Below are 57671 nucleotides of genomic sequence, written 5' to 3'. Positions count from 1 at the left end.
ATTTTGTTTGGTGGTATCTTATTTACTGTGTGTAGGCACATCAATCGCTCAACAAGATAGTACCAGGTCATTATTTACGGATACATTACTAATGGACGAGTTTGTAATAAGCGTTAAGACTGCTGTGCGTGTACATGGAGATACAACAAGTTACCGCGTTGACTCATTTATAACAGATCCTCTTGCCAATACGGAAGATGTACTGAAAAGACTACCTGGAGTAGAAGTATCACGCGATGGAAAGATAACAATACAAGGCAAACCGGTCAATAAGATGTTTATCAATGGTAAAGAGTATTTTTCAGATGACCTGCGCAGTGTGATACAAAACCTACCGGCAGAGATTCTGGAAAAGATCGAAGTTGCTGATTACAGGGATGAAGATGCTGTTTTTACCGGTAATAAAGAGACCTCTAACGAAAAAGTGATCAATTTTCAGATGAAGAAAAAGTATAGTGGGGGGATATACGGTAGAACAGCCGCAGGATGGGGTACCCAAAAACGAAACCAGGGTGGAGCATTTGCCAACTATATGGACGATAACGCATTCCGTTTAACCCTGATGGGCAATCTAAATAATACAGGAATGTCTGATGCAGCCGGTGATAATGGCAATACCAGCAATAATTCCTGGAGCAATCCGGGTGTAAGAACTGAACAAAAAGGGAATATTAATTTCTCTTATGACAAAGGGAAAGCATTCCAGTTAAACGGTGCCTATAGTTTCAATAATAATAACACCTACCTGGAAAGATCATCGTATCGTACCACTTTTCTTCCTTATATGCAGGCAGGGAGTATTGGTGATAGTTCAATGTTGCAGGCATCAAATAACGAACAAAAGTCTGGTAATACCACTCATAACATATTTCTCAGGACCAGATACAAAATCAGTCCGAGAATGTCATTGAGTACCGTTGCAAATATTCAGACAGCCAAACAATCATTGCCCAGAATAAGTAATGATATTACGTATGAATACAATGCAACAACGGTAAGCTTTGATAGAAGATCAATATCTGACAACACCAGGGCTACTTCCTCTTATGGACTGAACAACTCGCTTTCAAAACAATTTTCTAAAAAGGGAAGAACATTATTAATACGTTGGAATATCAATTACAGTGGTAATAGATCGCGTGGCAATATTGAGAATACGAACAACTATTATTCACCAGAATCTAAGACAGATGTTATAAATACTACTTCTGAAGAAGGTAATAACATAAATAGTGTCGTAAATATATACTATACAGAACCTCTGGGTAAACATAATAATGTGTCAGTAAGCATTAATAATATTTACAACCGAAGTAATAATAATAAAGCAGTTGCTGTTGCAAATGCAGGAGTCTATTCGGTGGATACAAACCAGAGCAGAAGTTACAAAAACATAAACAACAATAACAACATAGGTATAACCTATCAGTATAGTAATGAAAAAATATCAGGTGGGGTTGGTTTTGAGATGGAACCATACAGTAGAAAAAGCCTGCAGGCTTTCGGCACTGGAACAGATATTATCCAGACAGGCATCAATTACTTTCCCCGTTTATTCAGCAGATACAGGGTTTCTAAAACTTCAGACATAAGTTTTAGCTATAATGGAGGGATCAATCCACCTAACATTTCTCAAATTCAACCAATACCAGATTACACCGACAGTTTAAATATTTATACAGGCAATCCACACTTAAGTCCCGAATTGAGCAACAGTATAAATTTACGCTTTGGTAACAATAATTTGAAAAAGGGTAGCAACACATGGGCTTATATTCAAGCCAATTGGGTAAACAATAAAATAATTAACAATACAGAACTTACGGGAAGTAAGAAAAACACAATGCCTGTGAACGCAAATGGTAACTTTGTTATCAGCTCATCAGTAAGTCATACAGAACCACTCATAAGGCAAAAACTAAAAGGTACAATGGGGTTGTCAGTAAATGTTACAAATAATGTAAGCATAGTAAATGGCAGTCTTCAAAGAATAGCGAACTATAACATTTCACCAAAAGCACGACTATCATATTATACAGGTAAATGGTATGATGGGAGCCTAGATTACAGCTATAACCGAAGAGAGGTGACCGGGTTATCTCAACCTAACAGCCTGGTTCAATCGCATATTCTTGCGCATGATGGCACATTCATCTTTTCTTATGGTTTCAGGCTTTCATATTATATTAACTATATATCAAACAAAGGGATAGCACAAAACCTTCAGCAGGATTTTTTCCTGACCAATATCATGTTTGATAAGACATTTAATAAGCCCCATGGTCTTTCATTAAGACTATATGCATTTGATATATTTAATAATTATCCAACTGTTCAGAGGACAATAGGCGATAACTACTACGAAGACGTTTCTGTAAACAGGATAGGGTCGTACTATCTGTTTTCTATAGTATACAAGTTTACTTCTTTTCCGGAAAAGAAAGAGGTAGGACATAAAGATGACCAGTAACGTTATATGCAAAATATTGCTGCATGTGCACGAGTTGTTAAATAGTTTTATCAAAATTACCCGACCTTTGCCAGCATGAAGAACCTGGCAGCACTGAATAAATATCTTTTGCGTTATAAGTGGCGCCTGCTGTTGGGTATGTTATTTGTTTCTGTTGCCAACGTTTTTGCAGTAATTCCCCCGGTAGTGATACGTAATGTAATAGACAGTGTACAGAATAACATCAATAGTTACAGGCTGGTTACAGGCACCAGGGTTGCTGAAAGCTTGCAGGATTACATATTTACTCTTGTATTGCAAAGTGGATTACTACTGCTTGGTCTGGCTATAGCCAGGGGAGTTTTTATGTTTTTTATGCGACAGACCATAATTGTCATGTCCAGGCTGATAGAGTACGATCTGAAGAATGACATATATGAACACTATCAGAAATTAGATACTCAATTCTATAAGACTCGCTATACGGGCGACCTTATGAACAGGATATCCGAAGATGTTTCTCGAGTACGGATGTACCTAGGACCGGCTATTATGTATACCACCAACCTTGTTGTACTTACTGTGATGTGTCTTTGGAATATGATACGGGTGAGCCCGATGCTTACCTTTTATGTTGTTTTGCCGCTACCATTTTTAGCGCTCAGCATTTACTTTGTAAACAGGATTATCTTCAGGAAAAGCGAAAAAATACAATCCCAATTGTCGGATATGACCACAATTGCCCAGGAGTCATACTCTGGTATCAGGGTCATTAAATCATTTGTTCAGGAAAAGGCTATGATGGGATTTTTCAACGACAAAAGCCGGGAATATAAAAAAAGCGCCATCAACCTGTCATTAACAGAAGCTGTTTTTTTCCCCTCTATGAACCTGTTCATTGGGTTGAGTATACTGAGTACGGTGTTAATAGGCGGCTATTTTGCCATTGAGGGATCAATTTCGGCCGGTAATATAGCAGAGTTCATCTTGTATATTACTATGCTTATGTTCCCAATGATGGCAATCGGCTGGGTCGCTTCTATTGTACAGCGTGCAGGAGCGTCCCAAAAGCGCATAAATGAGTTCCTGGATACGGAGCCCATAATAATAAACAGGGACGGTGCAATAAACACAACGCTGGAAGGAAATATTACATTTAAGGATGTGAGCTTTGTTTATGCCCATACAGGAATAAAGGCTTTGGACAGATTCAACCTGGATATAAAAGCGGGGGAAAAGGTAGCAATAATCGGTAAAACAGGGTCAGGTAAATCAACACTTGTGCATCTTTTGTTGCGTATGTACGACGCGTCAAAGGGTACAGTTTCATTCGATGGGAAACCTGCAAAGGAGTATGACCTGCAATGCCTCAGAATGCAAATAGCCTATGCTCCTCAGGAAGCTTACCTTTTTTCAGATACTATTTACAACAATATCAGGTTTGGCAGGGCAGATGCAACGGATACAGATGTAAAAGAGGCTGCGCGACTTGCCGATTTTGAGAAGGATATTGCAACACTCAAAGAAGGCTATGATACAGTAATTGGTGAGCGTGGAGTAATGTTATCCGGAGGACAAAAACAAAGGCTGGTGTTAGCAAGAGCATTATTGAAAAATAGCCCGGTACTGTTGTTGGATGAGTCTCTTTCTGCAGTTGATACACAGACGGAACAAAATATTCTGAATAACCTGAAAAGCTATATTAGGGATAAAACGACCATCGTGATCACACACAGAATATTTACAGGCTGGGATTTTGATAAGATCATTGTGCTTGATGATGGCCATATTGCTGAGCAGGGTACACATGAACAGTTAATGGCTTTGAACAACAGGTATGCAAAACTATATAAGCATCAGACAGAGATAAGCTCCAGCGTCTAACCTTTGTATGAAACACTTTTTTTTATAAATTGAGATAATATAATACACGTGTATGAACAGGATAATACTGGTTGCTGTTGCCATTTTCAGCTCTGTTTTTGCTATCGCAGGCAAGAGTGATATTACCATAAAAGGAACAATCACCAACCAACTTGCAGATGAGGTTACCTTCAGTTACTATACCTATGAGGGTAACTGGCTGAATTTCAAACAACATGAAGTGTCTGAAGCGCTTGATGATAAGGGTAATTTTCTTGTGCTGCTCCCTTTGTCAGAAAACTATACACTCATACATATCCAGAATGGTAACGAGGGAACTGAAATCTACGGTAGTCCCGGAGATAAAATAATCATGACTGTTAATGCGTCAGATTTTGATAACACACTCAAGTATGATGGTGTCGGTATGAAAGCAGATGTTGCCAACTTTATGGCGAGGCATATGCTCAAATCGGGCTTTACACAAAACATACATAGGGCTGCTCAGAAAATGATGGCGATAGAACCTGATAGGTTTACTGATAGTCTGAAATTATTGATACAGAATGAAATGGATTTTCTTGTTGACAATAGTGCTGGATTACCACAATCATTTATCAAATTCTGGAATGCACTATACGAGTATAATAAATATGATTTCATGCTCACATATCCCTATATGCACGAAATTGTAAAGGCTAAAAGCTATGATATAGGGGCTATCCCTAAAGAGAATTACTCGGTAGTAAAACAAGTACCAGAAAAATTCAATGATAACTATTTGTATATTTCTTCCTACCGTAGTTATATATCTTCTTATTTTTCGCAACAGTTGTCTGCCGAAGGAGCTGACAATAATGAGAAGATGCTGGAGCTTGCCCATCAAAAAATGCCAACAGCATCAGAAGAATATGTATTTGCCGACTACATTAGTGACCATGTAAAACATCATACTTTGGAGCAATCGGAAAACGACTTTACAGTTTTCACTGAAAGGTATCCCAAAAGCAGCTATACCAAAACTTTACAAGCTCTTATTGACAAAAAGAGAAAATTGAGTATCGGATCTCCGGCAATTGATTTCACCGTATTTGATGAAAACGGAAAGAAGATCAAATTATCAGAACTTAAGGGCAAAGTGGTGTACCTGGATTTTTGGGCTAGTTGGTGTGGCCCATGCAAGGCGCAATTCCCTCATGTTGCTAAAATTAAAGAACACTTTGCCGGCAAGGATGTAGTATTTGTGTACGTATCAATAGACGAAGATGCCGATGCCTGGAAAAAAGCAATGGACAAATACCACTTAACCGGCCTGCATGTACGGGAAGAAGGGGGCTGGAAAGGCAAAACAGCACAAGAGTATGGTGTACAAGGTATACCGGCATACTTTCTGATAGATAGAGAGGGAAATTTTGCAAGCGAGAATACGCCACGTCCAAGTCAAGACGAAGAGCTTATCAAGGCAATTGAGGAATTGCTTTAAATAGCTCTCCGAACTGTATTAATTAATATTAAGGTAATGTGTTGTTAATGATGGCGTTATAGTAAATACGTCCCTTTGCTTAGCTGTATTGGCTATCTAATACCATACATATGGCAAAAAGGGAAGTAGATATTGTCGTTCTGTCAGACATACATTTAGGTACCTATGGCTGTCACGCCAAGGAGTTACTTCAGTATCTGAAGAGCATAAAACCTAAGGCCGTTGTTTTGAACGGCGATATCATTGACATCTGGCAATTCAGCAAAAGGTATTGGCCAACAACACATATGATGGTTATGAAACACCTCATTGGACTTGTTGCTAAGGATATACCGGTCTATTTCATTCCGGGCAATCATGATGAAATGCTGAGAAGATTCAAAGGTTTCCAGCTAGGCTCATTAAAGATCACCAATAAGCTTTCTCTAAAAATAAACGGCTCAAAGGTCTGGATATTCCATGGTGACGTATTTGATGTGGTAATGCAACATAGTAAGTGGCTTGCAAAGTTAGGTGCGGTTGGCTATGACACCTTAATACTTATCAACCGATTTGTAAATTTCATTTCACAAAAGTTAGGTAGAGGTAAAGTTTCCCTCTCAAAAAAAATAAAGAATAGCGTAAAAGGCGCTGTTAAGTTCATCAATAATTTTGAGTCTACTGTTTGTGAGATAGCAGCAGACAACCAGTTCAAATACGTGATATGTGGTCATATCCATCATCCTGAAATAAGAACAGTTGTCACAGAGAGAGGACCTGTTATATACATGAATTCTGGCGACTGGATAGAGAACCTGACAGCATTGGAATATAACGACTCGAAGTGGAGTATTTATCGTTATGCTGATGACATAGTTGCACAGTCAATTGAAATAAATAAGAAAAAACAGGCCAAAGACAATCCCAAAGAGATGATGGCTTTGTTGTTGCAGGAGTTGAATGTAAACGCAAATAAATCTAATACCCTGAACGGACTGACCGGCGGGTTTGAGGCTGCATAAATATACTAATGTGAAGATATTATTTGCAATACAAGGTACAGGTAACGGCCACCTGAGTCGTGCAAGGGATGTATATCCAGAGTTGGCAAAATATGGTGAGGTAGATGTATTGATAAGCGGTATTCAGGTTGATGTCGATTTTCCATTCCCTGTTAAATACAAGCTATATGGCATGAGTTTCATTTTCGGAGGTAAAGGCGGTGTGGATATATGGCAGACTGCCAGGAAGCTAAAATTATTCAAATTGATATATGATATAAGGAAGTTGCCGGTACAGGATTATGATCTTGTTATCAATGATTTTGAGCCGGTTTCAGCATGGGCGTGTAAGCTGAAACATAAACCTTGTATTGGTCTCAGTCATCAGGCAGCTGTAATGGCCCAGAATGCGCCACAGCCAGCAAAGGGAGATATGAAAGGAGAATTGATATTAAAGCATTATGCACCGGTAACGGCAGCTTATGGTTTTCATTTCAGGCGATACGCCAAAAATATTTTTACTCCTGTTATTCGTAGAGAAATACGAAATATGACACCTGCTGATAAAGGGCATTATACTGTATACCTTCCCTCTTATGACGACAAAACACTGGTAGAACATTTATCTCATTTTTCTAAAGTTGAATGGCAGGTGTTTTCGAAACATAACAAAGAACCATTCAGTTTTAAAAACGTACATATTCAACCTATTGACAACAATGCTTTCATTGAAAGCATGGCCAGCAGTACAGGTGTGTTATGCGGAGCCGGTTTTGAAGGTCCGGCTGAAGCATTATTCCTGGGTAAAAAATTAATGGTGATACCAATGCAAGCTCAGTACGAACAACAATGTAATGCTGCAGCGGCTGCACAGATAGGTGTACCAGTAATAAAACAGTTAAGCCGCAAGTATTATGACAAGATAAAATGGTGGCTGATGAGTAATGAACGTGTAAAAGTTGATTTTCCCGATGAAACTGCTAAGATCATCAGAGAAATGATACATGAACATGCTCCTGCAAACATGGCTGTGGTGAACGTTGCATAGGGTTATCTACCCTTAAATAGAGGCTTGCGTTTTTCCAGGAAGGCATTTACGCCCTCTGCAAAGTCTTCCGTATTTCCTGCTTCTACCTGTACACGCTTTTCTATTTCAAGTTGTTCTTCAAGACTATTGCTATATGATTGGTTCAATAGCCGTTTGGTCAATCCTATGCCTTTTGTTGGCAAGGATGCTAATGTAGCTGCAATTTTTTTACTTTCTTCCTCAAAAGTGTCGTCGGAAAAGGACTTATAGATCATTCCCATTGCAGCAGCCTCGTCTGCAGTTACTTTTTCGCCCAGCATCATCAAAGCGGCAGAGCGTTGCAAACCTACATATCTAGGAAGAAAAAACGTTCCGGCACTATCTGGTATTAGCCCAATTTTACTAAAGGCCTGAATAAATGACGCATTTTGTGTAGCTACTACTATATCGCAGGCGAGTGCAATATTTGCACCTGCGCCCGCGGCAACGCCATTCACTGCTGCTACTATCGGCTTTTCTATATTGCGTAATCGTTGTATCAATGGGTTATAATGCTCTGCAACAATCTTTTCAAAATTAACATTTGCGGGGTCGGAGGCTTCTGCCAGATCCTGACCTGCACAAAAGCCCTTACCACTACCTGTGATATAAATGCAGCGGATGTTTTCGTCATTAGCACAGTCATCAAGATAGGCCTGGCATGCTAATGCCATTTCGCGATTAAAGCTATTATATTTATCAGGACGGTTCAGTGTGATGTAACCGATGCCGTTTTCTTTATGCAGTACAACAGAATTGCTCATACTGCAAAAGTAACGATGTGGCCGGAACATTTATCAAATTGATCTGTAAATGTCGTTATTATTACCTGTCCTTGTGAAAATCGCCTCGTGAGAAGAACTTTTCTATCAGGCAATACAGGAAAATAAAGAAATACCTGCTACCCATTTCTTTTATTTTCAGGTTTGATTTACCATATTTCCTGTTTGTCCAGCTGTTTGGTATCACTGCAAAGTTGTAACCCCTTATCAAAGCTTTTAACGATAGCTCGAGTGTAAGATTGAAGTGAGGAGACAAATAAGGTCTTAAGCCAAGAATAGTTTCCTTTTTGTATAATTTGAAAGCATTGGTAAAGTCATTGTACGGAAAGCCGAAAGTGATTCGAACGGCATTATTCACCAGCCGGTTCAGTATCAGTTTGTGTTTAGGGTAATTGTATACTTTTCCGCCTTGTGAGAAGCGTGTACCAAATACGCAATCATAATTACCTTCCATCATTTTGCGGTAGAAGCGCACCAGGTCGTCAGGTGAGTCGGAAAGGTCGGCCATAACCAGTGCCATACAGTCTCCGGAAAATCGCTCCATACCATACCGGACAGCCATCCCGAAACCATTTGGCCCAGGGTTGGTAATATACACCAGTGTGTTTATTTCTTTCGACAGAGATTCCAGTACTGTCAGCGTATTGTCTTTGGAATTATCATTAACTACCAGTAGCTCATGAGGAATATTTTCAGCCGATAACTTAGCGTACAAGCTGCCAAGGGTCTCGGGTAGAGACTCCATCTCATTATAAGCAGGTATTACTACTGATAATTTCATGAATTATTCGTTAATACGGTTGGTGGTTGCCTCATATATCTGTGTCAGGATATCTTCAATATTATAATTTAACTTCCAGTCTTTATAGTGAGACTCAAACTTAGATGTGTCGCTTATCCACCAGATATGGTCTCCTATCCTGTTGGTATCAGAGTAACTATAATTCATTTTTTTGCCGGTGATCTTCTCACACATGGCAACAGCCTCTGCCATTGAGCAGTTGGAAAATCTACCACCTCCCGCATTGTATACTTCACCTTGTCTTGGTGCCTGGTGAAAATGCCAGAACATATTTACCAGGTCCCATGAGTGGATATTGTCACGCACCTGCTTGCCTTTATAACCAAATATGGTGTATTTGTCACCTGTTATTGCACATTTCATCAGGTATGACAGGAAACCATGCAGCTTTGTACCGCTATGTCTCGGACCGGTAAGGCAACCACCCCTGAAAATACCGACATTCATGCCGAAATAGCGTCCATACTCTTGTGCAACAACATCTGCTGCAACTTTGGATGCTCCGAATAGTGAGTGTTTGGTTTGGTCAATACTCATCAATTCATCAATACCTTTTGCATAGTATGGATGATCTTCTGCTATCTCCCAACGATTTTCTAACTCAACTAAAGGCAGGTAGTTGGGCGTATCTCCATACACTTTGTTGGTTGAGGTAAATATGAATGTAGCATCTTTACAATGCTTACGAGTCATTTCCAGCAAATTGAGTGTGCCATTAGCATTGATCGTAAAATCAGTGATAGGTTCATTAGCGGCCCAGTCGTGACTTGGTTGTGCAGCGGTGTGTACGATCAGTGCAATATCTGACCCATACTTTGCAAATATTGCATCCAGGGCCTCAATATCCCTTATGTCAGCACTATGATGTTCAAAGTTGGATACTGTATTCAATAAATGCTGGGTATTCCACTCTGTGGATGCATCAGCACCGAAAAGGCGCATCCTCATATTATTGTCAATACCTACAACCTTGTCAAATTTCTCAGAAAAGAACTCTATTGATTCACTTCCGATCAGGCCGGAGGAGCCTGTTACAATACATACTTTGGACATATTTGCAATGCTATTTTACATTATAATATTCTACCACTATCTCGTTGTTGTATAGCGTTGGGTCTGTAAGAAGACTTATCTTGGAAATACCATTAACGAGATTTTTTTCCGGGGTCAGCAAAGATAGGAAGTCTTGCTGACTTGCAACCAGTTTTTCAATCATGACACCTGCCTTCAACAGTTCTGGAGATGTCCTGTATATGCGGTTATGTTCATTGGGAGCAGTAAATGATATATTTATACCTGGCGGTCTTAGTCTAAATGCTACACTTTTGCCTTTAGAATTAAGTTTTACATCGATCCTGATGTAGTTGGAACCAGCTACTGTAGGGATTTCATCAGTCAGTTGGATTTTCTTTTCACCTATTTTGTTAAAAATCAATGGTTTAATGATATTCTTCTTCTTTAGAAGTGCTCTTATTCTCTCATTTGATGTGAAGGTGTCAGCTAATTCATAGTTCTTGATGATAAACATGTTGAGCATGGACTCATCGTTAAAAGCACAGCGATTATCTATGGCGTCAAAGTCATAAATAATATATTCAGGCGCGTTGCTGTTATAAAAGTCATAGTTAATTTTCTGCAGGTAGGGTGTATAAGCAGTAAATGACTGGAACACCGGCCTGGGTGTATAATTTAATTGATTCTCGATAATATACTCACTGTCCCAGGGGAAAATGTCGATTGACTTGTCCCCTATCTTGTTAAGTATGGACGCAGGAATGTATCGTTTATCCGGGGCAAAGTGGTGGCTATCAATCTTGTTTTCTGAAAATTGTTTGAAGTACTCTTTTGTATTACAGAACCGTTCTTCATATAACTGGCCTATCTTCTTGTTATACTCTGTTTTGAAGAATAAGGACAGGGTTAGAATAAATAATATGGCCGCAGAAAATAGCTTCTGAGTGTTGTTTTTATAATGAAGCAAATTGCCCGTAAGCAACACCAGCGGTCCGTAGCAAAAGAATTCTGATAAGTGTTGTATGTCTCCTCTTAAATAAGACTGTTGCTTGAGCATTAGTATATATGCTCCACATATTGCTACAAAAAATAACTGTACAAACTTACCTTTAAGAACAATGTATATAAAGTAAATAATCAGAAGGTATTTCATTGCGTGATATAGGGTACCGATGTTTCTTTCCACAGAAATCTCTCCATTATCTAGGTACATAACACTTCCGTAGCCTTTTATGAGCTCATACGCGCTCATGATATATCCGGGGAGGTAAACGTTCAATAACCAGGCCGACAAAAATATAGTGCTTGCCAGGGATAGTAGTATTATTAAAGCTTTGAGAACGCTCAACTTGTCTGCAAAATATAGCAGAACTAGATGAGCGACGAAAAACAGAATGCTGATAAGTCCGGTGTTCACCTTGATATAAAACGCGATGGAGGTAAGTAGGATAAGCATGATGAACGAGGCATTAGAGGGCTCATTATATGCCTTGTATAGCCAGAAGTATATAAAAAATAGTAACAGCCAGCTAAGGTCGGTACCATGGCTGGTATTCATTAACAATACAGCAACTATTAGAATTAAGGTGCCTGTAAGTTTGCTGGCAGAAGCCTTAAGGAAGTCTTTGAATACGTAGAAGAAATTAACAGCAAGCAACAGATCAAATGATAAGAATATCCACCTGGAAACCCCCCACCCAATACGGGTAGATAAGAACCCCAACGGCCCGTAGGTATAGGCTATGTCTTTCCCCCATGTCCAGTTGTGTAAATTGGCATAGTTTAAAGTTAATTGCCACGAAATATCTAACCCTAACCATGATGGTCCACTATCAGCCAACTCGTAAGATGTAAGAAATGGCATGGTAAGCATATGATATGCCAGGAATATGGCTATTATATACACAAGAGGTGAAGTATATGAATTATCCGTCCTCATAAAAAGTGGTTTATCCCAGGCGTAGTATTATGTTATGCTGATTGTTAACCTAATATTGATTTTAGCTCATGTTCATTTTCTTTTAGCCAGTTATGTATATCTGAAAATATATCATGAGTAGTCTTTTCTGGTTTCCATCCTGTTTCGTTTTCAAGCATGGAGTTGTCTGATATGTATATACGTAAGTCGGCCGGCCTGTTTTCAGGAACGGATTTGATATTGATCCTGTTACCTGAAATTTTCTCGCAGATAGCGGTCATTTCTTTTAGAGAAGCACTGCAGTTTACCCCGCCCCCTGCATTGTATACTTTGTTATTGAATTTGTCAATGTTGTGTATCTGCATGTCAACCAGCCTGATAAGATCTTCAATGTGCAGTATATCCCTTACCTGTTTGCCCAGCCCGCCGTATCCTATGTATCCCAGGTCTTTTTTCCAGAAATGCCGTGCCATCCACAGTGTTACTACGCCCTGGTCCGTTTTCCCCATTTGTCTTGGTCCGGCTATAACACCGAAACGAGTAACAGCTGCCTTCATGCCATAGAACTCCTGGTATTCTTTAATAAGCAGTTCACAGGCAAGTTTTGTCGTGCCGTAAAACGATCTGGCAGCATCAAGATGCAGCATTTCAGAGATACCTTTTGAGCTTATGCCCGGATATGGTTGCTCATCGGTGAAAGAGAACCTAGTGTCTTCTTCGATGAAATCAGCATTTTCTATAAGGCTTATCGGGTATACCCTGCTGGTAGAAAGGAATATGAGATTTGCTTTGCACTTGATACATTCATTAAAGCAATTGATAGCACCGGTCAGGTTATTGTTAATAACATAAGTAGGAGAACCGTCTAACCCTGACATAACAGATGGTTCAGCAGATGCCTCGATCATGCAGTCAAATTCAGGCAGTTGTGCCAGGTCCTCAATGTTCCTGATATCACCGTGTATGAAATCAATATCATTGGCGCGAAGGCTTGGGAGGTTAAATTCTGAACCCCTTCTTTTCAGGTTGTCAAAAACTGTTATCGTATAAGATGGGTATTGTTGTTTAAGCTTTATGGCTATGTTAGAGCCTACAAAACCTGCACCACCGGTAATTACTATTCTCATAAGTATATAAAAAGAGTTCAGGTATTGATAATTGTACCTGTATGTGTCCAAAAGAGCAAAGTTAATCCTATTATACAAACTTAACATGCCTTACACCGTGTTAAAGCAATAAAATGTATATCAGGAAAATATTACTGTTTTGCAGGGCGGAATAGTTTTGTTTTCAGGTGGTTACCTATACCAATGATGCTCACGAAATTGAGTGGCAATTCTAGAAGAACATGCATGAAACTCAGGAACAACAGCCACTGGAGACCCACTACATATTTGTACATGTAAAGGGCTACACTGATGATCCATACTAGAACCACAAGGGCAAACCTGAGTTTAGGCACTTTATGCCACTGAATTACGCGTGTTTTTGAGAACCAGTTGAGGTAATGGTAGGTATAGGCAAATGCAATAAAACGCATAAGGACAATGCCTTTGGTAGAATGAAATATCAGGTCGTTCCAGCCTTCAGCACTACCGGGATTGGGTACAAAATCAATGGTGCGGAACCAAACAAAGTTAACGATCTTAAAGGGAGTATACACCTCCATTGTGCGGGAAGCTGGAGAGATAAATTCCTGCCCCGGAAATAACTTGAATAATAATATCGGTATTATGAACATAACTGCCACCGAGAGATACCCAAACCTGCTTTTGCTTTTGGTGGCACCATACAGCATGAATAGTGCTGTGAATACATATACGTGTATAAGAGTGGGAATAAATACAGTAAGAAAATAGTTGAAATTATGCGCTACCTGCGACGCAAAAACCAATATAATGATACCCCCGATCTTATATAAAGGATTTTTTACCGTTACAAATATCAATGCACTTAGTAAGGCGATAAATATGAGGTTAGCATCGAACATGTCAGGGAACTCAAGTTCAAGTGGCTGCCTAAAGAAAACAACGGTGAGTACGGCACCTATTATCAACAGCCATACAGCATCATAACTACCTTTGGTAAAATAGTTCTTGTCGTGTAGCCATGATATTTCAGTCAGGTAATGAAGTGGCCCTAATACAGCATAAACAAATAAGAACAACTCAAACGGTAGCACCACAGCAACGCATGCAGATAATATCATTAAACCAATATTTATGATATCTATTCTCTCCGTAGATGTTAGCGCCATATAATGTAATTGTACACACTAAAATTATTAATATCATTGGTATGATGCTAATTAATGTCATATAATTTAGTTTTCGTAGTTTCAGCCTTAGTAATAGGTAGCCATGCTAGTAAAAACATTTGGCAGCGCCGTTTATGGAGTAGATGCGCTGACCATCACCATAGAAGTAGATACACCAGGAGGTAAGCCGGAATATATTATCGTCGGCTTGCCGGATAGCGCTGTAAAAGAAAGTATTGAAAGAATAATCTCAGCACTGAAAAACAATGGATTAGAGAAACCTCGTGCCCGCATAGTTGTAAATATGGCCCCGGCAGACATAAAAAAGGCCGGTGCTGCATATGACTTGCCGATAGCTATCGGTTGGTTGGCGGCTACCGGACAGGTACCTCACGATGACTTGGACAGATATGTGCTGATGGGGGAACTTTCTCTTGATGGCACTTTGCAACCGATCAAAGGGGCATTGCCGATAGCTATACAGGCACGTGCCGAAAAGTTCAAAGGTTTGATATTGCCTGTTCAGAACGCGCGTGAAGCTGCATTGGTTAATAACCTGGAAGTATACGGCGTAGAAAATCTAGGCGATGTTGTGGACTTCTTCAGCAAAAGAAAATCTTTGGAACCGGTAGTAGTCAATACACGAGAGGAGTTCTTTGAAGCACAATATGATTTTGAATTTGATTTCAACGATGTAAAAGGACAGGAGAATGTAAAGCGGGCCTTGGAAATAGCCGCAGCGGGTGGTCATAACGCAATACTTATTGGGCCTCCGGGTGCAGGTAAGACGATGTTGGCAAAGCGTTTACCCACTATTCTTCCGCCATTAACATTATTTGAGGCGCTTGAAACGACGAAGGTTCATTCTGTGGCGGGGAAGCTACCGGGCAACACTTCTTTAATCGCGCGACGGCCATTTCGTTCACCACATCACACAATTAGCGACGTGGCCCTGGTAGGTGGGGGTGGGAATCCCCAACCTGGTGAAATATCACTGGCACATAACGGAGTATTATTCCTGGATGAGTTACCGGAATTTAAACGGACAGTGCTTGAGGTGATGCGACAACCCATGGAAGAACGAAGAGTGACGATCTCCCGGGCTAAAGTAAGTATAGATTTCCCGGCAAGTTTTATGTTGATAGCTAGTATGAATCCATGTCGTTGCGTTGGGTAGTTGGAGTATTTTCGGGAGTAGCGGTAAGGGTGGGTGTATAGTTGAATTTAATGGTTATTTCTTCACTTCCCATTTGAATAGACTCTGTCAATTCTTCAACTATTTGCCTCTTAGCTTCATTATCAAGTGTTGGCCATTTATCATATAGATTCTCTGCATTCTCAAGTATGTGGTCTCCATCTAATTGTTGAACCTTGATGTAATCTATTTGAGCCTCTAATTCAGCTAAGGTTAAGTCAATTTGTTTGTATTGTTCACTGAGTGGATTGTAGTATGAACCAAAATCATCTGTTGGGATTTGACCTTTGGAGTGTAGCTTAACTAGGTTATCCATCTCTGACTTGAGTTTCACTTTCTCTTTGAATAGTGTTTGTAGTTCTGTTTGTTTTGTTTTGATAGCTTCTTCTGCTCTACTTAAGAATGTTGCAATGTCATCTTTAGTTAAGAGGAATGACTTTAATTGTTCGTAATATATATGGTCTATATCTTCTGCACTAATATTTGTTTCCTTGCATGAATTACAGACGTATTTCTTAACCCGTGAGGGAACATACATTTTCCCTCCACATTGGCATATTAATATACCTGCAAATGGATGGACTGTTTTCCTAGTTGGTTTTCGTGTATATGTCTGTGATTCTATTATTCTATTGCATTCATCCCATAATTCCTCAGATACGATTGCAGGACATGGAATAATTACCCAATCAGATTCAGGTTTTATTTCCCAATGTTTCCCTTCTCCTGTACTCTTTGTGTAATTAGCTCTTCTTTGTCCTTTTGCAACTGGGTCAGTAAGCAATCGTCCAATTGTGGTATCAGTAAATTTTGAACCGTTGCGAGTGCGATATCCTTTCTTATTTAATAGTGTTGCGACTGTTCCCTTTCTCTTATGTTCTGCATATAGCTCATACATGAGTTTTCTAATGGGAGCTTCTTTTTCATCTATTTGTAGTTCTTTGTCCTCCCATCTATACCCAAATGGTGCTTGTCCTCCTAATGGTTTGCCCATTTTTGCCCTAACTGGAACAGATGCTGCAACTCTCTCTGATATTTCTTGTCGTTCCCATTCTGCCATTGCAGCAATCATTGTGTAGAATAATCTGCCAGCAGATGAACTTGTGTCTATGTTTTCTGAAAGTGAAATCAGATCGGCATTGTATTTTCTGAATATCTCTGAGAACTCAAGTAGTTCTTTCGTATTACGAGCAAGTCGAGCAAGTTTTGAGAATATCAGGCCAGTAATTTTACCTGCTTGCAAATCATGAAGCATACGCTTTGCTTCTGCATTGCCCATTACTGACTTTCCACTAACTGCCTCAAGTCGGTATATTTCTACTACATTCCAACCTTTGGACTCTGCATACATTTTGGCACGTCTCTCATGGTGCTCAGGGCTATCATCCTTAACCTGAAAGTCGGTTGATACACGTATCCATATTCCAACATTTTTTGCTTTTCCCATGCGTAAGTATTTTGTATTGAGAGAATACTTCTTGGCGGGAATACATCACATAATTACACTAGAAAAGAAGATAGCTTAGACGCTTTGAAGTACTATAAAGGTACGCAACAATTGTCACTTTTATAGGACTAAACATCACTTCTTATTCTTTGATTTTCCTAAGAGTGCTTTTCCGACAAGAGCTTTCTTCTTCTGCATTTCATCCTCTGATACTGCATTGTATTCTACTTTCACTCGATACCCTTTAATTCTTGTTTCTGTGGTTGCTTCTTTTGCTAACTCCAAGTCTAAATGAGCTATGAATTCATCAGGAGTACAAACTAGTATCTTGCCTTGGTCTTTCTTCTTAAACGATTTCTGTATTTGCGCTGCAATACTTTCAAGAGACTTTCTGCTTGAACTACAACTAATCACTAGGTCATACCCAATCTGCAAACACTTCTCTATATTATGTATCTCCCAAATAGCATTTGTAGTGCTGCATATTTCACAGGCGATACGTTTCTTGCCTTTCTCTATGTGTATATCAACTCTCTCCTGGCTGTCTTTTATTGGGTCTTCTAAACGGGCAATATACCCTCTGGCTTCTACTGCTTTTTTGATATAGTTCTGTATCTGTCTATGTTTTGTTTCTTCCTTGTGTTCAACTAACTTTTGCTTAGTAGTAGCTATCTTATCTTCTGTCACCTCTACTATCTGCGGTTCTTCTCTCTTTTGTGGTTCTTGTTGTATTGGTTTTACTATCTGCTCATGCTCAATATGAATATCTGATATGCTTTCTGACAAAAACTTCTCTATCTCTTCTCTTTCAGTTCCGTATCTCCCTTTTGAATAATCTATGACTGAGGTTGTAGTTTCTTTTGCCTGTGTTTGTGATGGACGTTCTAATAAAGACGTAGTAATATTAAAGTCATAATCTGGTCTTTCAACTCTTACAATTGCTTCTCCTGTATTGAGATTCTCTAAATCATTTGCTTCAAAGTAGGACATACCAGTGGCAAAGCGTTTAGCATCTGTATCTCCTAACCTGAAACATATCCGTGTACCTGCATTTGCTGTAATTGAGCTTGCCAACTCTGCATCATGTTTTACAAGTTGTTGCATGTCCTGATGTGCAAGTATTAATCCTAGGTGGTATTTTCTTGCTCCTGAGAGAATTTGAGACATTGATGGCGTTATGAAGTTTTGAAACTCATCAATGTATGCGTAAAAGTTGTTTCTAGATTCTTTATCCTTTACCTGTCGTGCCATTGCAGCTTGATAGAGCTTTGTGACAAAGAATGAGCCTAATAAGTAGCTGTTTTCATTGCCTATTAAGCCTTGCGATAGTTTTACTAATAGTATTTTGTTGGTATCAAGTATGCTCTCAAAATCCAGAGTGCTTTTCTGTGCGACCATATACCTAATTGGTTTAGGTCGTAAGAATGTATCTAGCCTTGTCAGGATTGAACCTATCGAACTTGATTTGAGTAATGGATATTCTTTCTGCCAGTAGTAGATAATATTGGGGTCAGTGACTGTTTTCAGGAATTGATTCCTAAATGGCTTTTCGATAAGAAACCTACGCAAGTCTGCAAGTGTCCCGCCTTTAGAGTTTTCAAGGAATGCCAGTATTGCATTTCCGAGAACACTATTCATTTGGTCACCCCAACTAGTGGATAGCCTCTTGAAAGTTGCCACCAGGTCAGATGATAGGATTTCTTTCTCAATGTCAGAATTAGCAGAGAGAATATTAAAACCTACTGCATAGCTGGTATCTGATGGATCAACTACTATGCAATCATTAATCCTATTCTCAGGAATGTGAGCAATAATGCTATCAACTAAATCTCCGTGTGGGTCAAGTACAGCAATACCGTTCCCGTTCTTAATATCCTGCACAATCATGGATTCAAGCAAAGTAGATTTACCTGTACCTGTTGCCCCTATTATGTGAGTATGTTGTAGCCTTAGTTTGTCATTTATAGTTACCACTTTAGATGTTCCGGCATGTTCATTTACACCAAGAGAAAGTGTATGTCCATCCGTAATGCTCGGTGCTGCTTTTGTCTTTCTATGTCCTGTATGTAGTTTCTTAGAAACAACTGATGGAGTTGGAAGATGTACGAGAGTCAGTAATTCTCTTGCATTGAGCAACATTCCCTGTCTGCGAGATTGCCTGTAAAAAATATCTTGAGCACGTTCATCAAGTGTATAGTCGGGATTAGTAAGTGGAATAAGAGAGTTGTACGGAGAATTATATATTCGAGCGAGCGATTTTTTACCAATATCAGATAACTGTAATGACCTTTGACCAGTTGTACTTACTGTCAACACTCTCATAGCTACAGCGAACAATGGGTGTTTTGTTTTTTCTTCAGCTAGCTTTAGCATTTCAGGTGCATCCATAAAAAATGCAGAACCATCATTGTCAGTTACTGCATTCATAATACTTCTCTGCCAGGGATTAACCGCACCTTGAAAAAGAACCTGTATAACTATATGTTCATCAGTTTGCAACTGTTCAAATATGGCAAAGAGTCCTACAAACTGATCTACTTTAAGATTATCGGTTGTTACGAGAGGCCGCATAAATTCCTGCTCCAATCCAAAATCTACGGCAGAAAAGAAACCTTTAACATCAACTACCCTGTCCATGCCATCCTCTCTGTGTAGGACTATTACTTCAGGAAAGTATGCTTGTATTTGGGTATATACATGAATAGCATCCGTTTCTCTACATACGAATTGGATAGTAATACTATCCATACTACCTATGATTTCAAAACTGACTGGATAGGTGGAGTAGGATAGAGAAACAAGGAGTTGCTCACATTCTGATAAATCAATCTTTAAGCCTTTGGGTACTGATACAGAATATGTAGTTACTGGCTCATCACATTGGAAGATAAACGGAGATACAAACTTATCTTCTACCTCTGTTTCCTTTGGTTTATCACTAGAGACAAGCCAGTTAAATAGCCGACCTAATAACTTAGGCTTTCTGCCATCATCTATGTAATTTGTCTGTGTTGGGTAATAGTGGTGAGTAAATGGAATAAAAGTCGGCTCTAACTCTATAGCAGCATCATATATATCCCATCCTCTCCCACGCCTCTCCCATGTGTAGAACTCATGTGTTGCGATATCTGATGCAGACGCACTCATTTCACTATTGAACGGATAGTTGCGTTAACATAGTCTCCTTATATTCCTGTTCAGTAAGATTTCTTGTGCCTTTTGCTGATGTCATATTCTCAATTGCTTCTTTTACGCATTGCTTGACTGTTTCTGAGAACATTCCATCAACATCTAGTTTATAGAATGTTTGAGTGTATATAGTGTTCCGCAGTACCCAACCTAGTATCGGGATTACTAGCCACATTTCTTTAAACCAATCTACGGGTTGTCCATACCACCAAGAGATAAAGAAACCAGTACCAAATGGTGCAGCACAAACAAGGAACATGCTGTCATCTCTTCGTATTCGCAGGTACACTCTATCTACATCATAAATGGTTGTTTGGTCGAACTTTATCTTTGAGATGCTAACGTCCGGCATTTCTTTAGAGTTCACTAACTCTTGAACGGATTTATAGAAATCATCAGAAGAAAACTTCAATCCATCAAATATGTGTTGCCAGCGTGATTGAACAAACGTGAACTTTTTTGATTTTCTAAAAAGGACTTGAACTGTAACGTAAACAGCTATACCCAGTAAGATATACATGGTCATGGCATCGCTTTTATATGTTAGAAAATATTATGCGATGTAAAGGTTAGAAGTATATATGACAAAATCAACGTGAAAAACACCCTATTTTTAAGTTGTCTTACTCAATAGAATGATTCTCCTTGTTTTGCTGGATTAATACGAATACAAACGTTCATATTTTTTGACAGACACTCTTTTTGTAACTTTCTTGTACTAGCTACTACATAAAAGTTACTGTTTGAGTTTTAAAAAATATAAGGAACTACCTGTTTTTACCTCAAAAAAGGAGAAATATGCTCTTTTGGTTGGGGCAGGAATTTCATTTAATTCAGGTATTCCGACTGTTAGTTATTTGATAGAAAGAATTGTCAATAGACTCCCATTTGATAAAAGAGATCGAGTACTTTTTTTAAATCAAAAATTTCCCTTTGAGTCATTTATCCAAGTTCTAAAATCGATAATTCCAATCGATGAATTTTTACGAGTTTTTACATTAGGCAGACCAAACCATACACATAAGTTTATCGCCAAACTAGCTAAACATAATCAACTGAGTCTTGTAATTACAACAAACTTTGACACATTACTTGAACAGGCTTTTGAAAGTGAGTCTGTATCTTATAAAAAGGAATATTCTACAGAACGGTTAGAAAAGGTTCGAATCAGCAACAAACTTGCGTTACTTAAAATTCATGGCTCAATTGAGGACATGGATAACTTGGGGGTAGTGTTAAAAAGAATTACCTCTAAAACAAACATTCAATCAGTTCAAAATGCTATTCACAAACTTTTTTTTCATAAAACTCATTCTAAAATAGTTATTCTTGGGTATAGCTGTTCGGATTTCTTTGATGTAGTCCCAGAATTAGAAAACTCATCTAAATCATCGAAGGAAATTTTATATGTGCAGGACAAAGAAATTTCAACTACAATTGAAAAACCCATTTCCTCAATTGATCCGTTTAGTAAACACAAAAATGGTAAGGTTATATACACCAAAACAGATTGGCTAATTAAACAAGCTTGGACAAGTTTTTTCGATGAGACTTTTCCTTACTCTGAATCACATTCTAAAAAATGGGAGTCAATAGTTGATAAATGGCTAGTTAAATGGGCATTGAGTAATGACAACATAAATGGTTTAATACTTTGTGGGAGACTCATGGTATTAGTAGGCTATTACGAGCTTGCACTAAAATATTATGATTCCGCTCTTAGTATTGCTATGGATAACTCAATTGTTGAAAAACTAGCTAAAATCAAATCATATATGGCGCAAGTGTACCGACACATAGGAGAATACAGTAGCGCAATAGATTGTTTTAATGATTCGCTTGAATATTGGAGAAAAATTAGCAGAGATAATTACGCTAAGGCACTAAGTGACATAGGGAGTACATATAGGCTGGCGCGGAATTATAAAATGGCTATAGACTACCAGAGAAAGGCAATAAGAATATTTAAAAAAACCCATAATACTCTTGAAGTAAAAAACTGTCTAATTATTATCGGCAATATATATTTAAACACAGAAAGGGATACTCTTGCATTAAAAAATTATCAAAAAGCGGAAGACCTATCTTCAAATATTTCAGACAAACAGAGCGAAGTAATTTTATTAAATAGTCTTGCGTCAGTTTGTATAAAGCTTGATAAGCTACCATTAGCATATAGTTATCTACAAAAAGCGTCAAAAATATCTTCCAAGCTTGGAGTACAAAGGATTGTCATCGCAGTTGAATCAAATTGGGGAAGTTACTACTATAAAAATGGTGACTATAGAAACGCTATAAAGAAGCATACAATTGCATATAAAATTGCATTGAAGACTGAAGACAAGTACCAGTTATTTCTGATACTAAAAAGCAGAATGTCCGCTTATGCAATGTCAGGATTATACAAAAAAGCCCTAATTGATGCTGATCTGTGTATTTCACTAGCAAAAGGTAAACCAGAACTCAAAAATGAATACGGTGACCTACAAAAGACAAAGAGAAAATTATCTAAGCTGGGGAAATAGTAAACGAGGCATTCTTGGTATTAGAAAATGAAATTGATTGTGCACTAAATGGAATAGATGTTGCACTATCAATCATAAGTTTTATATAGAAACAATATCTTGGCAGATTAATAAAATCCTCTATCTGAAATACAGGATAAAACTCTTTAGAAAGATACTCGGCATCAATTGCACCTACCCGAAATGATATTAGAGTCCCCACATTTCCGAATATAGCTATACGAATACGCTCATCTAATTGCTCAATATATTGATGACTTAGAAATAGAGATAGTCCGTATTTTCTTGATTCAGCTAAAATATCTGCAAATGAAAGGCTAATGAAATTGTGGCATTCATCTATGTATAAATAAAAAGGTTCACGGTTGTCCTCAGGCTGCGTTGCTCTATAGAGTGTAGCCAGTTGAATAGATGAAGTAAGTATTGAACCTATCAATGTAGATGTGTCTTCCCCAAGAATCCCCTTTGATAAATTGCAAATCAATATTTTCTTTTCATCCATTACCTTTTGAATTCTCAGGCCTTTAGACTTTTGTCCGAAGACAGTTCTCATTGGCACACTAGCTGAAAATGAACCAACTTTATTGAGTATAGGACTTATTACCTCATTTCTAAATTGAGGTGAATGTTTTTCAAACTCATCAATCCAAAAATTACGAATATGGCTCTCAGTTACATACTTGAGTGCCTCTGTTCTTAACTCTTTATTTGTCAGGAGAGGCTTAACATCTAGTAGAGTTGAATCCGGTACACAAAGAAGTGTAAGTAATGAATAACGTAGTATGTATTCCATCCTGGGCCCCCATGTGTCATACCATATCTTCTTAAACGCACTTATCAAACCACTAGCAACTAAATGATGATATTTAGGATGTATTGCCTTTAAGGGGTTAAACGATATGCCATTCTCTGTATCAGCAGGATTAAAGTAAACGAGGTCATTTTTTCTGTGTTCAGGAATATGGAATAGTAGCTCTTGAGCAACATCCCCGTGAGGGTCAATAACACATAGTCCATTACCTCTTTGAATATCAGATAATGCCATGTTTTTTAAAAGTGTTGATTTCCCAGTACCTGATTTACCGATGCAATAAATATGACGTAGTCGATCATTGTCTTTTATGCCAAACTTTTGATTAGTACTTCGATAATTAGTTATGCCGATTGGAGTAACAGAATCCATTCATTAAGCATAGACTGGCTAGCATTTTTTTACAGGGAGTAAAAAAAGACCAGTTAAGCAAAGAAGTTACTATTACATATAGTATCGTAGAGCTATAAACTTGAGACTTCAGAATACAAATTCACCAAGTGATGTACGGAAATGTCAATTAATGGTTCATACATAAAAGAGTTCAGGTGAATATTTTCAGGTGTCATTATTGCAACTTTATCAATTATTTTAATTTTTACATCGTCCTTTCCTGGTACTAGCTTATAGCGTTTAAATAGTTCTTGAGTTTGATTCGATTTTATCTCATCAATATTTAATCCAGGAATTTGAGCAATCATAAAATCTTCTGCCTTTAGTCTAATTGCTATTGATAAAACAATTTTATTTTCAATTGCAATTTCATTTATAGTTCTGTCAGCAATAATGGCATCTGCTGTATCATATATCAATTGAATGATTTTTTTGTCTCCTCCTTCAAATTCATCAAATTTGTTTTGGTGCTTCTTAAATCGTTCTCTCCAGATATGCAGTATGTCATCTATGGAGATTTCATCAGAGCCAGTCTTCCGATGGAGGCACATCGTCAATCTTTGATATTCATCAGAATCATCTCCTTCAGTGTATTCGATTATATTCCTTAGAAAAGGGATTAGGCTAACAAATACTTGTTGTTCCGCAATACGGTCTAGAAAATGGTTAAATAGGTCATTAATATAAGCTCCATTGCTTAAGGTAACGATTCCGTTATCGTCTCGAACAGCCATTAGAAAGGCACAGAAATCTCTTTCTCTGTGTAGATTAAGTCTTTTCGCTATTGTTCGGTAGAAGTCAAAGTTGTGTGTTAATATGATAATCTTAAAATTCTCTAACTCATGTAAATCTCTTATGTATTCGACTATCGCGTATTTGTTTTTATAATCAAAAGAGTCAGCTATGTCATCAAATATGATAAGAGTAGGATTTTCTGCGAGTTTTCTTGATTCAATTTCGAATAATATTTGTAGAATATAAAAGGCTCGTTTTTCTCCTCTACTTAAGACATTGTTAAACAGGTTTTCCTTTTCTTGCTTTACAGATGGTTGTTCTTTCCTGTCAGAATATTGGAAGTTTAGAATAGCCAAGTCTTGTTTTAATATCACATCTTGCTGGTTTGCAAGTTCAACTCTAAATGGAACATGAAACCTTGAGTTAAATTGTTCAACGAGTATTTTCCAAATTTCTTGTTCTTCTTTTGCCATATCAAGTAAGACTGACAAATCTTCTTTTTGAGAAACATAAAAATCATGCAGTGCCTTTGCATCGGCTAGTATTTCTGACAGATAACCAATCCATGCTTTTTTCTTGAACTCTTCATAATCCTTTAACTCAACAAGTAATAGATTATCCTGCTCTATCGCTTTTTGAAATACACGAAGTTCAGAATTTGACCCAATAGCCTTATCTACCTTGTCGAATACCTTTTTTAAATCTTGATTATCTACAATTTTCGCAATTTCTGTTTCTAATAAGCTTTTTAAGTCTTTGGCTGAAGCAACTTTGATATCCCCCTCTAAGTCAAGACTATGTCCAGCTTCAAAGAAAGAACCATCTTCAGTTGATTTTAATATTTGTCCTGCTTGATATGTGCCAAAGCTATTGTCTGATTTCTTAAAGAAAGACGATTTTGAAATTAGTGATTCATAATGCTCTACATAGGTATTTAGGTCATCTTGGTGTTTTGCTAAAAATTTTTGAACATTTCCTTTACTATCAAAGATGTCATTATATCTAAAAGAATATTTGGGTAAATCTGATTTTAGGCTAGGCATGACTCTGTCAAGAACATCAAAAAAAGTTTCGTTGCTTGTGGTTTTGAAAGTTGAGATTATTTCAGATTCACAGTCGTTACTTTTTGATACTAGTTTCAACTTCTTAATAAATTCAGCTTTCTGCTTGTCTAATTCTTCATATATTTTATCAAATCGTTCTTTTAATTCCTTACTTGCGAGAAATGAACTGATTTTGTTTGAGGCGTCATAATTTGTTACCTCCGGGTCAATAATTAATATGTTATCTTCCTCTCCCTTTTTATAGCCTACTCCATTGATTTTCATTTCATATTTTGAAACCCTATCGGTATAAATTTGGTCGCATGGAGTAGCTACTTTTTCATTTGTGAAATATCGTAGTGTCTTAGCAAGGGACGTTTTCATTGTCCCGTTAGGTGCATAAATTAGAAAAGTGTTTGTTTTATTAAAATCAAAGTCATGAGATAGTTTTCCTATCCCGTAGCAGTTTTCAAAGTTAATAGCAACAGTATTCATAGAGTATGATTATTATACATTTATTGTGATGAAATTAGGACATCCCTTATTAATACACAACCACAAAGTCTTGATCATTGCCTTGTTAAGCAATTTCTTCCTCCTACCACCGTAGCAAATATTTTATAGACTATATATAATGCCTAAGAATAGACAATTGAGAGATCTCTTTATAAAGTACATCTCCGATTGTAAATACATATCTAATCTTCGTCCGAGTACTATAAAAGGATATAGCGAAGTATTTTCCCTTTTTATTTCACTCATGCCAGAAGTTGTCAAAGCTAATGACCTTACTGAGGAAATGCTTGTATTGTTTTTCAAACGAATTCAAACTCGTCAACGTATTGTAGGTCACTGTACAAAAGAAGGTGTAAAAACTACGACTATACTTACTTATTGGAATAAATTAAGTGTATTCTTTAACTGGCTAGAGAGACGTGGATATTTAACAAGCAATCCGCTATCAAAAATTAGACAACCAAATAACCCAGAATTTACTCCCAAAGAACTATCTAAAGAAGCTATCCGAAAAATATATTCAGCAATTACTTTGTATTCACATAATGTACTTTTATTACGCAGAGATTTAGTTATGTTGAGCTTACTATTATTTTGTGGAATACGTAGAAGGGAGCTTCTATCTCTTGAATGTGGAGACATTGATTTAGATAAATTGCTTATTTCTATAAGAGGGCAAACATCTAAATCAAAGAGAATGCGTCATATACCAATACACCCAACGTTACAGATACAATTGAATGACTTTATAGAGATACGAAAAAAAAGTAAATACACAACCCAGTTTTTTATTGTTTCCGCTAATAGGGATCGTGGTTTAACTTCCCATGGTCTTAAACATTGGGTTGATTCACTTTCAAAAAAATCAGGGGTGAAATTTCATTTACACCAATTCCGTCACACATTTGCAACTTCACTTGCAAAGAAGAATGTAAACGCAGTTAAAATTCAGAAACTGCTGGGTCATAACAGCTTAGATATGACCTTGACATACTTGCGTGGAATACAAACACGCGATTTACAGAAGGATATATCGAAGTTGATGTATTAAATCATGCTTGAACCCATGACTTTGTAAATGGTATACTTACTGGGTCGGATTAGTTATAAGTTAATTAGAACTATCCTTACTTTTTACAAATTGGAGCTAAATGAGGTGGTCGTGCATATGAACTTGACTAACTCAGCAAATTTAAAGAGATGGGCTTGGTAATTAAGTGCATACACAGATTATGGCTTGAGACCGTAATTGCAAATGAGGCGCTCTACCAGCTAAGCTAAGGGCCCATAAAAAATACCCAGGCAGTGTAACGGATTTTCAAGATTTGTGCAAGGAAATGTGACCTCTCGTGACCGCACCAGAAACTGATGAGGTCGGGAGATATGTAATGAGTGGAGATAGTTAGAGATTGTATGGATATACACATATTGGCTGAGGAGTTTTTTGATTATGCAACAGCCATCAAAGGAAATACGAAAGCAACCATAAGAAGATATAGAGGAACAATAGAGTTATTTTCTCGTTTAACTGGAATAGGTCGAATATCAGAGGTAACCCAAGATAAGGTCTTCAACTTTTTCTATTTAGGGAGAATAGATCGTGATTGGTCTACTCGAACCTATCATACTTACCACGTTTCCCTACTAGTTTTTTTTAGGTGGTGCATGACAAGAGGATTTCTAAAAGTAAATCCAGTTGAGAGTATTGAAAAGCCAAAACTTGAAAAGAGACTCCCCAAGAAGTTAACACAACATACCGCACAGAGACTGTTAGATGTTATTTACAATTACCCATATGCCAAGAGGCATGGCAGTTTTATCCGTGCTCGCAACCATGCCATACTTGCTACCTTTCTGTATTCCGGGTTACGTCAGAAAGAACTTCTATCATTACACCTAACAGATGTAGACCTTGATAACTTCACGCTCTTTGTTCGCCAGGGCAAGGGCATGAAAGATAGGATGGTGCCTATAAGCTATCCTTTGGCTCAAAGCCTTAAAAGGTATCTTAGTGAGAGAAATAGTTTGAAAAAGACCTGTCCTGAGTTTTTTGCATCATCAAATAGAAATGTAGGGTTTACTCCTAATGGTCTGAAACACTTAATTCAGTTGATTAGAACTTCTTCAAGGGTTTATGTAACCCCGCACATGCTCAGGCACACATTTGCAACACTTATGCTTGAGGGAGGTTGTGACATATACAGCTTGTCAAAAATGATGGGTCATAGTGACATTAAGACAACTACAATTTATTTATCTGCAAGCGCAGAACATTTACGATCACAGATACAGAAACATCCACTTAACGTAATATAGTTTCCACAAAAAAATACTTTAGATAATCTATAACTCATATAAAATATGATGAGTAGTGTTTTACTCCGTTCCCCATCCGCAATTCACTGCGGTTTTTCTTTTGCTTATTAAAGCAATTTTTACCGACTACCCGATTCTTTATCAATTAAGTACGTTACCACTATGGCTTCCACTAAAAAAAGAATCCCAAACAGGTTGTGGAGATATCGAAAACTTGCCGGCTACACACAAAAAGAAGTAGCCGCAATTTTGGGTATCCACGACACTGCAATGATTTCAAGATGGGAGCGAGGTATAACCATGCCAAGCGGTGAGTATCTTATCAAGTTGTCGAAACTCTATAAAACTTTGATTGATGAGCTTTATTATGAGCTTGGAAAAGAATATGAAAAGGAGCTCACTAAGATTATTAATAGGAAAAGAGCTAATGGGCCATAAGTTATTCAGTCACGTGCGTAATACGTTTTATTAAATAAACGTATAGCGTAACGCAACAAGTTTTCAACACTATTAGCCTAATTCTCCTATTACTATTATGCATCTTACTCAACAACAAGAAAAATTAGCTTTAGAAATCGCTCATACACTTGATGATATGGACTCTCTTCAATCTCACCGAAAAATGGTAACCATGTATTCTGAAGAGTACCTAAGAAACAAGTTAATGAAAGCTCTGGCGATTCCTGCTCACAAAATCAGGAAGTCCAGAGGCGCACTATACACCTCACTAGTTCAAGGATATGGTAACCGTAGGGATTAGTCCTGGTACAAGATTTACTGGAATAGTTGTACTCAGTGACAGAAGATTAATTAAATGGCAACTAATGTCCTTTCCCAAAAAGTGGTCGGCAGAAAAACTTGATTCTATTATCAATGCAATACAAAAATGGATTGATAACAACCAAGCAACAAGTGTAGTCATCAAGATACCTGACGACCTACCAGTATCAAATCCGTACATACAATTAGTCGGAGCAATAAATGTCCTTTGTGAACAAAGAGATATACAGCCGATATACAAGACCTTATCTGAAATTAAAGAGTGCTACTGTAACACAAAAGATGTAAACAAAGCAGAACTCGCAAAACAACTACTTAATTTCTACCCAGAGTTGGAACCATACATTGAAAAAAAGAGTTGCACAAACAAGTTGCACTATGAAAAATTGTTTGAAGCAACGGCATGTGCATATTGCATACAGAATGGGGCTTGAAGCCTCATTTTGTTTTTCTCAAACAGTTGCCGAATTAGGCAAAAACATACACCTGTGTTCTCTTTTATTATTCATTTAGGCTAGACATAAGCAATCATTTTCTTTCACAAAAAAATATTATGTATGTCTACACAAACTAAATCTCGAAGAGATGTTTATGCCATCATCACTGACAAGATCATTGAACAATTAAACACGGGTACTGCTCCGTGGAGAAAACCTTGGGTTGGTGCTGGAATACCTACCAATCTCATTTCAAAACGACCATACAGAGGGATAAATACTATGCTCCTTTCTATGCTTGGTTATGAGAACAACTACTTTCTAACTTCAAAACAACTAAACGAAATTGGAGGTGCAATCAAACCTGATGAGAAGCCCCACTTAGTTGTTTTCTGGAATTTCCCAGAAATAGAAGTAGAGGAAGATGACCAGAATACGAACAAAAAGAAGCCGATGTTACGATATTATACTGTCTTTAATATCGGTCAATGTGACGGAATACCCGAATCATATGTACCCAAAATAGATCGTGAAGTAACATCTAATGTTGCTTGTAAGGTATTAGTGAATAATATTCCGAACTGCCCACGTATTCAGCATAAAGAACAACGGGCATACTATAACCCTCTCAAGGACTTTATTAATATGCCCAAACAAGCAAGTTTCAATACTGATGATTCCTATTACTCTACGCTATTCCATGAGCTAGTACACAGCACAGGGCATTCTAGTAGGTGTAATAGGAAAGACCTTATCCAAATGTCTGAGTTTGGCGTTACTCATTACTCACATGAAGAGTTAGTAGCCGAAATAGGTTCATGCTTCCTGCAATCCCATGTAGGGATAGTTGATGAATTTGAGCAAAGTGCTGCGTATATCGGCGGTTGGCTTGAAGTACTGAAGAATGACAGACGCTTCATCTTTTCTGCCAGTAGTGCAGCGCAAAAGGCAGTAGATTATATTTTAGGAGATTCAGACGATAATAATAAAGGCGACATGGGTTAAATGTGTTCACATGGCCTGGTATTTATATACCGGGCTTTTTTATTTGACTGGTTTCTGAGGAACTATATCCCAAATATCACACTCTAAGATCTGCGCAATGCGGTTTACATGAGCCATATTGTACTTTTTATCATACTTCCCGCTTTCAACCTTTGCTATAAAGCTATTAGACTGTTCAAGTTCAAAGGCAAGCTGTGCTTGTGAAATCCCTTTCTCAAGTCGCTTCTCTCGTACTTTATCTATTATATATTTATCAATGTTTGTTAACACATTACGCCTTTGAGACGGTAATGTATAAATGCACACAAAAATTAACACTTCCCCATAGGGAAGTAATGACTTATTTTATATAAGTTTGTATAGAACAAAATTCAATAAATGAAAAGGATATACATAATTGGACTCTTTGCTTTTACTATTAGCCTTTCTGCCTGCAAAAAGGATTGGTATTGCCTCTGTTCATACGAAGCACCATATTTCGGCAAACAATCACTTGGAGGTGAAGAGTATAAAAAGACCGCAAAAGATGAAGCAGAAAGAAAATGCAAAGAAAAAGAAGAGAGCATCAAGAATGCTCACTTGCCTGGGCCACAAAATACAGTCTGCGTTATTGAACAACAATAAAAACTAAAACATGAAAATTAGTCAATTAACAATTCTACTAGTACTTACTATAGTTTCTCTTTCTTCCTGTAAAAAGGATTGGGTTTGTACATGCACATTTGGTTCTACTGGAATTGAAACACAACAGCTTTCAGATGCTAAAAGAAAAACTGCTAAAAATGCTTGTAGCGATATGGAATCTGAACTAGTCCTTAGAGGGTTAGAAAACGTGAATTGTAAAATCAGTACTAAGTAAACGCGAGCCAGACAACCGAATACACGAACCAAAGTGAGTAAATGAGGTGCGAGCACCAATGACTGGGGTGGACAGTTAAACATTACAAATGTGTGTCCACACAGTGTAAGTTGTTAGCGTGGCATGTAAATAAGGGCTGGTATGAGCAGCTAACAACTGAAACGCAGGCATTGGTAGCGCAGGCGAGCACAAACGACAGACAGAGAATGGACAGGAAACTAATTCTACATTGTAGTGAGCCGGTAGGCTGTGAATGAATAAATGGTTTCCTGGACATAAGAGCTGTCATGAATGAGAACACGTAAATGCAAGAATTATGACAAACGTTCCTTGAACTCTGTGAAAGGCACTGTAAGTCTTTGAAAAAGTATTACAGTGGTTTGGCGAAATAATTGCTTACTTGTTGGAATGAATACCTTTTTACCTGCATTAGACAAATAATTTATATTTTGAGCTTAGAACATTCACCATAAATAAGCTCAGATGTTTAAAAAGCCGTTTCTAGCATCATGTAGTGATCGCGCAAAATTACCCAAGGAAAATACTGTAACAGGAACACCTGAAAACTGGTTTAATAATAACCTCTTATTAGAACATTCATTATTTGGAGTTTCTTTTGATTTTTTTATTAATTGGCAGACTGGAATGCTCACACCCGTTGCCTGGGTTAAAAGACTACTTACAATTTCGCCAGATGAATTAATAGACAATGGGAATCCTAAATCAGAAGATATTTTTAATGAGCTTATCCGCTTTGAGGGTAAAGAAAACCTAGTCTTATTTTGTAAATTCTGTGAACATAAAAATATTCAACTGCAATATATTTTGTACAATGACTCTAATTGGAGTAGCGCAGGAAACAAGTTATTTATTGTTAGTATTAACCTAAAGGACACTGTACTTAATTATAATATTGAAGTTATCACGCTTACTGACTTACAAAACAAAATTAGAGAATATTCTGGTGGGCCAGTAACAATAGGAAGAAAAGGTCTCATGTATGGAACATCCCTACTTGAATGCCTCTTGTCAAAAACAGACAGTCTATACCCAGGCGACGTAGATATTGTAATATTTAATACAGAGAGCCTAGCTGTCGAAAATGTAATTGAATTTAAAAAACATAATTTATCTACCCCAATAGAAAATCAGAAACTATCAAACTATTACCCTAGCCCAGATGGAAGAAAATATAATAGATTAGCAATCCTTAATAATTTTATTGGGCCAGCAAAAAAGTTCATCTGCTTATATTACCCAACTGGAGAAAGAGAACACGGGAAACTAGAATCAATTGAAACGACTTCAGCCGGACTAGTTACTGGTAAGAGTTTAGTAATTAGACTACCTGAGTTGGATAATGTCGATACTTACAAAGAATTTATTAGAAATGTAATTAATTTCTAGAATCGAACTAATCATTTACTGCAAATCGTATCGAGTATAATGTAGTTAGCGCTTGATATAGGGGTTCCCAGTAATCCTCTAAATTATATTCACGTAAGAGAGTTTGTTCAAACAAAACTCTATCAGGGTTATTAAGTTCATCAAGTAATGGGAGTCTATTGCGATTAGTTAATGGTCTGAAAGATTCTACAACTCTTTGTTTTGCATCTTCGTCTATAAGGTCAGGATCAAGAATCTTAAAGCTACTTTTAAATCGAACAGAATTTAAATCAAGCGCACCCATTCCTCTGCCAAATCCTAAAGCTTCAATGAAAAACATACTAAATGTGCTATTTAGTAATGCGTGAAAAAAGTCTAATTCTAGCTCAGAATAATCTTCTCTTTTTATTAGGGGAATAACTCGTTGGTCAACAAATGATCTTTCAGCTAATCGAGCAATAAACAATGACCTATCATAATTGATATTTGCTACGAAGTCAGCAAGAGTATCGGTTTTCATTTCATACCATTGGTGATTGGCACGTCTAAGTGATATTGGTAACGGTTCTCCAGTATTATTGTTTTGATTTTCAAAACTTCTAATCCATGCAATAGCTCCGTTGTGATTTAAATCCTCTAGCTCTTCTATTGTTTTTGAACATGAAAATGCAATCTTATTTGGTATTGCAGTCAATGATGTAGTGCTTCGTAGATTTTTAAGTACTGGCTTAATATATTCATTCTCTATTCCGTGTTGTGCATTAGGATAAAACATTGCATTCCAGCCTCTTCTTTCTCCTCTTCCTATTGAAAAATAATCTGTAACTGGCTTAAGTCTATCCTGAATCTCTAAAATCCAATTTAAGTCAGCAAAATGTGAGTTCCAGGGCAAGCCTAAATCAATAAATGAAGCAATTTGTTCAGAAGAATATTCTTGAACTACAACGATATCATCGCTAGCATTTAAGATTATTGGATTAAGAATATCATTAGTATCAGTATTACTATCAATGTCAACCTTTAGAGTACAAAACTTTGTATTTATATTGTTCTCTTGATTAGGGCTTTTCTTGTTTAGTATTAGTATTGATGCAACGACTGCAGCATTCTTAAACCATATCCCTCTACCACTAACAATTACAGCTTCAACATCATAAAACTTGCGCAGGAGCTTAATAAAGGTTTCGCCATATAACGTCCCAAGCCAAGCATTTGACAATATAAGTCCTACTTTACCATTATCACTTAGTATCTTATGTAGGTAAAACGGGATGTATGCGTAAAGATCGCTTTTGCCAGACAATTCAACATTTTCTCCAGTCTGTTCTATAATCCATTCGTTGATTGATTTAACATTAGGATTTAGGACTTTTAAATCTTCCTGTTGGACAAATGGTAGGTTTGAAACTATGTAATTAAATTGGGGTAACTCCAGCTCTACTATAGAGCCATCCCCTGGATTAATGAAACTGATTTGTCTTCCTATTTCTAAATCTGTTACATCTTCTCTAAAAATCCGTAATATTTGTCCATAGTTTGCTGGACGAGATAATAGCAAGGTTGCTAATTGTAATGGGAAAGCATACTTATCTGATGCCCACGTTGTTGCGATGGAATCTTGATCGTTTAAATTGTATTGTAGTTTTAGCTTGTACGCTTGATTAATAATCGTACCTGTACCACAACAGGGGTCTAATACAAAGCCTGAGACATCATCAACTGTCAGTTTAGCTAATATTTCAGCTAATTTTTCAGGTGTTGAAAATTGACCAGCAGTACGTCTGGCAGTTCTTAATATAGAGGTTTGTAATAACTCTTGTAGTACCGTTACATCAATACTCTCAAGGTTAATATCTTTAAGGAAGTCATTTATTTGTACAAGTTGCCCCCAAGCTTCAGTAGAAATATATTCTTGTCCAAGATGCCTGCTAAAAATATTCCAAAAGTTACAAGTTGACGATATTCGTTCAAATAAATCAATTCCTTCAGTTACAGAAGTGCCAAATTCAATCGCCTCAACTTGTCTTGCATCATTAAAGTTTCTTTTTAAGATATTAGCAAATAAAAATTTCACTACCCAGTTTGTTAAAACAACTTTAGATAGTGTGAGATATTTGTCCCTTGCATCATTGTAATCGGCCTTAGCAGCTCTCCACCAATAATCAACTTCTGCTCTGAAGTTTCTACTACTTCTTTCTGCAGTCTTCAGTTCTTCAGCAGTACCATTACTATTCTCTAATATTACTTCTGTTATTGCAGAAAAAGAGAGGTTTTCTACAAGACGTTTACGAGCAATTGTTCCATTAGAGAAGAGATCGTTTAAATCATGAAGAATATTTTCAAGTAAATCTTTCCATGCCTGATTATGCTCTGTAACATCTTGCCTTGTTCTAATAACATTACCCTCAATGTTCCAGGTTGTATGCTCAACGTACTCATCTCCATCAAGTAAATACAACTTAGCTGTACTCACATTCCATAATAGAAAGCTATTTAATGATAGTAGTCTTGCCTTCTTACTAGCATTACGTATAAATTCATCGTCATTAATTGAAGTGTCAGGCATTTTAAGTTCCCAACCTTGTAATATGCCTGATTTAGCTGTGTCAGAAAATAATAAAACATCAGGGAACAAACTATTGGCAGCGCCTCTTAGAGTGTTTTCACCTCCGGCAGCTTTTATTGTAATGTTTTTGTTTCTTAGGAAAAGATTTATTTCACTAATAAGGTCGATTCCCCAGCTTCTTTCATTGATGTTAATTCTTGGTGACATATTATTTTTTATAGGTAGTTCAGGATAGTTTTTAATCGCAAAGCATCATATGACTTATCGAATAAACCGTTTTCAAGTGGTGTGTCTTTAATGACTTTTCTATAAAGTTCTGTTCTGACTTTTTTGGCAATTTCTTGTTCATGTTCTGTATCAAGGATAGAGTCAATTTTTTCTTTCACTAAACTTTTGCGAGCCTCAATAATCCTCTTTTTGCAAACCTTGATTAAATCAATCTTTTTCTTTTTGAATAATAGAGGCGCTTCGTTTTTCTCAATCCCAATAAATCTTCTATTCTCTAACACTGCTGATACGAGAAAACTCCCACTTCCACATGCATTGTCTAGTACAACATCACCTGGGTTAGTAAAAGTTCTAATTAAGTATCTTCCTAGCTCAATTGGTTTCTGAGTAGGGTGTACAACCTCCCCTTCCGATTCAGCAGTTTTTACATAAACAAAATCGTCTTCATAAAATAAAACATCATTAGGATATCGTTCACCGTTACTCTTTACATGTCTAGGTTTAAAATCGCCATAACTTCCAGAATATTGGTCTTTTCTAACCCCTTTATCGTAGGCAGCGCCTTGAGTCATTTGAGGGTTATAGGTTGGTTGTTTCTTATAGAAAATGCAGATGTCCTCATGTTTTCGTAGTGGTTGTTTCTTTGCATTTAGGAAGTTTGTTGGCTTTGATTTAATCCAAACAATCTTGTATTTAAATATTTTCTCATTACTCAAGATTAATTTTGCAGTAAATGGCCCTTGTCCAGTTAATGCAATACAACCATTATCTTTAATTATTCTCTCATACTCTTTCCATAATAAATCTAGTGGTATAACACTATCCCAATTGTTTTGAGTAGTACCATAAGGCAAATCACATAAAATCATATTGATTGATTTTGATGGGATTTTTTTCATTACGTCTAAGCAGTCCCCTTCAATTACACTATCTAAATATGGTTTCAAATCTTTCATTTACTATTATATTAGGAAAATATCAATGCTAATATTTGGATAAAAATATAACCTTATTTACTCAGAAGTGATAGGTTAGATATAAAAAGATACCAACACCGTGTCAATACTGAAGCTATGCCTTTATATTAGCACATTTACGGTGTCGGAAAGGATCACCTTAATCACTGTGCTTTTGTAGATACTTTTTACGGTAAAAATCTAACTCTTTATAACTTTGAGTATCAGAATCATATATTTTCCAATAAATCCAACCATTCAGACTTTTGCCCTCAACCGCTCTTGCGGCCCCGCTTGGAAACGGGAAAATGCGTGTTACGCCTTTTATTTCGATTTGAATGTCTCCATTAGATTGTATTGTTCCTTCTATATTCGATGAATTTGAGAACACTTTAGTACCATCACAAATAATACCCTTCTCTAAAAGGTCTTTTATCGTAATACCAGGCACACCTATTGTTACCATATTGCACTGTTCTTGTTTAGCTCACTATAAAATTACTGCATATATTTTAAACGTAGATTATCACGAGTTTTGGGAGTCTTCAGAAATAAATTTTTTCACTTTATCACGAGTAATTTGATCAATGCTGTACTTATCAAGTAAAAAGTCAGTAATTCCTTCAGCACGTTGTTTCTTTAGTTCATCAATTACAAGTTTTGTAAATATTTCGTTCTCTATTTGAGCTAGTTCTTGAGGAGACATTTTTTTTGATTTAGTTACCTTCTAATAATCTTTAGACAACAGTTAACTTCTATTATCTTTAGAAGAATAAAGATACGAGTAGACATTACAATTGCGATATTAGATGAAATGCGCAATTGAATCAAATATTCAATAATAAAACTATTCAAAATGATTGCAAATAACGCATTCAATAGGATTAAGATTCGAGAATATCTTGACTCCGTAGGTGAAGATGATTTTATTGATGAAGTAGTAATCCCACTTTTCAGTAAGAATGGTTATATATTATTTCGCAGAAATACCCATGGACCAGGTGAGCATGGTAAAGACCTCATATTTTATAGGCATGTAAAACTTTTCTATGATAACGAATACATAGCAGTCCAGGCTAAAGCACAGCAAGTACGAGCAACAAATGTTACAGAATTCGCTAACCAATTAGTTAGAGCATTTAAAGTTCCTTTCCCCGGAGGTAAAGGTAAGTCAGGACTGTTCCCTAACTACGTATACTTTATTAATTCTCAAGGTCACACAAGTGATGCCAATTTTGAATTCCCCTATTTGGCAGATATGAAGGATAACATAAAGATTATAGATGGAAGTTTAGTTATTGAATTAATGATAGAGTTTGATATTATACCAACCCCATTAAGAGATACGGTTGAAGAATATGAACAAGTTGCTTCAGATGATTATGATGAAGAGGTTCGGAATACTATCCTTACAAACGATAATAATCAGATAAATAAACTCTTAGATTACCAATTGAAAATAACTACTTCTACTCTTTCAGATAAAACAAAAGGGTTGATAATTAATTACATCTTTGATAAATGGGAAAACGATAGGTCGTGGGAAGGAACAGTTAAGCCAATGAAGTGGTTAAGCCGGTACTTTGACTATATTCAACCTAACCAATATGATAAACTTTTTCTAGTTTATCAGGAGTACCTTAGTACATACCCATCACGTGCTGCGGAAGCTGACACTTATGAAATAATAAGGAGTATTGAGCCTAAACATACTGCTGCTTTTCAGGATGAATTTATGAAAAAAGTAGTCGAAGAGATACGAAACAATGGTGCAAGCAAATATCCCGAATTAATTAAAAAGTATACGGAGTTCGTTAATTCTGATTCATTTGATGAAAAAGACAACGACATTAAAAATGAAATACAAAATTATCTTGATATAAGAGAAGAAATAAGAAATACTAAAGATGAAAATACCCTTGTTGAACTTCGAAATAAGTTACAAGAAAGCAGTAATGAGCTCTACTATTATTTATACCCCGAGGAAAGAGAATAGACAAAAAGCCAATTTTTGACGTATCATTCTATATCAACTTTAATAGATCATCTAACTTACTTGATTGAGGTAGATTATTACCGTGCTCCCAAGAGGCTAAAGTTCTTTCATTAATTTTTAGTTTCGCTGCAAGAGTTTTTATACTCAATCCGTTTTTGATTCTATATTGATAGACTCTACAACCCAGAGAAGCCGCACTAGTTGAATGCGGGTTGTAACCTAAAAATTCTATGATTTTAGGATAATGTCTGATTTGTGGCTCACTTCTTTTATTCTCCCAATAGGTAACAGAATCCTCTGATACTCCAATTATCTCTGCAACGTCTTTTTGGAACAAGCCTAAATACTTGCGTCTTACTTTAATATGATCGCCTAAATGATTAGATTTACAGATAACCAACTGATTTTCAATTGAAATCTTGTTTTGCCAAAAGCCCAACGCAACTATGTCCTTGTGGTTACTTCAATCATCCTGAGAAAGAATGTACTTGTTCTGCACAGATGGTACAGCGATATCTGAACAAGGTATCAGGCCCTTTGTTAGACAGGATAGACCTGCATGTGGAGGTAACTCCCGTTTCATTCAACGAACTATCATCTTCAAAAACTTCTGAACAGAGCGACTCAGTTCGAGGACGTGTCATAAAAGCGCGTGAGATACAATCAAGGCGTTTTGAAAGCAACGAAGGCATACACAGCAACGCGCAGATGAGCAGCAAGTTATTGAAGGAGATATGTGTTATCAATCCTGTAGGTCAAACATTACTGAAAACAGCTATGGACAGGCTTAACTTGTCTGCCCGTGCTTACGACAGGATACTCAAAGTATCGCGCACTATTGCAGACCTCGAAGGCAGCGAGGAAATAAAGCCGGAACACCTTGCCGAGGCTATACAGTACCGCAGCCTGGACAGGGAAGGATGGGGTGGCTGACAATAGTTTCATTATCTTTTTATGAGTTTTGTCATCATATACAGTGACTAAAGTCATGTAATATGCTTGAAAACTGTCATAGCATTGCCCAAACATTTAGTATAAGCGATGCCTTTTTATCATTCTCTAGGTAACATTCCTGACAAAAGACACGTAGTGTTTCGCGATGGCGAAGGTAAATTGCTCCAGGAAGAGTTAGTAGGAACGCAGGGTTTTTCCAGTCTTTCTTCGTTGGTATATCATATATATCCGCCAACATGTGTTAAGCAAAAGGGTGCGCCGTATTCCGTTAAGCCGGAAATAGCCCTGGACAATAGCCTCAATGCCATGAGTTTCCTGGGAGCAGATATTCCGTCCGTCAACGATTATTTAGAAAGTCGTAAAACATTGCTTGTAAACAGCAGTCTGCATATAGGACTTGCAGCCCCTAAAAAGTCTACCCCGTATTTTTTTAAAAATGCTGATGCAGATGAATTGTTGTTTATTCACGAGGGTAGCGGCATATTACACACCATGTATGGTCAGTTGCCATTTAAATACGGCGACTATATTGTGATTCCGCGAGGTACGGTTTATAAAATTGATTTTGACAGTGAGCAGAACAAAATATTGTATGTAGAGTCATTTGCCCCAATATACACACCCAAACGTTACCGCAACGACTTCGGGCAAATGCAGGAGCACTCTCCGTTTTGTGAACGTGATATAAAGCGCCCGCAGAATCTTGAGACTAATGATGAAAAGGGAGAGTTTGATATACTTATAAAGAAAAAAGGAATGATATTTCCTTATGTGTATTTATATCATCCCTTTGATGTTGTGGGTTGGGATGGTTATCATTATCCATATACTTTTTCAATTTTCAACTTTGAGCCTTTGACAGGCCGTATACACATGCCACCACCTATACATCAGAGTTTTGAGAGTGCTGGGTTTGTGGTATGCTCATTCGTACCTCGTTTATATGACTATCATCCCGATGCAATCCCGGCTCCATATCATCACAGTAATATTGACTCAGATGAAATACTTTATTACGTCGATGGTGATTTTATGAGCAGGAACAACATTAAAAAGGGACAAATAACACTTCATCCCGGGGGAATACCGCACGGTCCTCACCCCGGAGCTATTGAAAGGAGTATCGGGCAAAAAGAGACGAAAGAGCTAGCCGTGATGATAGATCCTTTCCAGCCGATGATGATTACCAAGGAAGCCATGAATATAGAAGTCAGAGATTACTATAGATCATGGTTGCCTGAAGAAGCATAATATTCTTAAGGAACATAAAAACTTTCAAATATGGACACATCAACATTAAAAGAAGCCACCAACTACAACTACGGGCTTGAGAAAATATTTGATAAAGCTCAGGATTTTCTGCCGATAAATGGCACTGACTATGTGGAATTATATGTGGGTAATGCCAAACAGGCTGCACATTTTTATAAAACCGCTTTTGGTTTTGAATCGTTTGCATATGCAGGGCTTGAAACAGGATTGCGTGACAGGGTATCGTATGTACTGAAACAGGATAAGATAAAACTAATACTTACAACTCCGTTAAGGTCTGACAATCCGGTATCTGAACATATAAAGAAACATGGTGATGGCATAAAGGTTATTGCCTTGTGGGTAGATGACGCACGCAAAGCTTATGAGGAAACTACTAAACGTGGTGCGGTATCATATTTTGAACCGGTAGTAGAAAAAGATGAACATGGTGAAGTAATGCGGGCTGGTATACATACTTATGGTGAAACAGTACACATATTTGTAGAACGCAAAAATTACAATGGTGTTTTCCTCCCTGGTTTTGTGAAATGGGAATCTGAGTATAATCCCGGCACAATGGGGTTGAAATATATCGACCACATGGTAGGAAATGTAGAGCTGGGGGGGATGAACAAATGGGCTGAGTTTTATGCTAACGTAATGGGTTTTGCCAACCTGGTAACCTTTGATGATAAAGATATCTCGACTCAATACACTGCGCTTATGAGTAAGGTGATGACCAATGGTAATGGTCGTATCAAGTTCCCGATAAATGAGCCGGCTGCCGGTTTGAAAAAGTCGCAGATAGAAGAATACCTGGATTTTTATGAAGGCCCGGGTTGCCAGCATATAGCAGTGGCTACTGATGATATTGTATTTACAGTATCAGAAATGAGGAGAAGAGGTGTTGAGTTTTTACATGTTCCTGGTACGTATTACGATACAGTGGCAGACAGGGTAGGTGATATAGCAGAAGATTTGAAGATACTTAAAGAGTTAGGTATCATGGTCGATCGTGATGAGGAAGGCTACCTTTTGCAGATATTCACAAAACCTGTAGAAGACAGACCAACATTGTTCTTTGAGATCATTCAACGTAAAGGAGCCAAATCTTTCGGTAAAGGCAATTTCAAAGCGTTGTTCGAATCAATAGAAGCAGAACAGGCCCGCAGGGGTACACTTTAACCAAAGCACAATTTATTTCTTGTAAACAAAACAGGGCTTCGTAAATGAGGTCCTGTTTTTTTTGGGGGGTGGGTTGCCATAAAATCATCTACATAAATAAACGACTATATCAACTGAATTGCTATTTTTATCCAAAGTACAATCACTATGATACGAATGCAGTCATCCATATTAGAAATAAAGTCTTTGTTAGGTAATGAAGAACTCGAAAAGATAGACAAACTGCTCTCCGGTATTACTTTCGAAGATGGTAAGAAAACAGCCACCGGAGCTGCAAAAGAAGCAAAGACCAATTTACAGGCCCAGGGCAGTAACGCAAGGAGAGACATACAACAGCTCATTCTCGGAGCTATATCAAAAAATTCTTTGATTAGGGCGTCAGCTATGCCTAAAGCCGTGTTGCCACCTATTATCAGCAAGTATAATAATGGTATGAATTATGGCTGGCACACAGATAGCCCCATTATGACCATAGAATATACGATCCGGGTAGACTTGAGTATTACAGTGTTTTTGAGCGATCCCGCTACATATACAGGCGGGGAACTGGAAATTGAGATGCCTGGGGGTAATGTTTTGTATAAACTGAATAAAGGTGGTGCTATCATCTACCCCACAACAAAGTTGCATCGTGTAAGGCCTGTTACAGATGGTGAAAGGGTTGCGGCCGTTACCTGGATGCAGTCGTTAGTTAAGGATACTGCACAACGGGAGATACTTTTTCAATTACAGTCGCTGCAGGAAGCCATTGCAGCAAAAGACCTGAGCGGACCGGAAAATATTGCTTTGTTGCAGGTATATAGCAACCTGGTAAGAATGTGGACAGACTTGTAATAATTTAAGTAAGCTATGAAAACACTCATCAAATACGCAAAACTACCTTTTCATTTTGATACTACTTCCATGCTGCAGGATGTTTTAGCACTTGCTGAGGCATGGTTACCACACTATAATCAGAATGATTATTCAGGCGATTGGAAAGCCATACCATTACGCTCAATTAATGGCAGTATAACAAATGCCAGTGCTATTCAGGTAAATGCATCTTCATTTCGCGATACAGAACTGATGCAACTCTGTCCGCATATCAGGCATGCCATAGACATGTTCCAATGCGAGAAGACATCTGTTAGAGTGCTGAACCTGAGGCCAGGTGCGATAATAAATGAGCATATAGACCAAGGCCTGTGTTATGAAGAAGGAGAGATCCGAATTCATGTTCCACTCATTACAAATGAAAAGGTTGAATTTTACATTGAGGAAGAACCTGTATATCCGGAGGTGGGAGAGTGTTGGTACATGAACTTTAATCTGAAGCACAGATTAGCTAATTATGGAGTTACTGACAGGATACATCTTGTAGTCGATTGTGTTGTTAATGACTGGATACACAAATTGTTTACAACCTGCGATGAAGAGACGATGAAACGAATATCCGTACCGGAACAGTTTTCAAAAGATGAAAAGCTGATGATGATAAACGAATTGAAAAACATGGGTACGGATGCTGCCTTACAATTAGCAAAAGAAATGGAACAAAACATGGATGTTGAATAATACGAACATGGAACAGAATACTAATAATATTGAGCTGTTAAATAAAATAACTGAATTCATCAATTCAATTGGCATATCGTGCAAGCCGTCTTCTGTAAAAAGAGATTCATTTTTACCGGGAGTAGACATAATCAATGGTGGTATAGTATATGATGCTGATCAATTATTAAGTCCGGGGGACCTTCTGCATGAAGCGGGTCATATAGCGGTGCTAAAAGAACAGGATAGAAAAGATGTGACAAGTCCGGAGGTTTCCGGCGACCTGGATCCAGGAGGTGCTGAATTATCCGCGATTGCATGGAGCTGGGCGGCTCTTAAACACCTTGATATTGACCCGGAAGTAGTTTTTCACGATCAGGGATACAAAGGTGATGCTGATAATATTATCGACAACTTCAGAAGGGAACACTATTTTGGTGTAAGTATGTTGCAATGGTTTGGTATGACAAACGAGCGTCAGCACGATGGAACCGGAGGTGATATCCTTTATCCGGCAATGCAGTATTGGCTGCGCCAGAATTAAATAAGTACCTTTGCAGGTGCATGAGTGAGGAGAAGTTACTACAGAAGATCACAGGATTTATTAATGATATAGGGATACCTTGCGATAAGGGAATTGTGGACCAGTATACATTTGTACCGGGTATAGATATAGTAGAGGGACATATTGTGTATGATACGGTCATGCTGTTAACTCCTGGAGACCTGTTGCACGAAGCCGGACATATAGCGGTTCTTGAAGAAAATGAACGTATGGTTGTTACCAGTCCTGATGTAACCGGCGATTTAGGCAATGCCCAGGCTGAAATGGCAGCAATAGCCTGGAGCTGGGCTGCAGCCGAATACCTGGATATAGCACCTGAAGTTATTTTTCATGAAGATGGGTACCGTGGTGGCTCTGAAGTTATTATGAACAAGTTTCACAATGGAAACTACTTTGGCGTAGATACACTGGAAAGTTTCGGTATGACTGCGGAGCAAACCGGTGGAAATGAAAAATTTTTCCCTGAAATGGAACATTGGCTGAGACCATAAATTACGCATCTAGGGTAGAGATACCTGTTTTCAACGCATACATCACCAATCCTGTTCTCGATTTAATGTTCAGTTTGTAAAACAACTGATCACGATAACCATCAATAGTGCGATGACTGATACCCATTTCATCAGCTATTTCTTTGTAGGTCAGTTCTGAACAGCACAGTTTCAAAAATTGTATCTCCTTTTCGTTCAGCTGACTGCTGCTTACCTCTTTAGGTTGAGAGATGAGTTGGTGTAGTATTTTACCGGTTACCATTTCAGAGTGGTAGAACCCATTATTATATACTCCTTCAATAGCAGCTTTTAGCGCATCCGGTTGCGCATCTTTTAAAATATATCCTCCTGCACCTGCGCGTAGCATGCCTATAATATTGAACTCTGAGTCATATACAGATACAGCAATTATTTTAATGTCAGGCCAACGTTCTTTAATAGCCGCAGCTGTTTCAAACCCGTTCATTTGCGGCATATTAATGTCCAGCAGGCATACGTCGGGTAATACTTTCGCACTGGACAACCTGTTTATCAACTCTTGCCCATTAGGCAGACTATACAACACTTCCATATTATCAAAATCCTCTATCAACTCTTCTACGCCTTTGCGGAATAGATTATGGTCGTCTGCCAGTGCTATTTTAATAGTATTACCCATTTGTTTGGATGTTTATTGTAATAGTTGTGCCTTTATCCTGTTCTGAAGTTATACCCATACTCCCAAGCATTTTGGCTCTCAGTTGCATATTATGCAGCCCTAACCCTTTGCTACCTTTCATCAGTTCGGTATCAAACCCTTTCCCATCATCTGCAATTGAAATAATAAGTCCGTCTGTTTTGTACACTAAACTAATATTTATGTTTTGTGCTTTAGCATGTTTTATAGCATTATTTATTGATTCTTGTACAATCCGGAATGCCAGTAACTTCTTCTCACCTCCTATATCATAGGTTTGTCCCTTTACGGTCAGTTCTGCATGCATATCATCATCACGCACATAGTCCAGTTCCTTCTCCAGGCTTTCTTCAAGAGTAAGTTTAGATACTAGTCCACCATTGAGTATATGGCTGAGTGAACGCAAATCGTCCATAGTTTTGCTTAGCAGTTCGGTACTGGTATTCAATCCGGACAGTACATTTTCATCAGTCGTTTTACCTGCCGTTTTGTAGATTTTTATTTTCACCAGGCTCAGCATCTGGGCAATGTTATCATGTATCTCTTCAGATATGTATTTGAACGATTGCTCCTGCACTTCGATCTGTGTTTGCAGTACCTCATTCTGGTAGCGATGCTTCAACTCCAGCTTTTCGGTGATATGGCGCACTTGTCTTTTACGGTATTCAAAAAGGATTAGTATTATAAACAGCACAAAAACTAATAGTGTTAATGAACCGAAAATGAGAACGATGGCAACTTTGGTGCTAGTGATCATGATTTAATAAATTCCTGGAGTTATAGAATAAGGTTATACCAATGCCCAGGTACACAATAATATTAATAGTAAGATGAGTGTACGATACAATTTCGGTGTATGCCCAACCTTCTTTATACAATACAGCAATAAATGCCCAGAAAAAGAATGAAGTACTCCACAGTAATAGTAATAGCAAAGTAATGATGAAATGGCTGTTGCTAAAAAAGTTGCCTGTGATATTCTTTTTTACTAACCAATAGATATAATAAAGGGACATGGTTATAATAACAAAGCTTTCAAACATAAGCATGTTTGAATTAAGCGTATATATTGGCTGCAGAAAGTAGATATTCAGTATACCAATAGCAAAACTGGCAATCACAACCGCAAGTATGGATTGCTTATAAGACTTAGCTCTAATTGAGAAAATAAAAAACATGCATACTAAGATCAGTTCAATTATACTAAAGACATGATAGATAATATTCTTGATGCGGTAGGCGTCTAATCCTGATGAGATATATGATAAAGACTCTGCCAGAACAGTCAGATAAAGCAATATTGAAATACTACGTAATGCCTTATCCAACTGTTTGTATTTTAGCATTGAGACGATAGCTGCCACAACAATAACGACATAGTATATTGTAATAAGGGCTTCCTGCATCTATTTTCTATTGTGCTTTGTTTTTACCTCCGAGTATTGCTATTCTTTCTTCACATTTGGGACAAGGCAAAGTATGATCTAAAACGTAGTTATTATTGTCACTAGCTTTGTGAATCGCCTTTTCAACGTAAAAAGTGTCACCGTCGGTTCCAACAGAATCTACCGCACCAATAAATATTATTTTCAATTCATCAGTAGTGTTCTTTTGGGCTATGTAAACGTTCAACATTGTTACATTCGTGCTGTCATTTAAGTAATCTCTCAACATATTTGCATTAATCATAAAAGATGTTTTGGGAGCCAGATCCTTAAATGTTATTTTTGGGTCATCGGGACCGTTACAGGCGTTTGCCCTTGCAACCAAGGTGTCATGATACCGTTGTATTAATGTATCAGCTGCAGTTCTTGTCTCTGTAAAACTGTAATAACTAGGTTCTTCTCCCTCTTTTATAGTATTATCAGCAGAAGTTTTTGATGCATTTCCAGTTTCTTCGGCTTTTTGTTCGCAGGATGCCAGCATTAACAGTGCTAGTAATGCAATTAATGTTTGTTTCATAATAGTATATGTTTTTGAGTGAGCAACTAAAGTACTCATATGTTACGGATAATTATAAGGTGTTAATACTGCCATTATACCGTGAAAACACGGTGTAATTTCTTCGATATCAAAAAAAGGGTGTTTTCACTGTATTAGTAACAGTGATAAAACACCGTAAAACGGGTCATTCTACTCATAAATACCCTCTTTTCTCGTCTCATCTTTGCGTTATCAAAACGATCATTAAACATCTTAAAACATACAATTATGAAACGAGTATTTAAAAGTTCAGATTTTGCACACACAGATATGAATACTAATCAGTCATGCATATTCCCAAAGTTGCAGCGAGTTCAATCTGGCCATCGGGAAATCAATTCTTTTCAGATAAAACAAGCAATCATTTTTATTATCGCTATTTGCTGTACAACAGCTACTTATTCTCAACACTGTGCCTTTACTGATGTAGTCATACAGAAAAAAAACAACAGGGAGATACTTTCTTTCACAGCCCAAAAGAACGTGAATGTACAACACTACAGGGTAGAGGCTACCAATGATAATGAGCACTTTCATGTAATAACAACCATTGCACCCAAAGCAAACACGATCAGGCCTATTAAATATGATATGGACCTGGCGGGGCAGAATTATTCCTACTACAGGGTAGCTAAAGTAGAAATGAATGGCAATATGCCTTATTCAGATGTAGTAAACATACAAGCAATATTACCCGGTACAGACAAGGAATATCGTAAATCTCCTGTTATTATAAACAACACACCCATCGCAACCCGATAATATAGTGCAGTTAACTTCATGGTTTTTGTGATAAATGAGCTGACCCGTTTACAGTTTAGCTCATTTTCTTATTTTTTGCCGGGCATAGGCATAACATAGGTCAGCCTGATCTCAGAATCTTTTATCTTCTCAATATTGCGTGGTCCACTCACAGATTCAGGCGTTATTGTAAGAGTACCAACATCTATACCTAATGAACGGCAAAGATCTTTGTTGGTAAACGTGTAATCACCATCAAAGGCAAATAGTGGTCTGGGCTCACCGTCTGAATACAGGAAATACCTGTACAGGTAATCATGGTCAGCACTGCTCATCAACGATATATTGAACTGCATTGTGAGCGTATAAAAACCACTCGTCGGGTCTTCTGTCAATGTGAATTTAACAGGCACCTCGCCCGATTGTGTGCCAATTGAAGTAAGCATACAGACACCTTTACCTTCACATTCGCTTTGATTATTGGTTGGTCTGCCAAATTTTACGTTAGCAGATCCTACTCCCTCGGCACGTACTATAGCAGTGCAAAGAATTAACAGGCATGCACCAAGCAAGCCTTTATAAACTGACTTTATCATATGCTTTCGTTTGTTTATTAATTAACCCTTATATTAGTTTCATTCAAACAAAACAGTCCTTTAAATTTCTGCCTCAAATAGGCAATCAGTTGAACAAAATACAAATTAATTTTTAATTTTATACAATCTGCAAAATTTTACCCTTTTATGAGTGCCTCCTCATACCCTCGTTATTTATTGATAATAACTTTAGTGATTTACTGCACAGAGGTATCATTTGCAAAGGCCCAGGAACACATAGTCGATTCTCTGAAACACAAACTGGCAAAGACGCATTCAGATACTGCAAAAGCAGATGTGCTTATTGAGTTGGGCTACCGGGCTGTATGCGAACAGAGGTTAGATTACCTTGAAGATGCATTGGATATTTCACGCAAAGCTGAATACCAAAAGGGCATAATGAATGCCAGTTACAAAATTGGTTTTTATTATTCCGATTGTAGAAAGAACTACATAACTGCTATTGAATGGTCTGAAAAAAGCCTTGCATTAGCTCGTGCACAGAAAGACGTTCAATACCAGTTCAAAGCATATAATCAAATGGCTGATTGTTACAAAAACATGGCTGATTATGGCAAAGCACTGGCTTGTTACAAACATATTATCGACCTGGATATCGACAGGGATAATATCATACAAACATTAGGTAATACTGGCGTTGTGTACCAGGATATGGGCGAATATGCCAATGCACTGGATAATTATCAAAAAGCATACAATCTGCTGTACCAGGACATTGTAGAAGCTGATACACCAACTGTTTACGATACTCTTACATTGTTAGCTCTAAAATACCAGATAGCAAATATTTATTTTGCTATTCCTGACTATGAACGCGCAGAGGCAAGCTACAGGGAAGTTCAGGAATTGAACAGGAAGCTGCAGGCATTAGCCTTTAATATGCTGTCTAATTTGGGCATTGGTGATTGCTATCTTAATAAGAAGTTATATTCAAATGCAATTGCCAATTACAAAAATGCAGAGACGTTACTCAATAACTCCAGTGAAGCGACAGGAGACGAATACCTGGTACAGACATATTACAAATTGGGCGAGACATATTTGGGTATGCATAAGTTAGATTCTGCTGATTATTACGCCGGAAAGGCTTTCCAAATAGCAAGTGGTACGGGGGATAGTCCGCGGCTGCCTATACTACTACCTCGCGTTTATACTACTATGGGAAAGATATTCTCAGCCCGAAAAAAGTATGACGACGCTATCGGTTATCTGAAAAAGGCTGTAGCCCTGAGCAAAGAAACAGGTGCCATGGATATTGAAAGTACTGCTTTGCTCACCCTTAGCAGAACTTACGAAAAGATGAACCGTACTGCAGATGCCCTGCATACATACCAGCAACATATTGCATTAAGAGATAGTATGCTGAGTCGTAAAAAGATACAGGAGCTTACGCGAATTGATATGCAGGGATACTTCGACAGGCAACAGTTTGCTGATAGTATGAAAGTAGCCGAAGAAAAGAAGATAGCAAGACTGCAATTGCAAAGGCAGCGAATACTTACATATAGCGGGTTTGGTGCTATTTTACTCTTACTGCTACTGTCATTTTTCATTTTCCGTAGCTATCAGCATCAGAAGAAGGCCAATGTACTTATAAGTCATGCCCGCGATTCTATAAGCAGGGAAAAGCAGGTTTCAGAACAATTGTTACTCAATATATTACCCGAAGAGGTTGCTGACGAGTTAAAGCAAAACGGAAGAGTGAGTGCCCAGTTGTTTGATAATGTAACAGTCATGTTCACTGATTTTGTTGACTTTACGCTCGTCGGAGAACAGTTGTCTCCGCAAGAATTGGTGGCCGAACTGGATACTTGCTTCAAAGCGTTCGACCATATCATTGACAAATACGACATCGAAAAAATAAAAACAGTAGGGGATGCGTATCTTGCTGTATCAGGCCTGCCATTGCCGAATGCCAATCATGCAACAGAAATAATAGCTGCAGCCATAGAGATTGTAGCATATACTGAGGCACGGAAAAAAGAACTGGGTGAGCGCACATTCAGTGTCAGAGTCGGTATTAATTCGGGTAGTGTAGTAGCTGGCATAGTGGGAATGAAGAAATTTGCTTACGATATATGGAGTGATACGGTGAACATTGCTGCACGTATGGAGCAAACAGGTGCACCAGGCAGGATCAATATTTCTGAAGATACCTATCTGCTTGTGAAAGATCAATACATATGCACATACAGGGGCGAGATAGCTGCAAAAAATAAGGGTGAGCTCAAAATGTATTTTGTAGAGGGTAAAGCCTAAAAAAGGGTTACAATTTGTAACCCTTTTTTATATTCATATTTTTCTGATCCTATTGTTTCATCACACGTTTCGTGGTCAGCAATTTCCCGTCAGCTGTAATTTGAATGAAGTACATGCCTGCTGCTTTATCCGAAATGTCAAATTCCAGCTTGCTCATGCCATTACTCTTGCTCCCGAAATCCAATTCGGTGATACGTTTACCCATAACGTCTGTAATAATAGCTTGAACATTTCTTGTGCCATCAAAAATAACAGGTATCACGAAATTACCGATAGTGGGATTAGGAAATGGATTAAGTGCAAAGTTCCTGGCTTCATCCAGCTCAGCTATGCCATCAGGTACTTCAAAGTAAAATTTGTAATAACCACCATTGCTGGCTGTAATAGGTTTAGTAATAGTTTTGCCATTATTACTGGTAGAGGTTATATAATACTCTATAACGGTCTGTTTGCTCATCTGTGTAAAATTGTCTGTTATATCTCCTATACTATAACCTGAACTATCGGTAAGCGTTAGCGTATTCCAGTTTTGATTGCCCCGGATGCGCCACATACATTTTGTAGAGGCAATACCACTTTTATTAGTTGCTTTAGCAACTATATGGAATTTGTTTACCTGTGGTTGCTTATCCAGTACGGGTGGGTGCCAGATAGTTATCGGGTTTTCGGCCGGTATCTGCATGGTCACACAATGCACAGCACCGCCATATATTGTCAGTATACGTGCATCCAAAGGGATGATCTTGTAGCCGGGTGCTATTTGTTTGAAGAGGTTAATAGCAACCTGGTCTCCTGCTTTGTTACCACTTGCAGCGTCTGAGTAGGTAGGCATCAGGTAGGAGCCATTAACGGTAAGTCCGTTTACAAACGTACGCGCATCATTATCCAGCAGGTTACACAATGTTGTAATATTACCATCATCACGAGTTGGCATCGGAACTTTAAATATCCTGTAAGGCTGTCCGTATACTGATGTTTTCGTAGAGAGAGTGTTGATAACTCCATCAATGATCCCTTTGTCAGCGGCCGTAACAATTGATGGATATTCCATCACTGCAAATGTGTTCTCATCCATAAGTTTCATGAACATATCATTATGCCCGGTACCGCCATCGCACTTTAATGTTGGCGTTGTTATAACATCAGTGCTTGCCCAAACATATTTAATGCTGTCATTTACCTGTTGCGTTGTCCAGGCAGCATGTGCTGGTGTATATGGAGGACCGGAAGTGTTCACAGATTGTATCACATCACTGTGAAATGAACGATGGAAGCCATCTGTGATATAGTTGCCACCCTCTGCATAAAGGTTCGTTTTTACTTCCAGGTAACCCAGCTCATTGGCCAGGTAGCCCGGGAAAAGATTGTCATAATCCCTGCCGGGGTAATAATTCATATTCAGGAAACCTACATCATCATTGCTACCATAATAAAACCCGAGCGGGCCAAAGTCACGTATCCAGAAATCATCCGATACAGTTACAAAAAAACGATAGTTGGTAAGTGGTGTTCCATTAGATGACATAAAGTTTTTCACGGCGGTGGTATCAGCACCATTTTCCACACGTATCCATACCTGGCATTCCTGTTGTATTGCGTTAGCCATGGCAGCCCAGAGATCAGCATATTCCGAACTTATGTCTATTCCTCCAATGTCGTATATCCATGCCAGGGCTACTGCCTGCGATTCTTCAAACTCTCCCGGGAAGCGGGCATCAGTTGGCATTACAAAAGTTCCGGCAGTGGTTTTTTGTGTAGAAGCTGGTAAAGGTTTAGGATGTTGCTGCCGGTAGACAATTTCTTCCGGTGTGGGTTTTACGTGCCATCGTTGCGCAGACACAAAAGGTATGTAGGCGAATATCGCCAATAATAAGAAAGAGGTTTTACGCATATAATTATTTTACGTGAATATGTAAATTACGTCTTTTCTTAATCCGTTGCTTTCCACGGAATTTTTTTTTGCAAATTATTCAGGGTTTCCTGCTTAGTTTTGTCATATGAGCTGCTACCCATTATCTATATCCACATTTGCCTTTGTGTTGCTTTCGTTCGTGCCTCTTTCAGCACAACAAAAGTTGGCAATTACTTATTCCGGTAACAGCTATATCTTGTCAGGCAGTGGTGAAAATGGTAAGATCAACTGCATAATAAATTCAGGTACTTTCACGAAACGTCCGAAGGATGTAAAGCTGTACTTCTATACCCAAAATGATGTTCGTAATATTCCTATGGAATTGGTGAAGAACAGCAAGCCATTATGTCCCAAAAAAATAAGGCCCCGCAGGAATAGCAACGATATAATTGTTTTCAGCACATTGGCTGACGATATTTTTTTCACAACAGCTTCTAACAAAGGTTATAGCTGGAGGTGGAAAGGCCGGGCCAGGCCTCCATTGTCGCCGGTAGTACCCGTAAACGGGCAGGCCGTACATAAAGTTGAGTGCTGGTTTGTGCTCATGGCAGATAAACAGGTATATTCCTCAGACACGATTTCCATCACGGTACAATGACAGAGATAAAAGTTTACAAAGATTCCGTTCCTTTTTCAGTAGAAGAAATTGCGGACAGGCAGGAACCTGCCAGGGTGTTAATGTGCAGCCCTGATCATTTTGATATAGTTGACGTAAAGAATGTGCATATGCAGGGCAACATTGGTGTTACTGACAAAGAGCAAATGTGGGAACAATGGAATAGTTTGAAACAGGCTTATGACAACTTGCATTCTAAAGGAATTTTAGAAGAAGTATCGGTTATTCCCGGTGCTGAGGGCTGTGAGGATATGGTATTTTGTGCAAACCAGACTTTCCCGTGGAGGATGCATGATGGAACAGAGGTGGTAGTGATGAGCAGGATGCGTCACGAATCACGTCGCAGAGAGGTGCCGTACTTTGAAGCATTTTTTAAGGCAAAGGGTTTCACACCTCTACAATTTAAAAATGTTGAGATGTTTGAAGGTATGGGCGATGTCATACCACATCCGCACAAACGTTTATTGTATGGTGGATATGGACATCGTACAACGTCTGAGGCGTATGAAGAACTTTCGCAGATGTTACAAGCCCCTGTTGTCGCATTAGAACTGATCAACCCCAAATTCTATCACCTTGATACTTGTTTTGTGCCACTATCTGTAAACAGCGTTATGCTGTGCAAAGAAGCGTTTACAACTGACGGTCTTGAAATGGTGCAACAGCTATTTGAAAAGGTATATTATATACCTGAGCAGGAAGCTGAAGATTATTTTTCACTTAATGCGCACGCTTTTGAATCAAATGGGGAAAAAACAGCCATTTTACAAAAAGGAAGTACTGTGACAGTAAAGGCACTGAAGGCAGAAGGTTTCAATGTAATAGAAATAGAAACTTCAGAATTTATGAAGTCTGGCGGTAGTGTTTTTTGTTTGAAGATGATGTATTAGCGCATTTCTTTCATCTTATCTTTTAAAGCGGCTTTATATACCTCAAGACATCTTTTACGAGCGTGCTCATGATCCACAATTGGTTGAGGATAGCTGAAATCTTCAAACTCGGGCACCCATTTGCGTATGTATTTCAGCTCTGGGTCAAACTTCTTAGTTTGCAGGTAAGGGTTGAATATCCTGAAATAAGGAGCAGCATCGCAACCACAACCTGCCGCCCATTGCCACCCTCCGTTATTCGACGCCAGGTCATAGTCCAGTAACTTTTCAGCAAAATAGGCTTCACCCCAACGCCAGTCTATCAGCAGGTGTTTGGTCAGGAAGCTGGCAACTACCATGCGCACACGGTTGTGCATATAGCCGGTTGCGTTCAATTCTCTCATCCCGGCATCTACGATCGGGTATCCCGTTTCTCCTTTGCGCCATTTATCAAATTCAGTCTTATCATTTCTCCACTCTATTAGATCATATTCTTTTTTAAATGAGTTATTCACCACCTGTGGGAAATGACTGAGTATCATCTGGTAAAAGTCACGCCATATTAACTCATTCAGTAATTTTTCATTTAATGCAATGCTTTCCCTTACCAATTGTCGGATACTTATTGTGCCAAACCGAAGGTGTATACTCAACCTGGTGGTACCATGAACTGAAGGTATGTCGCGTGTAAGATGATAGTCGCGGGCAATGTATTCATCCAACTCCGGTGTCACAACTTCCGGTTCGTTCCAGCTAAACCCCATTTTCTCAAGTGGTAGAATAAGGCGAATATCTTGCCGGTAGTAGTTATAGTCATATTTTTCAGTAGGAAAGGACTTCTTGTAAAATGTATTCAGCTGTGCTTTCCATTTTTTACTGTACGGCGTATATACCGTATAGGGTTGGCCGTCATCTTTGGTTATTTCATCTTTTTCAAAAATAACATGGTCTTTGTAAGTATAGAAACTGATGCCTTTTTCAGTCAGCATATCGGCGATCAGGGTATCTCTCTTTATTGCATATGGCTCATAGTCGTGGTTGGTATATACGGTAGCAATATCATAAGTTGACATTAATTGCTGATAAGCCTCTTCCGGAGTAGCGTGTATTACATGCAAGGTGCTCCCCAGGGCATTTAGTTGGGTTTGCAGTTGCTCAATATATTGGTAGATAAAGCTTACACGTTTGTCAGCCCGGTCTTGTAACTCATTCAATATGTTTTTGTCAAATATGAATACCGGAACTACCGGGTGGTTGCTGCGTAATGCATGATATAAGCCGGCATTATCATTCAACCTTAAGTCGCGCCTGAACCAGAAAATATTTACTTTATCCATAAAGTTTACAATGTTAAAATAATAGAATAGTTTTAACGCCGGATATTGATATTTTGTTCACAGACTATATAATATGAACCTAAAAAACCTCTGGGGGGCATTAATAGTTTTACTCATAATTGCCTTACCTGTTTTCGGGCATTTGTCTGAGCTGGCTATACAAACCTGGGATGAGTCTCGCCTTGCCGTAAACGCGTTTGAAATGTTTAAGACCCGTAATTGGTGGGTAACAACATTTATGTGGCAGCCTGATATGTGGAATACAAAACCACCGCTGCTCATATGGTTGCAGGTAGCATCACTGAAAATTTTTGGTATAAATGAACTGGCAATACGTATCCCTTCTGCCATTGCCGCAGTTATCACATGTCTGTTCATGTATTGGTTCCTGGTGAAACGTTTTCAGAATAAACTATTGGCAATAGCCGCACCTGCTATTCTGATAGTGTCCGAGGGTTACACTCGTTTGCATGGCATCAGAACAGGCGATTATGACGCGCTGCTGACCATGTTTACCACCATGTACATATTGTATTTTTATCTCTATCTGAAAGAGTTTAAACCTCGATACCTGTTGCTGACAGCAGTAACATTAACGCTGGCTTGTCTTACAAAAGGGATACATGCGCTCATATTTATGCCGGCTTTGCTGGCTCTGGCCATATACTATAAAAGACTACCTAGAATACTTACTTCATGGGCTTTCTATACCGGGCTGGTATTCTTTATTGTTATCATACCGGGATATTACTTGCTGAGAGAATATCACAATCCGGGCTATTTAGCAGCGGTTGCCCAAAATGAGTTAGGCGGACGCTTTTTTGGCGTGCTGGAAAATCACCGCGAACCCGCTGAATTCTACTTTATGTGGCTATACCAGTCAGGAGCTATGTGGCTACTCTTATATGCCTGGGGTATGAATATGTCAGTACGGTCAAAAAGTGAGGAAATACGCAACCTGGCAGCCTATCTGACTGTAGCAGCCTTGTCGTTCCTGGTCATCATATCATTTGCGGAAACTAAATTGTTTTGGTACGTCATTCCGACCTATCCGCTTTTATCAATGCTGGCAGCAATTGCAGTGCATTCAATTTTCACACCTGTACCCAAACCCAAAGACAAGAAGTATATAATACTGGTCGTATCTGCTGTAATTGTTTATTTACTGGCCTATAATAACATATTGAATAATGTGCTGAAGCCACAGGTAAATAAATATGACCGTCTGAATGCAATAATCGAATATATCAAAGAAGGAATGGCAGGTAAGAGAGATATTAGGAAAGCCGGGATCGTATATGGTGAATACCAGCAGGACATAATTTGGTATGAACATGTATGCGATGGAATATCATACAAAAATTTTCAGGACTTCAAACAAGGTGAGCATGCCATTGTGCGTACTGACGAAGCTGCAGCCGTTATCAGGGATATGTATGACTGCGAGTTGGTACATGACCACTATGGGGTGAAAATATACGAGATTAATGGATGGAAGAAGAAGACTGAAACAGAAGCCGACACACTGAAGTAAACATTGGGCATAATCTAATATTTTGTATCATTGCGGGACTATTATTACCTGTCTATCCGGGCACATAGTAATTCATGAACTTGTCGAAAAACATAGAACTATCAATAGTTGTTCCTATATACAATGAGGAACAGGTTATAGATGA

General features: G+C 38.0%; 51 protein-coding genes and 1 pseudogene (1 of these 52 running past the window's edge). 28 read left to right on the top strand and 24 right to left on the bottom strand.

Features of this window, described 5'->3' with window-relative positions:
• Nucleotides 1-91: 91 nt before the first annotated feature.
• From H6550_01070 to H6550_01050, 5 genes are all read left to right on the top strand, one after another.
• On the top strand, nt 92-2470 hold the full coding sequence (locus H6550_01070) for an outer membrane beta-barrel protein (GenBank protein MCB9044705.1): 2379 nt from the start codon (nt 92-94) through the stop codon (nt 2468-2470).
• A 75-nt stretch (nt 2471-2545) separates the two neighbouring features.
• A complete protein-coding gene (locus H6550_01065) occupies nt 2546-4333 on the top strand; it encodes an ABC transporter ATP-binding protein (GenBank protein ID MCB9044704.1) in 1788 nt (595 codons plus the stop codon).
• 52 nt (nt 4334-4385) lie between these two features.
• Nucleotides 4386-5795 (top strand): TlpA family protein disulfide reductase, encoded by a 1410-nt coding sequence (locus H6550_01060; GenBank protein ID MCB9044703.1) that lies wholly within the window; start codon nt 4386-4388, stop codon nt 5793-5795.
• A 110-nt stretch (nt 5796-5905) separates the two neighbouring features.
• Nucleotides 5906-6796: a UDP-2,3-diacylglucosamine diphosphatase gene (locus H6550_01055; protein ID MCB9044702.1), complete on the top strand. Its 891-nt coding sequence runs from the start codon at nt 5906-5908 to the stop codon at nt 6794-6796.
• 10 nt (nt 6797-6806) lie between these two features.
• Entirely contained in the window at nt 6807-7823 is a 1017-nt protein-coding gene (locus H6550_01050; GenBank protein MCB9044701.1) for a glycosyl transferase, read from the top strand.
• Nucleotides 7824-7825: 2 nt separating this feature from the next.
• Here H6550_01050 and H6550_01045 read toward each other — a convergent pair whose 3' ends face one another.
• The 6 genes from H6550_01045 to H6550_01020 all read right to left on the bottom strand — a co-directional run bounded on the left by H6550_01045 (nt 7826) and on the right by H6550_01020 (nt 14566).
• Nucleotides 7826-8605 (bottom strand): enoyl-CoA hydratase/isomerase family protein, encoded by a 780-nt coding sequence (locus H6550_01045; protein MCB9044700.1) that lies wholly within the window; start codon nt 8603-8605, stop codon nt 7826-7828.
• A gap of 61 nt (nt 8606-8666) precedes the next feature.
• Nucleotides 8667-9404 carry a glycosyltransferase family 2 protein gene (locus tag H6550_01040; GenBank protein ID MCB9044699.1) on the bottom strand — a complete coding sequence of 246 codons (738 nt, stop codon included), beginning with the start codon at nt 9402-9404 and terminating at the stop codon, nt 8667-8669.
• 3 nt (nt 9405-9407) lie between these two features.
• The gene (locus tag H6550_01035; GenBank protein MCB9044698.1) at nt 9408-10478 is read right to left on the bottom strand and encodes an NAD-dependent epimerase/dehydratase family protein; all 1071 of its coding nucleotides are present in this window, start codon (nt 10476-10478) and stop codon (nt 9408-9410) included.
• Between the two features lie 10 nt (nt 10479-10488).
• Nucleotides 10489-12378 (bottom strand): hypothetical protein, encoded by a 1890-nt coding sequence (locus tag H6550_01030; protein ID MCB9044697.1) that lies wholly within the window; start codon nt 12376-12378, stop codon nt 10489-10491.
• Between the two features lie 44 nt (nt 12379-12422).
• The gene (locus H6550_01025; protein ID MCB9044696.1) at nt 12423-13484 is read right to left on the bottom strand and encodes an NAD-dependent epimerase/dehydratase family protein; all 1062 of its coding nucleotides are present in this window, start codon (nt 13482-13484) and stop codon (nt 12423-12425) included.
• Between the two features lie 131 nt (nt 13485-13615).
• A complete protein-coding gene (locus H6550_01020; protein MCB9044695.1) occupies nt 13616-14566 on the bottom strand; it encodes a hypothetical protein in 951 nt (316 codons plus the stop codon).
• A 151-nt stretch (nt 14567-14717) separates the two neighbouring features.
• Between H6550_01020 and H6550_01015 the strand changes: the two genes are divergently transcribed.
• Nucleotides 14718-15791: a YifB family Mg chelatase-like AAA ATPase gene (locus H6550_01015; protein MCB9044694.1), complete on the top strand. Its 1074-nt coding sequence runs from the start codon at nt 14718-14720 to the stop codon at nt 15789-15791.
• Here the strand turns inward: H6550_01015 and H6550_01010 are convergent.
• The 3 genes from H6550_01010 to H6550_01000 form a co-directional block, all read right to left on the bottom strand.
• On the bottom strand, nt 15760-17256 hold the full coding sequence (locus tag H6550_01010; protein MCB9044693.1) for a recombinase family protein: 1497 nt from the start codon (nt 17254-17256) through the stop codon (nt 15760-15762). The two genes, H6550_01015 and H6550_01010, sit on opposite strands and share 32 nt — an antisense overlap.
• Before the next feature lie 135 nt (nt 17257-17391).
• The gene (locus H6550_01005; GenBank protein MCB9044692.1) at nt 17392-20403 is read right to left on the bottom strand and encodes an ATP-binding protein; all 3012 of its coding nucleotides are present in this window, start codon (nt 20401-20403) and stop codon (nt 17392-17394) included.
• Between the two features lie 4 nt (nt 20404-20407).
• Nucleotides 20408-20971: a hypothetical protein gene (locus tag H6550_01000; GenBank protein ID MCB9044691.1), complete on the bottom strand. Its 564-nt coding sequence runs from the start codon at nt 20969-20971 to the stop codon at nt 20408-20410.
• Between the two features lie 217 nt (nt 20972-21188).
• Between H6550_01000 and H6550_00995 the strand changes: the two genes are divergently transcribed.
• Complete coding sequence (locus tag H6550_00995) at nt 21189-22970, top strand: tetratricopeptide repeat protein (protein ID MCB9044690.1); 1782 nt, start codon at nt 21189-21191, stop codon at nt 22968-22970.
• Here the strand turns inward: H6550_00995 and H6550_00990 are convergent.
• Together H6550_00990 and H6550_00985 are read right to left on the bottom strand one after the other, a co-directional pair.
• Nucleotides 22954-24153, bottom strand: a complete 1200-nt coding sequence (locus tag H6550_00990; protein MCB9044689.1) for a type IV secretion system DNA-binding domain-containing protein — start codon at nt 24151-24153, stop codon at nt 22954-22956. The two genes, H6550_00995 and H6550_00990, sit on opposite strands and share 17 nt — an antisense overlap.
• 92 nt (nt 24154-24245) lie before the next feature.
• A complete protein-coding gene (locus H6550_00985; GenBank protein MCB9044688.1) occupies nt 24246-26447 on the bottom strand; it encodes a hypothetical protein in 2202 nt (733 codons plus the stop codon).
• 265 nt (nt 26448-26712) lie between these two features.
• On the opposite strand from H6550_00985, the gene H6550_00980 reads away from it, so the two are divergent.
• The 5 genes from H6550_00980 (at nt 26713) to H6550_00960 (ending at nt 31006) form a co-directional block, all read left to right on the top strand.
• Nucleotides 26713-27519: a site-specific integrase gene (locus H6550_00980; GenBank protein ID MCB9044687.1), complete on the top strand. Its 807-nt coding sequence runs from the start codon at nt 26713-26715 to the stop codon at nt 27517-27519.
• A 362-nt stretch (nt 27520-27881) separates the two neighbouring features.
• Complete coding sequence (locus H6550_00975; GenBank protein MCB9044686.1) at nt 27882-28784, top strand: tyrosine-type recombinase/integrase; 903 nt, start codon at nt 27882-27884, stop codon at nt 28782-28784.
• A 162-nt stretch (nt 28785-28946) separates the two neighbouring features.
• Complete coding sequence (locus H6550_00970) at nt 28947-29222, top strand: helix-turn-helix transcriptional regulator (GenBank protein ID MCB9044685.1); 276 nt, start codon at nt 28947-28949, stop codon at nt 29220-29222.
• A 302-nt stretch (nt 29223-29524) separates the two neighbouring features.
• Nucleotides 29525-29998, top strand: a complete 474-nt coding sequence (locus H6550_00965) for a hypothetical protein (GenBank protein MCB9044684.1) — start codon at nt 29525-29527, stop codon at nt 29996-29998.
• A gap of 123 nt (nt 29999-30121) precedes the next feature.
• Nucleotides 30122-31006 (top strand): DUF1738 domain-containing protein, encoded by an 885-nt coding sequence (locus tag H6550_00960; protein MCB9044683.1) that lies wholly within the window; start codon nt 30122-30124, stop codon nt 31004-31006.
• A 39-nt stretch (nt 31007-31045) separates the two neighbouring features.
• Here H6550_00960 and H6550_00955 read toward each other — a convergent pair whose 3' ends face one another.
• Nucleotides 31046-31276, bottom strand: coding sequence for a helix-turn-helix transcriptional regulator (locus H6550_00955; protein MCB9044682.1), 231 nt, complete (start codon nt 31274-31276; stop codon nt 31046-31048).
• A 108-nt stretch (nt 31277-31384) separates the two neighbouring features.
• Here H6550_00955 and H6550_00950 point away from each other — a divergent pair, with 108 nt between their 5' ends.
• Both H6550_00950 and H6550_00945 read left to right on the top strand, forming a co-directional pair.
• Complete coding sequence (locus H6550_00950) at nt 31385-31630, top strand: hypothetical protein (GenBank protein ID MCB9044681.1); 246 nt, start codon at nt 31385-31387, stop codon at nt 31628-31630.
• A gap of 718 nt (nt 31631-32348) precedes the next feature.
• Nucleotides 32349-33272: a hypothetical protein gene (locus H6550_00945; protein MCB9044680.1), complete on the top strand. Its 924-nt coding sequence runs from the start codon at nt 32349-32351 to the stop codon at nt 33270-33272.
• Nucleotides 33273-33279: 7 nt separating this feature from the next.
• Here the strand turns inward: H6550_00945 and H6550_00940 are convergent, their stop codons facing one another.
• The 4 genes from H6550_00940 to H6550_00925 all read right to left on the bottom strand — a co-directional run bounded on the left by H6550_00940 (nt 33280) and on the right by H6550_00925 (nt 37707).
• Complete coding sequence (locus H6550_00940) at nt 33280-36024, bottom strand: SAM-dependent DNA methyltransferase (GenBank protein MCB9044679.1); 2745 nt, start codon at nt 36022-36024, stop codon at nt 33280-33282.
• Between the two features lie 8 nt (nt 36025-36032).
• Nucleotides 36033-37001 carry a site-specific DNA-methyltransferase gene (locus tag H6550_00935; GenBank protein MCB9044678.1) on the bottom strand — a complete coding sequence of 323 codons (969 nt, stop codon included), beginning with the start codon at nt 36999-37001 and terminating at the stop codon, nt 36033-36035.
• Between the two features lie 160 nt (nt 37002-37161).
• Nucleotides 37162-37467, bottom strand: coding sequence for a hypothetical protein (locus tag H6550_00930; GenBank protein ID MCB9044677.1), 306 nt, complete (start codon nt 37465-37467; stop codon nt 37162-37164).
• A 60-nt stretch (nt 37468-37527) separates the two neighbouring features.
• Nucleotides 37528-37707 (bottom strand): hypothetical protein, encoded by a 180-nt coding sequence (locus H6550_00925; GenBank protein MCB9044676.1) that lies wholly within the window; start codon nt 37705-37707, stop codon nt 37528-37530.
• A 150-nt stretch (nt 37708-37857) separates the two neighbouring features.
• Here H6550_00925 and H6550_00920 point away from each other — a divergent pair, with 150 nt between their 5' ends.
• Nucleotides 37858-38997, top strand: a complete 1140-nt coding sequence (locus tag H6550_00920) for a hypothetical protein (protein MCB9044675.1) — start codon at nt 37858-37860, stop codon at nt 38995-38997.
• A gap of 28 nt (nt 38998-39025) precedes the next feature.
• Here H6550_00920 and H6550_00915 read toward each other — a convergent pair whose 3' ends face one another.
• Nucleotides 39026-39397 (bottom strand): transcriptional regulator, encoded by a 372-nt coding sequence (locus H6550_00915; GenBank protein ID MCB9044674.1) that lies wholly within the window; start codon nt 39395-39397, stop codon nt 39026-39028.
• A 47-nt stretch (nt 39398-39444) separates the two neighbouring features.
• Between H6550_00915 and H6550_00910 the strand changes: the two are divergent.
• From H6550_00910 to H6550_00880, 7 genes and pseudogenes are all read left to right on the top strand, one after another.
• Nucleotides 39445-39930 (top strand): annotated as a pseudogene (locus H6550_00910) (ATP-binding protein).
• Between the two features lie 108 nt (nt 39931-40038).
• Nucleotides 40039-41202: a homogentisate 1,2-dioxygenase gene (locus H6550_00905; GenBank protein ID MCB9044673.1), complete on the top strand. Its 1164-nt coding sequence runs from the start codon at nt 40039-40041 to the stop codon at nt 41200-41202.
• A gap of 30 nt (nt 41203-41232) precedes the next feature.
• Complete coding sequence (gene hppD, locus H6550_00900; protein ID MCB9044672.1) at nt 41233-42390, top strand: 4-hydroxyphenylpyruvate dioxygenase; 1158 nt, start codon at nt 41233-41235, stop codon at nt 42388-42390.
• A 147-nt stretch (nt 42391-42537) separates the two neighbouring features.
• Nucleotides 42538-43224 carry a Fe2+-dependent dioxygenase gene (locus tag H6550_00895; protein ID MCB9044671.1) on the top strand — a complete coding sequence of 229 codons (687 nt, stop codon included), beginning with the start codon at nt 42538-42540 and terminating at the stop codon, nt 43222-43224.
• 15 nt (nt 43225-43239) lie between these two features.
• Nucleotides 43240-43947, top strand: a complete 708-nt coding sequence (locus tag H6550_00890) for an aspartyl/asparaginyl beta-hydroxylase domain-containing protein (protein MCB9044670.1) — start codon at nt 43240-43242, stop codon at nt 43945-43947.
• Nucleotides 43948-43954: 7 nt separating this feature from the next.
• Nucleotides 43955-44470: a hypothetical protein gene (locus tag H6550_00885; protein ID MCB9044669.1), complete on the top strand. Its 516-nt coding sequence runs from the start codon at nt 43955-43957 to the stop codon at nt 44468-44470.
• Between the two features lie 20 nt (nt 44471-44490).
• A complete protein-coding gene (locus H6550_00880; GenBank protein ID MCB9044668.1) occupies nt 44491-44982 on the top strand; it encodes a hypothetical protein in 492 nt (163 codons plus the stop codon).
• Between the two features lies 1 nt (nt 44983).
• Here the strand turns inward: H6550_00880 and H6550_00875 are convergent, their stop codons facing one another.
• Genes H6550_00875 through H6550_00860 form a run of 4 tightly spaced genes read right to left on the bottom strand, consistent with a single transcriptional unit; the run spans nt 44984 to nt 47620 of the window.
• A complete protein-coding gene (locus tag H6550_00875; GenBank protein MCB9044667.1) occupies nt 44984-45640 on the bottom strand; it encodes a response regulator transcription factor in 657 nt (218 codons plus the stop codon).
• Nucleotides 45633-46415, bottom strand: coding sequence for a hypothetical protein (locus H6550_00870; GenBank protein MCB9044666.1), 783 nt, complete (start codon nt 46413-46415; stop codon nt 45633-45635). Before H6550_00870 ends, H6550_00875 begins: the two co-directional genes overlap by 8 nt.
• On the bottom strand, nt 46405-47064 hold the full coding sequence (locus H6550_00865; GenBank protein MCB9044665.1) for a hypothetical protein: 660 nt from the start codon (nt 47062-47064) through the stop codon (nt 46405-46407). Before H6550_00865 ends, H6550_00870 begins: the two co-directional genes overlap by 11 nt.
• A 7-nt stretch (nt 47065-47071) precedes the next feature.
• Complete coding sequence (locus H6550_00860; GenBank protein ID MCB9044664.1) at nt 47072-47620, bottom strand: hypothetical protein; 549 nt, start codon at nt 47618-47620, stop codon at nt 47072-47074.
• Nucleotides 47621-47869: 249 nt separating this feature from the next.
• On the opposite strand from H6550_00860, the gene H6550_00855 reads away from it, so the two are divergent.
• The gene (locus H6550_00855; GenBank protein MCB9044663.1) at nt 47870-48403 is read left to right on the top strand and encodes a hypothetical protein; all 534 of its coding nucleotides are present in this window, start codon (nt 47870-47872) and stop codon (nt 48401-48403) included.
• 68 nt (nt 48404-48471) lie between these two features.
• Here H6550_00855 and H6550_00850 read toward each other — a convergent pair whose 3' ends face one another.
• The gene (locus H6550_00850) at nt 48472-48978 is read right to left on the bottom strand and encodes a hypothetical protein (protein MCB9044662.1); all 507 of its coding nucleotides are present in this window, start codon (nt 48976-48978) and stop codon (nt 48472-48474) included.
• 147 nt (nt 48979-49125) lie between these two features.
• On the opposite strand from H6550_00850, the gene H6550_00845 reads away from it, so the two are divergent.
• Nucleotides 49126-51258, top strand: coding sequence for a tetratricopeptide repeat protein (locus H6550_00845; GenBank protein MCB9044661.1), 2133 nt, complete (start codon nt 49126-49128; stop codon nt 51256-51258).
• A 49-nt stretch (nt 51259-51307) separates the two neighbouring features.
• Here H6550_00845 and H6550_00840 read toward each other — a convergent pair whose 3' ends face one another.
• Entirely contained in the window at nt 51308-53149 is a 1842-nt protein-coding gene (locus H6550_00840; GenBank protein MCB9044660.1) for an agmatine deiminase family protein, read from the bottom strand.
• A gap of 106 nt (nt 53150-53255) precedes the next feature.
• Here H6550_00840 and H6550_00835 point away from each other — a divergent pair, with 106 nt between their 5' ends.
• Entirely contained in the window at nt 53256-53768 is a 513-nt protein-coding gene (locus H6550_00835; protein MCB9044659.1) for a hypothetical protein, read from the top strand.
• A complete protein-coding gene (locus tag H6550_00830) occupies nt 53765-54676 on the top strand; it encodes an amidinotransferase (GenBank protein MCB9044658.1) in 912 nt (303 codons plus the stop codon). Before H6550_00835 ends, H6550_00830 begins: the two co-directional genes overlap by 4 nt.
• Here the strand turns inward: H6550_00830 and H6550_00825 are convergent.
• A complete protein-coding gene (locus H6550_00825) occupies nt 54673-55992 on the bottom strand; it encodes a deoxyribodipyrimidine photo-lyase (protein ID MCB9044657.1) in 1320 nt (439 codons plus the stop codon). The two genes, H6550_00830 and H6550_00825, sit on opposite strands and share 4 nt — an antisense overlap.
• 73 nt (nt 55993-56065) lie before the next feature.
• Between H6550_00825 and H6550_00820 the strand changes: the two genes are divergently transcribed.
• Both H6550_00820 and H6550_00815 read left to right on the top strand, forming a co-directional pair.
• A complete protein-coding gene (locus H6550_00820; GenBank protein MCB9044656.1) occupies nt 56066-57526 on the top strand; it encodes a glycosyltransferase family 39 protein in 1461 nt (486 codons plus the stop codon).
• A gap of 74 nt (nt 57527-57600) precedes the next feature.
• Nucleotides 57601-57671: the start of a glycosyltransferase family 2 protein gene (locus tag H6550_00815; GenBank protein MCB9044655.1), read on the top strand. It continues 892 nt past the right edge of the window; the window shows 71 of its 963 coding nt (coding positions 1-71); its start codon is at nt 57601-57603; its stop codon lies beyond the right edge, outside the window.

This window comes from Chitinophagales bacterium, from assembly GCA_020636495.1.
Lineage (GTDB): Bacteria > Bacteroidota > Bacteroidia > Chitinophagales > Chitinophagaceae > UBA5543.
This window is presented reverse-complemented; position numbering and strand designations above follow the sequence as displayed.

Bases quoted from the DNA above. Each gene is read 5' to 3' on its own strand.
- H6550_01070 (MCB9044705.1), top strand. From the start codon at position 92: ATGGACGAGTTTGTAATAAGCGTTAAGACTGCTGTGCGTGTACATGGA.
- H6550_01065 (MCB9044704.1), top strand. From the start codon at position 2,546: ATGAAGAACCTGGCAGCACTGAATAAATATCTTTTGCGTTATAAGTGG.
- H6550_01060 (MCB9044703.1), top strand. From the start codon at position 4,386: ATGAACAGGATAATACTGGTTGCTGTTGCCATTTTCAGCTCTGTTTTT.
- H6550_01055 (MCB9044702.1), top strand. From the start codon at position 5,906: ATGGCAAAAAGGGAAGTAGATATTGTCGTTCTGTCAGACATACATTTA.
- H6550_01045 (MCB9044700.1), bottom strand. From the start codon at position 8,605: ATGAGCAATTCTGTTGTACTGCATAAAGAAAACGGCATCGGTTACATC.
- H6550_01040 (MCB9044699.1), bottom strand. From the start codon at position 9,404: ATGAAATTATCAGTAGTAATACCTGCTTATAATGAGATGGAGTCTCTA.
- H6550_01035 (MCB9044698.1), bottom strand. From the start codon at position 10,478: ATGTCCAAAGTATGTATTGTAACAGGCTCCTCCGGCCTGATCGGAAGT.
- H6550_01030 (MCB9044697.1), bottom strand. From the start codon at position 12,378: ATGAGGACGGATAATTCATATACTTCACCTCTTGTGTATATAATAGCC.
- H6550_01025 (MCB9044696.1), bottom strand. From the start codon at position 13,484: ATGAGAATAGTAATTACCGGTGGTGCAGGTTTTGTAGGCTCTAACATA.
- H6550_01020 (MCB9044695.1), bottom strand. From the start codon at position 14,566: ATGATATTATCTGCATGCGTTGCTGTGGTGCTACCGTTTGAGTTGTTC.
- H6550_01015 (MCB9044694.1), top strand. From the start codon at position 14,718: ATGCTAGTAAAAACATTTGGCAGCGCCGTTTATGGAGTAGATGCGCTG.
- H6550_01010 (MCB9044693.1), bottom strand. From the start codon at position 17,256: ATGGGAAAAGCAAAAAATGTTGGAATATGGATACGTGTATCAACCGAC.
- H6550_01005 (MCB9044692.1), bottom strand. From the start codon at position 20,403: ATGAGTGCGTCTGCATCAGATATCGCAACACATGAGTTCTACACATGG.
- H6550_01000 (MCB9044691.1), bottom strand. From the start codon at position 20,971: ATGACCATGTATATCTTACTGGGTATAGCTGTTTACGTTACAGTTCAA.
- H6550_00990 (MCB9044689.1), bottom strand. From the start codon at position 24,153: ATGGATTCTGTTACTCCAATCGGCATAACTAATTATCGAAGTACTAAT.
- H6550_00985 (MCB9044688.1), bottom strand. From the start codon at position 26,447: ATGAATACTGTTGCTATTAACTTTGAAAACTGCTACGGGATAGGAAAA.
- H6550_00980 (MCB9044687.1), top strand. From the start codon at position 26,713: ATGCCAGAAGTTGTCAAAGCTAATGACCTTACTGAGGAAATGCTTGTA.
- H6550_00975 (MCB9044686.1), top strand. From the start codon at position 27,882: ATGGATATACACATATTGGCTGAGGAGTTTTTTGATTATGCAACAGCC.
- H6550_00970 (MCB9044685.1), top strand. From the start codon at position 28,947: ATGGCTTCCACTAAAAAAAGAATCCCAAACAGGTTGTGGAGATATCGA.
- H6550_00965 (MCB9044684.1), top strand. From the start codon at position 29,525: ATGGTAACCGTAGGGATTAGTCCTGGTACAAGATTTACTGGAATAGTT.
- H6550_00960 (MCB9044683.1), top strand. From the start codon at position 30,122: ATGTCTACACAAACTAAATCTCGAAGAGATGTTTATGCCATCATCACT.
- H6550_00950 (MCB9044681.1), top strand. From the start codon at position 31,385: ATGAAAAGGATATACATAATTGGACTCTTTGCTTTTACTATTAGCCTT.
- H6550_00945 (MCB9044680.1), top strand. From the start codon at position 32,349: ATGTTTAAAAAGCCGTTTCTAGCATCATGTAGTGATCGCGCAAAATTA.
- H6550_00940 (MCB9044679.1), bottom strand. From the start codon at position 36,024: ATGTCACCAAGAATTAACATCAATGAAAGAAGCTGGGGAATCGACCTT.
- H6550_00935 (MCB9044678.1), bottom strand. From the start codon at position 37,001: ATGAAAGATTTGAAACCATATTTAGATAGTGTAATTGAAGGGGACTGC.
- H6550_00930 (MCB9044677.1), bottom strand. From the start codon at position 37,467: ATGGTAACAATAGGTGTGCCTGGTATTACGATAAAAGACCTTTTAGAG.
- H6550_00925 (MCB9044676.1), bottom strand. From the start codon at position 37,707: ATGTCTCCTCAAGAACTAGCTCAAATAGAGAACGAAATATTTACAAAA.
- H6550_00920 (MCB9044675.1), top strand. From the start codon at position 37,858: ATGATTGCAAATAACGCATTCAATAGGATTAAGATTCGAGAATATCTT.
- H6550_00905 (MCB9044673.1), top strand. From the start codon at position 40,039: ATGCCTTTTTATCATTCTCTAGGTAACATTCCTGACAAAAGACACGTA.
- hppD (MCB9044672.1), top strand. From the start codon at position 41,233: ATGGACACATCAACATTAAAAGAAGCCACCAACTACAACTACGGGCTT.
- H6550_00895 (MCB9044671.1), top strand. From the start codon at position 42,538: ATGATACGAATGCAGTCATCCATATTAGAAATAAAGTCTTTGTTAGGT.
- H6550_00890 (MCB9044670.1), top strand. From the start codon at position 43,240: ATGAAAACACTCATCAAATACGCAAAACTACCTTTTCATTTTGATACT.
- H6550_00885 (MCB9044669.1), top strand. From the start codon at position 43,955: ATGGAACAGAATACTAATAATATTGAGCTGTTAAATAAAATAACTGAA.
- H6550_00880 (MCB9044668.1), top strand. From the start codon at position 44,491: ATGAGTGAGGAGAAGTTACTACAGAAGATCACAGGATTTATTAATGAT.
- H6550_00875 (MCB9044667.1), bottom strand. From the start codon at position 45,640: ATGGGTAATACTATTAAAATAGCACTGGCAGACGACCATAATCTATTC.
- H6550_00870 (MCB9044666.1), bottom strand. From the start codon at position 46,415: ATGATCACTAGCACCAAAGTTGCCATCGTTCTCATTTTCGGTTCATTA.
- H6550_00865 (MCB9044665.1), bottom strand. From the start codon at position 47,064: ATGCAGGAAGCCCTTATTACAATATACTATGTCGTTATTGTTGTGGCA.
- H6550_00860 (MCB9044664.1), bottom strand. From the start codon at position 47,620: ATGAAACAAACATTAATTGCATTACTAGCACTGTTAATGCTGGCATCC.
- H6550_00855 (MCB9044663.1), top strand. From the start codon at position 47,870: ATGAAACGAGTATTTAAAAGTTCAGATTTTGCACACACAGATATGAAT.
- H6550_00850 (MCB9044662.1), bottom strand. From the start codon at position 48,978: ATGATAAAGTCAGTTTATAAAGGCTTGCTTGGTGCATGCCTGTTAATT.
- H6550_00845 (MCB9044661.1), top strand. From the start codon at position 49,126: ATGAGTGCCTCCTCATACCCTCGTTATTTATTGATAATAACTTTAGTG.
- H6550_00840 (MCB9044660.1), bottom strand. From the start codon at position 53,149: ATGCGTAAAACCTCTTTCTTATTATTGGCGATATTCGCCTACATACCT.
- H6550_00835 (MCB9044659.1), top strand. From the start codon at position 53,256: ATGAGCTGCTACCCATTATCTATATCCACATTTGCCTTTGTGTTGCTT.
- H6550_00830 (MCB9044658.1), top strand. From the start codon at position 53,765: ATGACAGAGATAAAAGTTTACAAAGATTCCGTTCCTTTTTCAGTAGAA.
- H6550_00825 (MCB9044657.1), bottom strand. From the start codon at position 55,992: ATGGATAAAGTAAATATTTTCTGGTTCAGGCGCGACTTAAGGTTGAAT.
- H6550_00820 (MCB9044656.1), top strand. From the start codon at position 56,066: ATGAACCTAAAAAACCTCTGGGGGGCATTAATAGTTTTACTCATAATT.